Annotated in this window: 59 protein-coding genes and 1 riboswitch (1 of these 60 running past the window's edge); of the genes, 25 read left to right on the top strand and 34 right to left on the bottom strand. The window is 65.5% G+C overall.

The genetic code is table 11. The annotated features are described in order from the left end of the window. Positions 1–136: 136 nt before the first annotated feature. Together RU01_RS06640 and RU01_RS06645 are read right to left on the bottom strand one after the other, a co-directional pair. Positions 137–772 (bottom strand): VWA domain-containing protein, encoded by a 636-nt coding sequence (locus tag RU01_RS06640; RefSeq protein WP_042573753.1) that lies wholly within the window; start codon positions 770–772, stop codon positions 137–139. 33 nt (positions 773–805) lie between these two features. Next, a complete protein-coding gene (locus RU01_RS06645; protein ID WP_042573754.1) occupies positions 806–1,417 on the bottom strand; it encodes a DUF4352 domain-containing protein in 612 nt (203 codons plus the stop codon). A 168-nt stretch (positions 1,418–1,585) separates the two neighbouring features. On the opposite strand from RU01_RS06645, the gene RU01_RS06650 reads away from it, so the two are divergent. Next, complete coding sequence (locus RU01_RS06650; protein ID WP_231568619.1) at positions 1,586–2,788, top strand: sensor histidine kinase; 1,203 nt, start codon at positions 1,586–1,588, stop codon at positions 2,786–2,788. Between the two features lie 4 nt (positions 2,789–2,792). Here RU01_RS06650 and RU01_RS06655 read toward each other — a convergent pair whose 3' ends face one another. Further along, the gene (locus RU01_RS06655; protein WP_442970470.1) at positions 2,793–3,557 is read right to left on the bottom strand and encodes a 3-oxoacyl-ACP reductase; all 765 of its coding nucleotides are present in this window, start codon (positions 3,555–3,557) and stop codon (positions 2,793–2,795) included. Then, a riboswitch (TPP riboswitch) is annotated at positions 3,557–3,651 on the bottom strand. Its footprint overlaps the gene before it by 1 nt. Positions 3,652–3,707: 56 nt before the next feature. On the opposite strand from RU01_RS06655, the gene RU01_RS06660 reads away from it, so the two are divergent. Continuing rightward, positions 3,708–4,355, top strand: a complete 648-nt coding sequence (locus RU01_RS06660) for a response regulator (RefSeq protein WP_042573757.1) — start codon at positions 3,708–3,710, stop codon at positions 4,353–4,355. Between the two features lie 168 nt (positions 4,356–4,523). After that, a complete protein-coding gene (locus RU01_RS22410; RefSeq protein WP_082042946.1) occupies positions 4,524–4,781 on the top strand; it encodes a helix-turn-helix domain-containing protein in 258 nt (85 codons plus the stop codon). Positions 4,782–4,887: 106 nt separating this feature from the next. On the opposite strand, the gene RU01_RS06665 is transcribed toward RU01_RS22410, so the two are convergent. The 3 genes from RU01_RS06665 to RU01_RS06675 are packed head-to-tail and all read right to left on the bottom strand — an operon-like array spanning position 4,888 to position 6,967. Further along, positions 4,888–5,091 carry a zinc-ribbon domain-containing protein gene (locus RU01_RS06665; RefSeq protein WP_042573758.1) on the bottom strand — a complete coding sequence of 68 codons (204 nt, stop codon included), beginning with the start codon at positions 5,089–5,091 and terminating at the stop codon, positions 4,888–4,890. 19 nt (positions 5,092–5,110) lie between these two features. Continuing rightward, positions 5,111–5,947: an SDR family oxidoreductase gene (locus RU01_RS06670; protein WP_156148821.1), complete on the bottom strand. Its 837-nt coding sequence runs from the start codon at positions 5,945–5,947 to the stop codon at positions 5,111–5,113. 60 nt (positions 5,948–6,007) lie between these two features. Beyond that, positions 6,008–6,967, bottom strand: coding sequence for a helix-turn-helix transcriptional regulator (locus tag RU01_RS06675; protein ID WP_042573760.1), 960 nt, complete (start codon positions 6,965–6,967; stop codon positions 6,008–6,010). A 103-nt stretch (positions 6,968–7,070) separates the two neighbouring features. Between RU01_RS06675 and RU01_RS06680 the strand changes: the two genes are divergently transcribed. Further along, positions 7,071–7,484 carry a VOC family protein gene (locus RU01_RS06680; RefSeq protein WP_042573761.1) on the top strand — a complete coding sequence of 138 codons (414 nt, stop codon included), beginning with the start codon at positions 7,071–7,073 and terminating at the stop codon, positions 7,482–7,484. Between the two features lie 879 nt (positions 7,485–8,363). Here the strand turns inward: RU01_RS06680 and RU01_RS06690 are convergent. From RU01_RS06690 to RU01_RS06715, 6 genes are all read right to left on the bottom strand, one after another. After that, entirely contained in the window at positions 8,364–8,975 is a 612-nt protein-coding gene (locus RU01_RS06690; protein ID WP_231568620.1) for a hypothetical protein, read from the bottom strand. 223 nt (positions 8,976–9,198) lie between these two features. Continuing rightward, positions 9,199–10,470 (bottom strand): hypothetical protein, encoded by a 1,272-nt coding sequence (locus RU01_RS06695; RefSeq protein ID WP_042573764.1) that lies wholly within the window; start codon positions 10,468–10,470, stop codon positions 9,199–9,201. Positions 10,471–10,775: 305 nt separating this feature from the next. Next, a complete protein-coding gene (locus RU01_RS06700; protein ID WP_042573765.1) occupies positions 10,776–11,483 on the bottom strand; it encodes an endonuclease/exonuclease/phosphatase family protein in 708 nt (235 codons plus the stop codon). A gap of 52 nt (positions 11,484–11,535) precedes the next feature. Further along, a complete protein-coding gene (locus tag RU01_RS06705) occupies positions 11,536–12,135 on the bottom strand; it encodes a LutC/YkgG family protein (RefSeq protein ID WP_042573766.1) in 600 nt (199 codons plus the stop codon). Next, positions 12,132–13,598, bottom strand: a complete 1,467-nt coding sequence (locus RU01_RS06710) for a LutB/LldF family L-lactate oxidation iron-sulfur protein (protein ID WP_042573767.1) — start codon at positions 13,596–13,598, stop codon at positions 12,132–12,134. Before RU01_RS06710 ends, RU01_RS06705 begins: the two co-directional genes overlap by 4 nt. Further along, positions 13,595–14,335 (bottom strand): (Fe-S)-binding protein, encoded by a 741-nt coding sequence (locus tag RU01_RS06715; RefSeq protein WP_042573768.1) that lies wholly within the window; start codon positions 14,333–14,335, stop codon positions 13,595–13,597. Before RU01_RS06715 ends, RU01_RS06710 begins: the two co-directional genes overlap by 4 nt. A 70-nt stretch (positions 14,336–14,405) precedes the next feature. Here RU01_RS06715 and RU01_RS06720 point away from each other — a divergent pair, with 70 nt between their 5' ends. Then, positions 14,406–15,089, top strand: a complete 684-nt coding sequence (locus RU01_RS06720) for a FadR/GntR family transcriptional regulator (protein ID WP_042573769.1) — start codon at positions 14,406–14,408, stop codon at positions 15,087–15,089. A gap of 1 nt (position 15,090) precedes the next feature. On the opposite strand, the gene RU01_RS06725 is transcribed toward RU01_RS06720, so the two are convergent. Continuing rightward, positions 15,091–16,134, bottom strand: coding sequence for a glycerophosphodiester phosphodiesterase family protein (locus RU01_RS06725; protein ID WP_231568621.1), 1,044 nt, complete (start codon positions 16,132–16,134; stop codon positions 15,091–15,093). Positions 16,135–16,173: 39 nt separating this feature from the next. After that, positions 16,174–17,190, bottom strand: coding sequence for a LacI family DNA-binding transcriptional regulator (locus RU01_RS06730; protein WP_042573770.1), 1,017 nt, complete (start codon positions 17,188–17,190; stop codon positions 16,174–16,176). Positions 17,191–17,469: 279 nt separating this feature from the next. Between RU01_RS06730 and RU01_RS06735 the strand changes: the two genes are divergently transcribed. From RU01_RS06735 to RU01_RS06775, 9 genes are read left to right on the top strand one after another with little or no spacing between them, the layout of a single operon-like run. After that, the gene (locus RU01_RS06735) at positions 17,470–18,996 is read left to right on the top strand and encodes a sugar ABC transporter ATP-binding protein (protein ID WP_042573771.1); all 1,527 of its coding nucleotides are present in this window, start codon (positions 17,470–17,472) and stop codon (positions 18,994–18,996) included. Then, a complete protein-coding gene (locus tag RU01_RS06740) occupies positions 18,993–20,039 on the top strand; it encodes an ABC transporter permease (protein ID WP_042573772.1) in 1,047 nt (348 codons plus the stop codon). The genes RU01_RS06735 and RU01_RS06740 overlap by 4 nt, the downstream gene beginning before the upstream one ends. Beyond that, the gene (locus RU01_RS06745; protein WP_042573773.1) at positions 20,029–21,066 is read left to right on the top strand and encodes an ABC transporter permease; all 1,038 of its coding nucleotides are present in this window, start codon (positions 20,029–20,031) and stop codon (positions 21,064–21,066) included. The genes RU01_RS06740 and RU01_RS06745 overlap by 11 nt, the downstream gene beginning before the upstream one ends. Positions 21,067–21,092: 26 nt before the next feature. Further along, the gene (gene rhaS / locus RU01_RS06750; protein ID WP_042573774.1) at positions 21,093–22,178 is read left to right on the top strand and encodes a rhamnose ABC transporter substrate-binding protein; all 1,086 of its coding nucleotides are present in this window, start codon (positions 21,093–21,095) and stop codon (positions 22,176–22,178) included. 1 nt (position 22,179) lies between these two features. After that, positions 22,180–22,527, top strand: a complete 348-nt coding sequence (locus RU01_RS06755; protein ID WP_042573775.1) for an L-rhamnose mutarotase — start codon at positions 22,180–22,182, stop codon at positions 22,525–22,527. Next, positions 22,524–23,693, top strand: a complete 1,170-nt coding sequence (rhaI, locus tag RU01_RS06760) for an L-rhamnose isomerase (RefSeq protein ID WP_042573776.1) — start codon at positions 22,524–22,526, stop codon at positions 23,691–23,693. Before RU01_RS06755 ends, rhaI begins: the two co-directional genes overlap by 4 nt. After that, a complete protein-coding gene (locus tag RU01_RS06765) occupies positions 23,693–25,108 on the top strand; it encodes an L-fucose/L-arabinose isomerase family protein (protein WP_042573777.1) in 1,416 nt (471 codons plus the stop codon). The genes rhaI and RU01_RS06765 overlap by 1 nt, the downstream gene beginning before the upstream one ends. 20 nt (positions 25,109–25,128) lie before the next feature. Continuing rightward, positions 25,129–27,159 (top strand): bifunctional rhamnulose-1-phosphate aldolase/short-chain dehydrogenase, encoded by a 2,031-nt coding sequence (locus RU01_RS06770; protein ID WP_042573778.1) that lies wholly within the window; start codon positions 25,129–25,131, stop codon positions 27,157–27,159. Then, complete coding sequence (locus RU01_RS06775) at positions 27,159–28,544, top strand: rhamnulokinase (protein ID WP_042573779.1); 1,386 nt, start codon at positions 27,159–27,161, stop codon at positions 28,542–28,544. Before RU01_RS06770 ends, RU01_RS06775 begins: the two co-directional genes overlap by 1 nt. Before the next feature lie 30 nt (positions 28,545–28,574). Here RU01_RS06775 and RU01_RS06780 read toward each other — a convergent pair whose 3' ends face one another. The 5 genes from RU01_RS06780 to RU01_RS06800 all read right to left on the bottom strand — a co-directional run bounded on the left by RU01_RS06780 (position 28,575) and on the right by RU01_RS06800 (position 31,252). Further along, complete coding sequence (locus RU01_RS06780; protein WP_042573829.1) at positions 28,575–28,940, bottom strand: TfoX/Sxy family protein; 366 nt, start codon at positions 28,938–28,940, stop codon at positions 28,575–28,577. 128 nt (positions 28,941–29,068) lie between these two features. Continuing rightward, on the bottom strand, positions 29,069–29,473 hold the full coding sequence (locus RU01_RS06785) for a hypothetical protein (RefSeq protein WP_042573780.1): 405 nt from the start codon (positions 29,471–29,473) through the stop codon (positions 29,069–29,071). 117 nt (positions 29,474–29,590) lie between these two features. Continuing rightward, a complete protein-coding gene (locus RU01_RS06790) occupies positions 29,591–30,019 on the bottom strand; it encodes a hypothetical protein (protein WP_042573781.1) in 429 nt (142 codons plus the stop codon). Beyond that, positions 30,016–30,978 (bottom strand): hypothetical protein, encoded by a 963-nt coding sequence (locus tag RU01_RS06795; RefSeq protein WP_042573782.1) that lies wholly within the window; start codon positions 30,976–30,978, stop codon positions 30,016–30,018. The genes RU01_RS06790 and RU01_RS06795 overlap by 4 nt, the downstream gene beginning before the upstream one ends. Beyond that, positions 30,965–31,252 (bottom strand): hypothetical protein, encoded by a 288-nt coding sequence (locus RU01_RS06800; RefSeq protein WP_156148822.1) that lies wholly within the window; start codon positions 31,250–31,252, stop codon positions 30,965–30,967. Before RU01_RS06800 ends, RU01_RS06795 begins: the two co-directional genes overlap by 14 nt. Before the next feature lie 140 nt (positions 31,253–31,392). Between RU01_RS06800 and RU01_RS23085 the strand changes: the two genes are divergently transcribed. Together RU01_RS23085 and RU01_RS06805 are read left to right on the top strand one after the other, a co-directional pair. Then, positions 31,393–31,536, top strand: coding sequence for a hypothetical protein (locus RU01_RS23085; RefSeq protein ID WP_197074702.1), 144 nt, complete (start codon positions 31,393–31,395; stop codon positions 31,534–31,536). Positions 31,537–31,626: 90 nt separating this feature from the next. Beyond that, positions 31,627–32,439: a formate/nitrite transporter family protein gene (locus RU01_RS06805; RefSeq protein ID WP_042573784.1), complete on the top strand. Its 813-nt coding sequence runs from the start codon at positions 31,627–31,629 to the stop codon at positions 32,437–32,439. Between the two features lie 57 nt (positions 32,440–32,496). Here RU01_RS06805 and RU01_RS06810 read toward each other — a convergent pair whose 3' ends face one another. From RU01_RS06810 to RU01_RS06820, 3 genes are read right to left on the bottom strand one after another with little or no spacing between them, the layout of a single operon-like run. Continuing rightward, on the bottom strand, positions 32,497–34,206 hold the full coding sequence (locus RU01_RS06810; RefSeq protein ID WP_042573785.1) for a glycerol-3-phosphate dehydrogenase/oxidase: 1,710 nt from the start codon (positions 34,204–34,206) through the stop codon (positions 32,497–32,499). Next, positions 34,203–35,714 (bottom strand): glycerol kinase GlpK, encoded by a 1,512-nt coding sequence (gene glpK / locus RU01_RS06815; RefSeq protein WP_042573786.1) that lies wholly within the window; start codon positions 35,712–35,714, stop codon positions 34,203–34,205. Before glpK ends, RU01_RS06810 begins: the two co-directional genes overlap by 4 nt. A 31-nt stretch (positions 35,715–35,745) precedes the next feature. Then, positions 35,746–36,585, bottom strand: coding sequence for an MIP/aquaporin family protein (locus tag RU01_RS06820; protein WP_042573787.1), 840 nt, complete (start codon positions 36,583–36,585; stop codon positions 35,746–35,748). A 166-nt stretch (positions 36,586–36,751) separates the two neighbouring features. Between RU01_RS06820 and RU01_RS06825 the strand changes: the two genes are divergently transcribed. Then, complete coding sequence (locus RU01_RS06825; RefSeq protein WP_231568623.1) at positions 36,752–37,744, top strand: sugar-binding transcriptional regulator; 993 nt, start codon at positions 36,752–36,754, stop codon at positions 37,742–37,744. Between the two features lies 1 nt (position 37,745). On the opposite strand, the gene RU01_RS06830 is transcribed toward RU01_RS06825, so the two are convergent. Beyond that, entirely contained in the window at positions 37,746–38,621 is an 876-nt protein-coding gene (locus RU01_RS06830) for an SCO6745 family protein (protein ID WP_042573788.1), read from the bottom strand. Between the two features lie 101 nt (positions 38,622–38,722). Beyond that, entirely contained in the window at positions 38,723–39,172 is a 450-nt protein-coding gene (locus RU01_RS06835) for an Hsp20/alpha crystallin family protein (protein ID WP_042573789.1), read from the bottom strand. A 242-nt stretch (positions 39,173–39,414) separates the two neighbouring features. On the opposite strand from RU01_RS06835, the gene RU01_RS06840 reads away from it, so the two are divergent. Continuing rightward, positions 39,415–40,107, top strand: a complete 693-nt coding sequence (locus RU01_RS06840; protein WP_042573790.1) for a TerD family protein — start codon at positions 39,415–39,417, stop codon at positions 40,105–40,107. On the opposite strand, the gene RU01_RS06845 is transcribed toward RU01_RS06840, so the two are convergent. Then, complete coding sequence (locus RU01_RS06845; protein WP_042573791.1) at positions 40,108–40,989, bottom strand: LysR family transcriptional regulator; 882 nt, start codon at positions 40,987–40,989, stop codon at positions 40,108–40,110. A 102-nt stretch (positions 40,990–41,091) separates the two neighbouring features. Between RU01_RS06845 and RU01_RS06850 the strand changes: the two genes are divergently transcribed. Genes RU01_RS06850 through RU01_RS06860 form a run of 3 tightly spaced genes read left to right on the top strand, consistent with a single transcriptional unit; the run spans position 41,092 to position 44,032 of the window. Next, positions 41,092–42,405, top strand: coding sequence for a CitMHS family transporter (locus RU01_RS06850; protein WP_042573792.1), 1,314 nt, complete (start codon positions 41,092–41,094; stop codon positions 42,403–42,405). Next, complete coding sequence (locus RU01_RS06855; RefSeq protein WP_042573793.1) at positions 42,402–43,736, top strand: acyclic terpene utilization AtuA family protein; 1,335 nt, start codon at positions 42,402–42,404, stop codon at positions 43,734–43,736. The genes RU01_RS06850 and RU01_RS06855 overlap by 4 nt, the downstream gene beginning before the upstream one ends. Next, positions 43,733–44,032 carry an AtuA-related protein gene (locus RU01_RS06860; protein ID WP_042573794.1) on the top strand — a complete coding sequence of 100 codons (300 nt, stop codon included), beginning with the start codon at positions 43,733–43,735 and terminating at the stop codon, positions 44,030–44,032. Before RU01_RS06855 ends, RU01_RS06860 begins: the two co-directional genes overlap by 4 nt. Before the next feature lie 7 nt (positions 44,033–44,039). Here the strand turns inward: RU01_RS06860 and RU01_RS06865 are convergent, their stop codons facing one another. From RU01_RS06865 to RU01_RS06875, 3 genes are read right to left on the bottom strand one after another with little or no spacing between them, the layout of a single operon-like run. Beyond that, positions 44,040–45,560, bottom strand: coding sequence for an alkaline phosphatase D family protein (locus RU01_RS06865; protein ID WP_042573795.1), 1,521 nt, complete (start codon positions 45,558–45,560; stop codon positions 44,040–44,042). 60 nt (positions 45,561–45,620) lie between these two features. Then, the gene (kynU, locus tag RU01_RS06870) at positions 45,621–46,826 is read right to left on the bottom strand and encodes a kynureninase (RefSeq protein ID WP_042573796.1); all 1,206 of its coding nucleotides are present in this window, start codon (positions 46,824–46,826) and stop codon (positions 45,621–45,623) included. Beyond that, positions 46,823–47,668 carry a tryptophan 2,3-dioxygenase gene (locus tag RU01_RS06875; RefSeq protein WP_042573797.1) on the bottom strand — a complete coding sequence of 282 codons (846 nt, stop codon included), beginning with the start codon at positions 47,666–47,668 and terminating at the stop codon, positions 46,823–46,825. Before RU01_RS06875 ends, kynU begins: the two co-directional genes overlap by 4 nt. A gap of 48 nt (positions 47,669–47,716) precedes the next feature. Here RU01_RS06875 and RU01_RS22060 point away from each other — a divergent pair, with 48 nt between their 5' ends. Further along, positions 47,717–48,724, top strand: a complete 1,008-nt coding sequence (locus RU01_RS22060; protein WP_052493151.1) for an alpha/beta hydrolase — start codon at positions 47,717–47,719, stop codon at positions 48,722–48,724. A gap of 3 nt (positions 48,725–48,727) precedes the next feature. Here RU01_RS22060 and RU01_RS06885 read toward each other — a convergent pair whose 3' ends face one another. Both RU01_RS06885 and RU01_RS06890 read right to left on the bottom strand, forming a co-directional pair. Further along, positions 48,728–49,129 (bottom strand): (R)-mandelonitrile lyase, encoded by a 402-nt coding sequence (locus RU01_RS06885; RefSeq protein WP_042573798.1) that lies wholly within the window; start codon positions 49,127–49,129, stop codon positions 48,728–48,730. A 102-nt stretch (positions 49,130–49,231) separates the two neighbouring features. Then, positions 49,232–49,762: a TetR/AcrR family transcriptional regulator gene (locus RU01_RS06890; RefSeq protein ID WP_042573799.1), complete on the bottom strand. Its 531-nt coding sequence runs from the start codon at positions 49,760–49,762 to the stop codon at positions 49,232–49,234. Between the two features lie 72 nt (positions 49,763–49,834). Between RU01_RS06890 and RU01_RS06895 the strand changes: the two genes are divergently transcribed. Next, entirely contained in the window at positions 49,835–50,749 is a 915-nt protein-coding gene (locus tag RU01_RS06895; protein WP_042573800.1) for an alpha/beta hydrolase, read from the top strand. Here the strand turns inward: RU01_RS06895 and RU01_RS06900 are convergent. From RU01_RS06900 to RU01_RS06910, 3 genes are all read right to left on the bottom strand, one after another. Beyond that, on the bottom strand, positions 50,697–51,485 hold the full coding sequence (locus RU01_RS06900) for a cytochrome c oxidase assembly protein (RefSeq protein WP_042573801.1): 789 nt from the start codon (positions 51,483–51,485) through the stop codon (positions 50,697–50,699). The two genes, RU01_RS06895 and RU01_RS06900, sit on opposite strands and share 53 nt — an antisense overlap. After that, entirely contained in the window at positions 51,482–51,937 is a 456-nt protein-coding gene (locus RU01_RS06905) for a DUF2243 domain-containing protein (RefSeq protein ID WP_231568624.1), read from the bottom strand. Before RU01_RS06905 ends, RU01_RS06900 begins: the two co-directional genes overlap by 4 nt. A gap of 105 nt (positions 51,938–52,042) precedes the next feature. Next, the gene (locus tag RU01_RS06910) at positions 52,043–53,428 is read right to left on the bottom strand and encodes an acyl-CoA dehydrogenase family protein (RefSeq protein ID WP_042573803.1); all 1,386 of its coding nucleotides are present in this window, start codon (positions 53,426–53,428) and stop codon (positions 52,043–52,045) included. Between the two features lie 712 nt (positions 53,429–54,140). On the opposite strand from RU01_RS06910, the gene RU01_RS22415 reads away from it, so the two are divergent. Together RU01_RS22415 and RU01_RS06920 are read left to right on the top strand one after the other, a co-directional pair. After that, positions 54,141–54,599, top strand: coding sequence for a DUF3558 family protein (locus RU01_RS22415; RefSeq protein ID WP_156148824.1), 459 nt, complete (start codon positions 54,141–54,143; stop codon positions 54,597–54,599). A 9-nt stretch (positions 54,600–54,608) separates the two neighbouring features. Next, positions 54,609–54,929 (top strand): hypothetical protein, encoded by a 321-nt coding sequence (locus RU01_RS06920; RefSeq protein ID WP_052493152.1) that lies wholly within the window; start codon positions 54,609–54,611, stop codon positions 54,927–54,929. Here the strand turns inward: RU01_RS06920 and RU01_RS06925 are convergent, their stop codons facing one another. Then, positions 54,930–55,781: the 3' portion of a DUF4185 domain-containing protein gene (locus RU01_RS06925; RefSeq protein ID WP_042573805.1), read on the bottom strand. 417 nt of this gene lie beyond the right edge of the window; 852 of the gene's 1,269 nt are visible here — the last part of the coding sequence; its start codon lies off the right edge, out of view — the gene reads right to left on this strand; the stop codon is at positions 54,930–54,932.

Genomic DNA, 55,781 nt, shown 5'->3' on the forward strand with positions numbered 1-55,781 from the left:
GGCAGCGTCAGACTTGATGAAAATCAATTCGCCGGCGACATCGCCGTAAACGTACTCATTCATTTCGCCAGCCTTCCACAGGTCGGAATGTCAACGACGTCGAATGGGCGTCTTGCCAGCATTAGCCGGGGAAGGCTCACCGCCCCGCCCGCCGCCGGTCACGTTCCGAGAACCCGTCCACCTGCTGCATCCCGTGCGCCCGCTTCCGATCCTGGTAGTCCACGACCGCCGAGAATGCCGCGCTCACGCCCACCGACGAGGCGTCGTACGTCAGCGACTTGTCGGCCTTGAAGCCCATCTGCGAACCCGTGTCCACCGCGTCCATGTTCGCTCCCAGGAACACGAAGTCCCACCCGTACTGCGATTCCTGCTGCTCGATCAGCTCGCGAACCGCCTGGTTCGACCACTCTCGGCTCGAGTTCTCCTGTCCGTCGGTCATCACCAGCACGGTGACCGATCCCGGCCGTTCTTCCTCGGGTAGGGCCGCAAGCGACGAGCCGATCTCGGTGACGAACTTCCCCACCGCGTCGTACAAGGCCGTCATTCCGCGGGGCACCAAGTACAGCGGAGGGACCTGGTCGATCGGTGTCGAGTCGTAGACCATGGCGTACTGATCATCGAACTGCGCCAGCGTCACGACGGTTGTGCCGTCGTGACCACGCTCGGCGTCGATGAAGGTGTCGAATCCTCCGCGGGTGTCGTCGGCAATGGACGACATCGAACCGGAACGGTCGAGTAGAGCTGCAACGAGGGACAAGGAAGAATTTGGCATGGGAACTCCTGACGTGGGACGGATGAATGAAGATCAGGCGACGGCGACTGTGACGCCGCCCGAGAACAGCGAGTCGTGAAGCTCGATCTCCGACGGTGCGGTGCCCGCCGGCACGTCGTAGACGAGTGTCGCCACGAGCGAGTTGCCCGGATTGATCTGCGAGAAGCCGAGATTCGGATCGTTGGTCACCGTCGCGAGCGTGTCGGTCGAGTACTCGCGCCCCTGCCCGTCGAGCAGCTTCTGCGACGACGTGTCGAACAGCTGCTGCTCGTTGCCGATGTTCGCGACATTCAGGGTGACCAGCACGTACTCGCCCTGCGGCGTCTGCGACGTGTACTGATCCCCCACACTGGCGACGCCACGCTCGACGTTCTGCACGGTGAACTCGAACTTGCCGTCCCTCACCGCGGCACCGATTCCCGGTGCCGACTCCTCGGCCGGCGCACTTCTGCCCTCCGTTGCGGCCTGCGAGGAGGACGTGGTGCCGCTCGTCGACGTGTCCTGTCCACCGCTTGCCAGATTGACGGCGACTGCGATGACAACGATCGCGCCGATCGCCGTGAGGATCTTGTGCCGCAGGAACCAGTTCTTCTTGGTCGGCGGCTGCTGTGGCTGCGCGTGCGGGTTCTGGGGAGGCTGAGTCATGGCGAGTCCTTTCGGTGGTGCCGGCACCGGTCGGTGCGTCCCACCAAGAACACCGCAGTGCCCCCTCGGACACCTCGTCGATTCGGCCGGTCTCACTCCTCCTTTCGGTCGGCCTTCGTGACCGAAGAACGGAGGCTCATGTCGGACCATGGCCGTACCGTCTTCTCTGTGACCACTACTGCAGCTACGGTTCGGCGTCGCGCCTGGACCGTCGGCGCAGTGACGCTCAGCTTGTTCTGCACCTTCATGGCTGCCGGTCTCGCAGGCACATCGGGAACACCGGTATGGAACGTGGCGCTCGGCGTCGTCCTCAACATGGCTGCCGCGATTGCGTTGATCTGGCGACACGACAAACCGTGGATCGTCCTCGCGATGGCCGTCGTCGGTCCCCTCTTCTTCGCCACCGACGCAACGGCCGCGCTGATAGCTCTCTACGCGGTGGGCGTCTTCGCTCGAGGTCGCACTCTCGCCGGTGCTGCAGTCGCGGTCTACCTGGCCTGCGCGATATCCCTCGTGTACGACGCACGGCGCCGCCGCGACTATTCGGTCCTGACGATCGGAGTCAAGCACGTCGAGGGCACTCCCCCGCCGACGTGGTCGCTTCCATGGTGGCTGCCCTGGCTCGTCGCGGCAGTCCTCGTCGCCGTCGTTCTGGGGCTCTCTCAGCTTCGCCGTACGAAGTCCGATCTCGTGGTGGCCGTGCAGTCCCGCGATCAGGCGACCGCGCAGTCGCAGCGCATGCACGAGGACATGCTGATACAGCAGGAACGCTCCCGCATCGCGCGCGACATGCACGACACCCTGGCCGCCGGGCTCAGTCGAATATCGTTGCTCGCGGGCGGTTTACAGGTCGGGAGCAATGACGGACCGGAGAAGATCTCCAACACGTCGGCACTGATTCGGTCCACGGCTCACGAGTCCCTGGACGAGCTCAAACGCATCATCGGCGTTCTCCGCGGGTCCGATACCGGCGGCGAGGATGCTGGTCGGCGAAGCATCGCGGGAATCGGGGACCTCGTCGACGCAGCGCGTTCTGCCGGGTGTCGGGTGACGCTGGTTCAGGACATTCATCCCGGTGTGGTCGGCGATCTGACCAGTCATACCGCGTATCGCATCGTGCAGGAAGCTCTGACCAACAGTCAGAAGCATGCCCCGAGTTCCCCCCTCCACATCACGGTGAGTGGGGCGGACACCGACGGCATCAGCCTGACTGTGCGCAACCACATCTCGACGACAGCGCAACCAGGCCCGGGTTCCCGAACCGGACTGGCCGGTCTCGCGGAGCAAGCTCACAACGCCGGCGGGTGGGTGCGCTGGACTGCCACGGGTGGAGAGTTCATCGTGACGGCCTGGCTCCCCTGGTACTCCTGACGCGTCAGTCCTTCACCAGTCCGCCGTCGACGACCAGGTTTTGCCCCGTCACCGCTCTCGACCACGGCGATGCGAAGAACAGCACGGCGTCCGCAAATTCGGCCGGCGTCGTCACTCGGCGCAGCGGGGTGCTCTCGGCGATCATGTCGAACACCGCAGGCGGGGTCGCGGAGCTGGCGTCCGTGGTCCGCAATAGACCACCGGACACCATGTTGACGGTGATGCCGTCAGGTCCGAGGTCCGCCGAGAAGGTCCTCGTCAGCGCCAACAAGGCAGCCTTCGCCGCCGTGTAGTCGTGATACGGAACGACGGGGTTCTGCACGAGGTTGGTGCCGATCGTGATGATCCGCCCGAATCCCGCCTCCCGCATGCCGGGCACAGCTGCCTGCGTGGTGTGCAGAGCGCCGGCAACGCTGCCACGGAACTGCGAGTCGAACGCCGACCACTCGATCTCGTCGGCCTTGGCACGGTCGTCGCCGTTGAACGAGAAGTCGATCAGAGCGTTGTTGACGACGGTGGTGACGGTCGATCCGAAATGTTCACATGCCCTGTCGAACAGCGCGTCGACCTGGTGTCGGTCCGTGACATCGGCCTGCACCGCGACAACGCGGTCAGGACCGAACTCGGATGCCAGAGCTTCGGCTGCGGCTGCACTGCGGTGGTAGTTGATCACGACGCGGGAACCCTGCTGCAGGAACGAACGCGTGATCGCAGCACCCAGTCCGCGAGCACCGCCCGTCACGAGCACGATCTGTTCGGCCAGCGGCACTGTGCGCATCTCGACATCCCTTCGCCAGCATGACCTGGTCAGGTTCGACGGGTGTGTTCTCAGCCGGTTCGGTCCGGCACCCCGTGTCCGACTCCATAGAACACCTATCCGCTGTGGCGTGTCGGCGCGACCCGATACGGTCGACCCATCATGGACTCCGATGCGGTCATCACCGTTCTCGTCGTGGACGACGACGCATTCGTTCGTCGCGGCGTCGCGGACATCTTCGCCGCCACCATGGACATCGTGGTGGTCGGATCGGTCTCGGACGGTGACGAGGTACCCGCCGCAGTCGCCGCTCATCGGCCCGACGTCGTCCTGATGGATCTGAAGATGCGCCGAGTGGACGGACTCGACGCCACGCGAGCATTGATGGCATCGACACACCCACCGAAGGTCGTCGCGATGACGGCGATGGACGTGGACGATCTGGTGGTCCAGGCCATCGAGGCCGGCGCTCACAGCTTCCTCAGCAAGTCGGAGGCACCCGAGACGTTCCACCAGTCGATCCGCGCCGTCGCTGCCGGCAACACTCTGTTCTCCGAAGAGTCACTCCGAAAGATCGTGGCTACTACGCGGCCGCCACGACCAACGGTGACGCTGGAGGCGCTGACCGACAAGGAACGAACAGTGTTGTCGGTCATGGCATCAGGGGCAACGAACGCCGACATCGCACGGCAGCTCTACATGGCGGAGACCACGGTCAAGTCGCATCTGACTGCGGTCAATCACAAGCTACAGGTCACCAACAGGGTCGAGGCTGCGCTGATGGCGTTCCGCGCGGGACTGGTTGTCTGAGGACCTCGGGTCAAACTACGCCTGCTGACGCATGCTTTAGCCGGATTCGTACTGGCCTTCTACGCGCATCAATCCTTAAGCTTGCTGCAAACGACATAAGGCTGTTCAATCGTTGCCATCGGCGGTAACGTGGTCTTAAGTTGTCTCTGGCAAGCATTGGAAACCCGCATGGCACCTCCTCGAAAGTCGCGTCGTACCGACGTCAGCAATCTCGCCAGGTCTTTCACAACACGCCGTCACGAATTGGGTCTGACGCAAGCTGAGCTCGCTCTGCTGGCCGGAGTCGGCCGTTCGACTGTGCAAGCTATCGAGGGCGGCAAGGACGCGCCTCAACTCGACGGGGTCAACGCCGTCGCTGACGCGTTGGGGTGCGATCTGACGCTTGTGACCCGCGCCGGAGCCATCGTAGAACCAGGGGAACGATGACCACCGGAGCCGACTTGCGCGACATCGATCGAGCAGACGTCTACAAGGGCAACGTTCGCGCAGGGTCACTGACGAGGTCCGGCGACAACGTCAGTGTGGCAACAGATCACGCGTACACAGCCGCCCCGCAGATTCCACACTCCTCGAACTCGGTGCGCTTCCAGCGCGCGAGCGGGATGAAGAAGACGCTGAACTGCTTGTACTGCTGCATCCGAGCCCACTGACTGGTGTTGTGGCAGCGCTGGCAGGTGCGGGTGTGGCCCGCGCCGAGGGATCTGCGTTTCAGGCCGAAGCCGAAGAGGAGGAACACCTCTCCCAGGATAGGTGGTCTAGCCGTTCTGAAGAACCTCTCGCAGCGTCATCGCACGCCGACCTGTCACCCGCTCGACGTCGTCGGTCACGGCGCTGAGTTCGCCGGAGGCAATCGCCGTGTACGTCGACACCCAGGCATCGTTCTGCCAATCCGGCGCGTTCCAGACAGACCGTGACTCGTACGCCTCGTCCAGGGTCTCGTCGTGGAACGACACCGCACGACCTCGAACGTCGGCAATGGTCGCGGCGACCTCGGGCATCGACAGTGCCTCCGGACCCGTCAGGTCGAAGGTCTTGTTCACGTGCTGCTGAGGGTCGGTCAGAACGCGTGCCGCGACTCGCGCTACGTCTGCACGCGCCACCAAGGACACTCGCCCCTCCCCTGCCGGACCGCGGATGACACCGTCCTCGCCGGCGAACAGTTCCATCACGTCGCTGTAGAAGTTGTCGCGCAGGAACGTGTGGTCCAGCCCGCTTTCTCGGATGTGCTGCTCGGTGAAGTAGTGATCGCGCGCGAGAGTGAACGTCGCGTCCGGCGCCGCCCTGAAGAACGACGTGTAGACGATGTGCCGAACTCCGGCCTGCACCGCAGCATCGATGAAGGTGCGGTGATCCGCCAGCCGTGTCGCATTCTCGGCGCCGGACACCATGAACAGCACGTCGATTCCTGCCAAGGCCTGCGTGGCGGCCTCTGCGTCAGCGTAGGAACTGGTGCCCACGGTGGCACCGGGCAGCTTCGGCGCTCTGGAGGGATCGCGAACCAGCAAGTGTTGTGGTGTGCCGGCTTCCGCGAGGTGCGCTGCAACAGCGCCTCCCACCGAGCCGCTCGAACCTGTGACAGCAATAGTCGGCATGACCGTCCCTCGCAGCAGTGTCGAACGGGTGACCGTTCGCGTTCGAGTCGAGTATGCCCGTCACCCACTCGCCACCGCCCGCCGCAAGCGCTCGCTGACCCTCAGCACCGCGTCGACAAGCTCCGGGGGACGCAGGTCCTCCAACTCGGCGTCGAACCGCGCCAACGATGCCGCGATACCCGTCCACGACCATGCGCCAGTGCGGACACGACACCGACCGTCGCCGCGATCTTCGACCGTCCCGTCGGCGAGAAAGGGAGCGACCTCCGCCGCAGGAAGGTGCACCGTCGCCTCCCCTTCGCACGCCCAATCACCCGAGACCGTGCCGCGGAAGCGTCGACGGAGCAGCTCGGCCGACGAGCCGCCGGGGATCGGACGCGGAGTGAATCGCACGCCCGTTCGCATCTTCGGTGTCATGCGGTCGACTCGAAACACACGCCAGTCATCGCGGTCGAGATCCCACCCGACGACGTACCAGCGACCTCCAGCTCCGACTACTCCGTGCGGCTCCACGCGTCGCGGAGGGATCACTGAATCATGTTCCGTAGATGCGTAATCGAAGCGAATCACCTCATTATTGCGCGCCGCCTCTCCGACCGTGCGCAGCACCGCGGGATCGATCGGGTCTCCGGTCGCAGGCAGCGCAGTGAGCGCCAGCGCGTCGACCCGGTTGCGAACGCGGGTAGGCATGACAGTCCGAAGGGTCGCCAGTGCTCGCTCGGCGGCATCGGCGATGTCGACACCCAGGGCCGGCACGACCTGCAGGGCGAGTGTCAGTGCGACCACCTGGTCGTCGTCGAGTAGCAAGGGCGGTACCTCTTCGCCCCCGTCCAGCCGGTAGCCACCGTCCGACCCGCGCAACGCAGCGACGTTGTAGCCAAGAACGCGCAACCGGTCGACGTCGCGGCGGATGGTCCTCGGGCTCACACCGAGTCGCCCGGCCAGCTCCGTGCCCGGCCACTCGCGGCGAACCTGGAGCAACGACAACAGGGTCAGCATGCGTGAGGACGGTTCCGACATGAGTCGAGTATGGGCGATGAAGCGGTCAGGATCTGACCTATTGCCCTGCGATCGTCGTTCCTGTCGGCAAAGCCTGCCGGACCGAACTACTCGAGGAGTCTCGATGACCGTCATCACCGCCCTGCACATCAATCTTCGCGGCAACGCACGTGAAGCGTTGGAGTTCTACCAGTCCGTCTTCGGCGGCGAACTGGTCGCATTCCCCTACGGCGACACAGAGTCGGGCCAGGGACCGACCCAGTCCGAGCAGATCGCCTGGGGTGAGGTCAGTACACCCGGCGGGTTCCGCGTGATGGCGTACGACATCCAGGACTCGCTTCCCTACAACGCCGGTGAAAACGCCTTCTACAGCGCGCTGCGAAGCCATGATGCGGACGAGATCACCGCAGCATTCGAGGGCTTGTCCGCTGGGGCGACAGTGTTGGTGCCGCTCGGGCCGGTCGGGTTCTCACCGCTGTACGGCAAGCTCGTCGACAAGTTCGGCGTCGTGTGGATCCTCGACGTCATTGCGCAGTGATGATCCGGTAGCGCATCAATCGTGGACTTCTGCCACCGCGGATCGGGGGTGGAAGTCCACGATCGCGAGTCGGCTCGAGGCACGATGAAGATTCGGCCTACGACCGTCTTCCCATCTCCGAAATAACGGACAGTCCCAGCATCGAGATAGCTGAAGCGTCCTTGTTCCCTACCTAACGGAGCAAGCTCGCATCTCCCATACGATCCCGCATTGCGCGGACGCTGACAATAAGCATCAAGACCGTGCAATGCTTGTACCGCATACGGTGAGTAGGAAGCACGAGCATCGCCCCGACCGCAGGAGCACGGAAGCGGAATGATGTCACTGAGCAAACCCACCGCAATTCAAGTCGTTCTCAGCGGCAACCCGGGTCAGCCATCGGAAGCCGCGCTACTGATTCGTGAGGAATTAGTGCGGCAGTATGCCAAAGACAGCACCTCTGGGCTGACAGTGCAGATGGTGTGGTCCCACGAGAGCGTATTTCCGTTATCACGACCATCGACAACTGAATCGAACGCTCACCTGATGGTCATCAGAGGCACGCCACGCGGCAGATTGAGAGCGTCATCGGTTGTACTGGAACCTGGCTGGCTCGTCTACACATACGGCGAGCACACTCCGGACGGCACTCGTGTCTATCGTTACCTTCTCTCCCCCGTCTCCGCCCACGAGCGGACGTCGATCGACCTCCGGCTTGCCTTGGATCTTCATGGTCGCGGCTTGGAGTTTGGGGTGGCGTATCGGGAGCCGGCAGTTGTCAACGCGATTATAGGCTTGTGGGCAGATCTTTCCTACGGCACCGAAAGCGACGACGCGTAACGAACTCTCGGCGATTCATAATGCCCCATGAGCAATGGTTTTATCGGTTCTGTTGATCGCTCACCGATCGCGAGACAACTTTTCCGCAGCTTCCAACAGTTGATGTCCGATCCGATCAGTGTTGGCGGCGAACATGTCTCGCGCAGCGGTGAGACTGTGAAAAGCGAGTTCGTCACCTTCCCGTGCCACCAGTTCGGAAATATCAGGCGAGCCGTGACGCTCGATCCAGCGGATCTTCTCGAGTTCTCGCTGGATTTCCATCAGTCCCTCCAGATAGCGACGCATGGCCACGAGTCGAGAACACAACGCTTGCTGGCGATCGAGCAGGGCCGCCCTACGCGCCTCGTATATTGCCTGTACCTCCTTGTCGTGGGCGAGGTGTCCGTGAGGCGCTGGCCCCAGCCTGGAGAAAGCGGCGTCGAGCTTGCTGGCGCTGGCCGCGACGGATTGCACCTCTGCGGTCAGGTCGATGCGAACGATGCGATGCTCGACCTCACCCGCCGTCCAGGCGTCAAGCTCCTGCACCGAAGAAGCGAGGACTACAACTGCATACACCGCAGTTCCGCGCTCTGTGCTCTTCAGTGCGATCAGCTCTTTGACGTCAGCGGCGTGCGTAGGAGCAGCACCCCGATCACGATTGATCGTGTGCCGAACCCGATTCAAGCGTTTCACAGCCGGATCATCGGTGGCGGACGCTGGAGGACTAGTTGATCTCCACGCTAGGAGGGCATCGCTAACCAACTTGGGTGGTGACGGATAGCTGTTGCCCAACCACTTCGGCTTGTCGAGTCCGACAAGCGCATCATCCAGTGTTCGTTGGTCTGCAGAGCGTCTGTCGAACGGGTTCCATCCCACGATCGACTCCTACCTTGTCTCGTCACATTGCATGACGTTGCTATGCCGCATGCGCGGGAAATACAACCACCGAGCCGTCGGACTCCTGCACGATCTCGACTGCTACGTCGGAGAGCTCATCTCCGGTCTCCAGTCCGACGCCGAGTGCACGAACGCGGTACGCAGCATCAAGGAGTTTGTCGACTTCGCTTGCCCTGAATACCACATCACGCACACCGTGTGAACGATCGAGTTCAAGTGAGGAAAGATTGGACAGCAGATCCCGTATTCCGCTTTCGAGTTTCGAGACGCGAGTCAGATCAGACCTCAGCGCCTGCGTGAAGTTCTCGAACACATTGCCCTCGTTCATCTGCGCATGCTCGACCGCCTGCAGGATGATGATTCGCTTCTTCAAGGCGATAGCGAGTGCAGCAATCTCCAAGTGCAGGCGGAACTCTCCTCCTTCCTCATCGATCCCCTTGAACGAAGCCTTGAGCGGGCCGAGCTCGATTCGACGCCCCGCACGCTCAGAAAGCACGTTCTGCCACCGAGTTAGTCGGGATTCGGCAGTGGTCATCGCTGTGCTGATGGCATAAGACGCCGAATCAAGACCGATCGATGCGCCGACTCTGCCGTGATCCAGGAGAATCGCGGTGGCTTTCTCGATAGCGTCGACGCAGGCGTTCAACGCGTTACGTTCGCGAGACAGTTCATCATCAACCAATTTCTCGAGCAGGTTCGTGATCTTCTCGAGAGTTTCGGCGCGCTTCCTCTCAGCTTGCACACTCAATCCGGCGGCGACGGCCATAAGGACTAACGGGGCAGCAACAGTCATCGCTCCCGCTGCTCCGACTGCAACGCCTGCCGTGGCAGCCGAGCCTCCGACTGCGCCGCCGGCCACTGGAACGTAGGACGCGTGCGCAACAATTCCGGAACGACCCACAAGTGCACTGTGGACGCCTCCCACTTTGGACACCATCGGCTTGACGAGTCCGCTGCCCATCTGGCTCGCGACCTTGGCCGGAACGGTCATGCGATACAACGTTTCCCCCCCGACCTCGGACGTCACCTTGGGAGTGCTTTTGACAAGCTGCGCCAGTTGAGTCGCTAGCGGACTGGTGCTGATCAAGCGCATCCCGCCCGTACGATCCACACCTTTAGGCACGTCATGCGCTTCGAGAGTCGCCACCGGCGAGTCCGCCATCGAGGCCAGAACCGTGCGCAATTCAGTCAACCGAGCGGACGTCAAACTTCCCTCGCTTGCCATCAATGCGTTCGATGTCGGCTGCGTCGCCAACGACCACACGGGAACTACGACATCGTTCGTCGCCATCAAAGACCTCCTGAGTCGCCGTCAGGCTATCCGAGCCACCCGACAGGGTGAGTCCGTATGCCAGCAAGGCCGCGCACCGACCTCTATAGCCAAGGCAAGAGAAGAACGGACTACTCGATCGACCGCACGGCTGCTGGGCATCTGGCTCGAGACAGCAGTCCACGTTGTTGACCGCCTGGCAGCCCATCGGTCCGGCTGAAGACCGGTCGAGGTGTCCCGCGCACGAGGGACACCCCGGGTCCTGATCACGCTGTGCGCTCACAAGGAGTCGGTATCGGCGCCACTCTGTTGGCGCGGCCCTGACGTCAGCGCGGTATGAGCTCACATACGACGCCGGAGTGATCGCTCAGACGCAGGTCGCCCATCGTTCCCGGCCACGTGCGAACGTCGACGCAGTCGAGATCCGAAGCGATGTGGTCGATCAGCTGACCGTCATCAGTGCTGCCGGCGGTATGGCACGTCCACCGTTCCATGACTTCGGTGAGACGGTCGGCTACCCGAATCGGTTGCTTGGCTCGCGGGATCTTCTGGTTGAAATCCCCGGCAACGATGACTGGCACAGATACATCGAAGGTGCCGATCACATCCTCGATCTGGTCCAGGCATTCGAGGTGTTCGGACCACGCAGCGGCATCGCGGCGACCAGTGCTCACGTGGGCGCGAGACCAGGGTATGCACACCGCGAGCAACCTGACCGGACCGATAGGGGTCTCGGTCAGCGCGGTCACCACACGTCCCGCACCGCCTCCACTATCGATCCGACGCACCTCTGCGAGTGGCTGCCGGGAGTACACCAGGACCTTGCGACGGGCCGGTTCGATCGCGTATCCCCAGTCGCCACCGGCATCGAGGGTGTACCCGTCGCCAGGAAGAAGGTCTTGGCGCCCCTCCGTCACAACAAAGATGTCTGCCGCCGTTCCCTCCAGACGATTCCGAACCTCTGCACCCCGCCGGCCGCGAGTCGTGGCCCATTCGACGTTCCAGGTGGCAACGGTGATTCGGGCAGCACTCACGCTATGCAGTGTAAGCGGGCCGATTTGATTTTCAGTGCTCGACTAACTGCCCTCACTCGACGATCAGCACATCCAACCGCCGAGGCCCGTGGACACCCTCCACCCTGTTCAGCTCGATGTCACTAGTCGCACTCGGACCGCTGATGAAGGTCAGCGGCCGAGTGGCGTCCAGCACCGCGAAGGCCTGCGGCACCGTGTCCACCACCTGGTCGGCGCGGACGATGCAGATGTGATGGTCGGGCACCAGTGTCAAAGCTCTACGACCCTGGGCGACAGACGCATCGAGCACGATCGTTCCTGTTGCCGCGATCCCCACCGCGCAGCCGGTGATCACCGCGTCGAGAGCATCGAGTTGGTCGATCGACAGGCCCTCGTCCGGAACCACCGCTATGCCGTCAACCCAAGCAGAGGGCAGATCGGCGGGTACGACCGCTCGACCATCACCGAGCAACGACGCCACCGTGCCGGCGATCTCCGCCTCGGAGATCCGGTAAACCTGTGCCCGGTAGTCATCGATCGTTTCAGCGAAGCGATCGACGTTCCCCGGCCCGACCAGAGCCGCTCGGTCGTAGTCCCGCGGAACATCGACGCCGGCAACCCCACCTGCGGTTGCGGCACGAATGCGCTCGAGTATTTCCGACTTCGCATTCATGATTCGTCCTCGTGCGTTCGTGCCCACCACTGGCGGAACGTTTCCTTCGGAGGGGCCGGCATGTTACGGCTGGTGGTCCACAACGATCCGGGGAACGGAAGCGACTCGATGTGGCCCTTCTTCCCGGCCAGCAGGCGTCCGACTCCCGCAGCCTTCTCGGCCATCCCAAATCGCTTCGGCGAGTTCATCGTCCACCCCGCCGCCCGCATCGCGATCTCCTGCGCGCCGGGGATGCCGCCGCGTTCGGAGTCGACCTGCTCCGCCCGAAGGTGCACCAGAATTTCCGGGATATTGATACGCACCGGGCACGCGTCGAAACATGCCCCGCACAGTGACGACGCATACGGCAGTGAGGCATTGGGATCGTCGTGGCCGGTAGTACCCGTGAGCTGCGGGGAGAGGATCGCACCGATCGGGCCCGGATACACCGACCCGTACGCGTGCCCACCGGTCCGCTCGTAGACCGGGCACACGTTCAAGCATGCGCTGCACCGGATGCAGTTGAGGGCGGCGCGGCCCACCTCGTCGGCAAGCACGTTGGTTCTGCCGTTGTCGATGAGCACCAGGTGGAAGTTCTGCGGACCGTCGCCCTCGTGCACCCCGGTCCACATGGAGGTGTACGGGTTCATCCGCTCGGCCGTGGACGAGCGGGGAAGCAGCTGCATGAATACTTCGAGGTCCGCGAAGGTCGGGACCAGCTTCTCGATGCCCATCAGTGTGATGAGGGTGTCGGGCAGCGTCAGACACATGCGCCCGTTGCCTTCGGACTCGACGACGGCGAGCGTCCCCGTCTCGGCGACACCGAAGTTTGCGCCACTGATGGCCACCTTCGCCGACAGGAACTTCCGTCGTAGGTGCTCCCGTGCCGCCATGGCCAGTTCGCGCGGCTCATCGGTGATGGCAGCGTCGACACCGGGCATGCGACGCAGGAAGATTTCGCGAATCTCCGCCCGGTTGCGGTGAATTGCGGGAACCAGGATGTGACTGGGCTTGTCGTCACCCAGCTGGACGATGAGCTCGGCCAGGTCGGTCTCGATCGCGGCGATGCCCTCGGCTTCGAGGTACTCGTTCAGGCCGGTCTCCTGGGTGGCCATGGACTTAACCTTGACCACCTCGTCACTGCACGTGGCTTTGACCAGGTCGGTGATGATGCGGTTGGCCTCGTCGGCGTCGCGTGCCCAGTGCACCACCCCCCCGCGGGCGGTGACGTTGGCTTCGAGCTGTTCGAGGAGCTCGGGCAGCCTCGACATCACGTCGGTCTTGAGGGCACTCCCGGCGAGGCGCAGTTCCTCCCAGTCATCGCACTCCGCAACAGCTCCCAGCCGCTTCTCACGAATGGTCTTGGTCGCGGCCCCGACGTTGCGCCGCATCTGAGTGTCCTGCAGAGCGCGCTTGGCTGCCTTCGGGAAGCTCTCCTCGCCGCGAATATTGCCGATGCCGGGCGAGCCCAGGAACGTTGTCATCGTGCCTCCGTCGATGCCAGGATCTCGGCCAGGTGAACAGTTTTGACGCCGGTGCGCAGACGGGACAGTCCACCACCGATGTGCATGAGGCACGAGGAATCTCCGGCGCTGCACACCTCGGCACCGGTGGAGAGGACGTTGGCCATCTTGTCCGACAACATCGCCGTCGAGGTCTCCGAATTCTTCAACGCGAACGTTCCGCCGAAGCCGCAGCACGACTCGGCCTGGGGCAGTTCGACCAGCGTCATGCCGCGCACGTTGCGCAGCAGTTCGAGGGGCTTGTCGCCGACGCGCAGCATTCTCAGCGAATGACATGTGGGGTGGTAGGTGACGCGGTGCGGGTAGTAGGCGCCGACGTCGGTGACACCGAGGACGTCGACGAGCAGTTCGGACAGCTCGTAGGTGCGTCCGGCGATGATCTCGGCGCGCGTGGCCAGGTCCTCGTCACCGGCGCGGCGGGCGACCATCGCGTGCTGGTGACGGACCGATCCGACACAGGAACCGGATGGTGCGACGGCGACGTCCCACGACGACTTCTCGAAGACCTCGACATGGTGACGCACCAAGGGTGCGGCCTCCTTGAGGTAGCCGGTGTTGACGTGCATCTGGCCGCAGCACGTCTGATCCGACGGGAAGACGACGGTGTGACCGAGCCGTTCGAGCAGTGAGACAGTCGCTTTCGCTGACTCGGGGAAGAGTGCGTCCGCCAGACAGGTGGCGAACAGGGCTATCCGCATGGAGCCTCCAGAGCGTGTGGTCTGACCACAGTAACCCCTGTGGTCGGACCACACCAGCTATTCTCCGACAATGCGCGCACACGAGGTGGTTCTCCATCGCATCGAACAGGACTTGGCGGCGGCACGACTCCGTGTCGGCGATCGACTGCCGGCCGAGCGCGCACTCGCGGAGGAACTGGGCGTCGGCCGGAGCTCGGTTCGTGAGGCCATCCGGGTGCTGGAGGCAATGGGCGTGGTGAAGACGTCGGTCGGGTCCGGTCCCGATGCGGGCGCGATCGTCGTGGCCGATCCCGCCACGTCCATTGGCTCGGCACTGCGGCTGCACATGGCCACGCAGTTCCTGCCCATCGCCGACGTGGTGCAGACGCGCGTGCTGCTCGAGTCGTGGGCGCTACGCGAAGCCGCGACGCGCACCCCCGACCTCAGTGCCATCGACGAGCTACTGGACCGAATGGACGACCAGAGCTTGGAACCCGACCAGTTCCACCGCCTCGACGCCGAGCTGCACGTACGGTTTGCCGGGCTGGCCGGCAACGTGCTGATCGAGGCGATGATGACCTCGCTCCGCGACTCTATCCACGGCTACGTCATGGACGCCGTTCCGATGCTCGACGACTGGTCGGCCGTCGCCGTGAACCTCCGGTGCGAGCACCGCGGCATCGTCGACGCGTTGCGCCAAGGCCACGGCGCGAAGGCCGCCACCCTGGCGCGCGAGCACATCGAGGGGTTCTACGGATTGATGCGGCTCGACTAGCTCAGCGCACCGTGGCCGGCTCCGGCAGCGCCATCCCCCGCTCCCCCATCACGTCGCGCAGGCGGTCGGGGTAGTCGGTGATGATGCCGTCGACACCCATGTCCATCAGGGCCGCCATGGTTGCGGGATCGTCCACCGTCCACGGCACGACACGGACCCCGGCGGAATGCGCTGACGCCACCATCTTGGGTGTCACGTAGAACTCGAAGCCCGGGTCGCCCACCACTCCCTTCTGCGGGGTGCCCTGGACGGGCGAGAGGGCGTGGGCGCCGAACGACTGCACCGCCGCCACAGGATCACCGTCGAAGTCATCGATGTCGAGACCACCCAGCCATGGGGACGCTCCGGGTTCCCCGACTTCGAGGAAGTCTGGCTCCGTGAGCGCGACCAGGCGCACCGACGGGTCGACTGCTTTCACCGCGAGGAGAGCGCCCCAGTCGAAACTCTGGATGGTGGTGCGATCGAGCAGTCCCGCCGCTCCGACCGAGGCGAGCACCACGTCGGCGAACTGCCCACGGGGCGCCGTCTCGGTGGGCGCTGCCGCTTCCACCTTGGTCTCGATGTTCAGCTGCACCGTGGAGTCGTACGAGTTCACCAGCGCGAGCACCTCGTCGAGGGTCGGAATTCCGGCATCTGTCGCCACTCGCTGTTCCGGGTAGCCGTCGAGCTGCGCCACACCGCAATTGAGGGTTCGCACCTGCGCCAGCGTCAGGGTGTTCACGTACTTCCCGACGTAGGGAAGCTCGGGATCGCCGTCGGTCGCAGGCCGGGTGTCACGGCACTTCGCGTCCGACACCTTCCGGTCGTGCGTGACGACGGCGATGCCGTCCTCGGTGATCTGCGCGTCCATCTCGAGTGTGGTGACGCCGAGCTCGAGGGCGTTGGTGAACGAGGCGAGCGTGCTCTCGGTGACCAGCCCGAGGCCGCCGCGGTGCGCCTGGAGGTCGAAGCCGTCGAGCGGCTGCGCGTTCTCGGTCTCCTGCGTGGAGCAGGCCGCCAGCGCCATACACATCGAGACGGTCAGCAGCACTCGTCGCATCGCCATGACCCCCACGCTAAGCCGGGAAGGTGAACGCTCGATGGATCAGCGCGCGCGCCACGCCTGATCGGTCGACCCTCGCACCACCAACGACGGCTCGAAGGTGAGCTGCCGGAACTCGTGAGCGCCCGACGCCGAGACCTGCTCGAGCAGTAGTTCGGCTGCAGCCCTGCCTAATTCGGCCCGCGGCTGCGAGATGGACGTGAGGGGAACTGCTGCACCCGCGGCGTAGTCGATGTCGTCGTACCCGACGATGGCCAGGTCTTCCGGCACACGCACGCCGCGGTGCACACATTCCTGCAGCACCCCCAGCGCCAGCAGGTCGTTCGCGCACACGACCCCGGTCGGCGGGGCGTCGGTCATGTCGAAGATCTGAGCGGCGGCTCGTGCACCGGCCTCGATGGACAACGACGTCGACCACACCGTCGACATGCGGGTGCTGGCCGACTCGGCGACAGCCGTGAGGGCGCCGGAGCGGCGGTCGCGCACCTGCCGAATGCTGTCCGGGCCGCCGACGTAGACCAGGGTGCGGTGTCCCAGATCCATGAGATGCCGCGCAGCCAAACGCCCTCCGAGAACGTCGTCGACCGCGACCGACGATCTGCCGGGGGCGTGCGACCCGCGATCGAGCAACACCACCGGGGTGCCCTGGCGGTCGAGGTTGTCGAGCATCGGCACGTTCTCGCCCACGGGACTGAGCAGGATGCCCTGCACGCGCTGCTCCATGAGCAGGCGAAGCTGACGGTTCTCGCGCTCCTCGGACTCGCCGCTGCCGACGATCACGGTCAACAGATCGTTCACGTCCGCGACGGATTCGGCACCGGCTGCCACGTCGAGGAAGAACGGGTTCCGGGCGTCGAGGACCACGACGGCAAGCATGCGGGACTGGCCGGCTCGAAGCTGGCGGGCCGCGTCGTTACGCACGAATCCGAGCTGCGCGATGGCCGCCTCGACGCGCTCACGGGTGGCGGCGGAGACCATGTCGGGCTTGTTCAGGACATTGCTGATGGTGCCCATGGACACTCCCGCGAGAGCGGCGACCTCCCGCATGCTCGCTGCCACGATCGCCCCCCTTCGATGCCGTTACCGTCGCCATTGAATCGGTTTACCGACGATGACGCAACCGAACGGCGTTCTCGAACCCACCGAGCCGAGCCACGGGGCGTCAGTTCGTGGCCGATCCTCATCGTTGCTGCTCAAAGCTCGGTACATCACGGTTCGGTAACGCTCTGTCGTGATCCGGGTCACGGGGTTGACCAGTGGCCCCCGTCACTTCTATGTTCACGGGGCTGAATGAACCGATTCAATTCGAGCCGGTTCGGTCCGACGGAGGTCCCATCCATGAGCGTCCCCAGTGCGACGACGCCCACCGCAGTTCCCCTGCTCGAAGTCCGTGACGTCACCAAGTCGTTCGGAAGCGTCGCCGCCGTCTCCGGGGTGTCCTTTCCGCTCTACGGCGGTGAAGCGCACGCACTCGTGGGCGAGAACGGTGCCGGCAAGTCCACCATCGTCAAGATGCTGGCCGGTGTGCACAAGCCGGACACCGGCACGCTGCTCGCGGGCAGCACCCCGATCACGCTCGACTCCCCCGCCGCCGCGAAGGCCGAGGGCATCGCCGTCATCTACCAGGAGCCGACGCTGTTCCCGGACCTGACTATCGCCGAGAACATCTACATCGGTGCCCAGCCCACCTCGCGCGGCCGGATGATCGACCGCGGCGCCATGAACACCGCCGCCGAAGCCCTGTTCACTCGCTTAGGTGTTCCGATGGATCCGAACCGGCTCGCCAGCGGACTGTCCATCGCCGACCAGCAGCTCGTCGAGATCGCCAAAGCGCTGTCCACCAAGGCGTCCGTCATTGTCATGGACGAGCCCACCGCCGCGCTGTCGGGTAACGAGGTCGCCCGCCTCTTCAAGGTCGCTCGCTCCCTGTGCGCCGACGGAGCTGCCGTGCTGTTCATCTCGCACCGCTTCGAAGAGATCTTCGACCTCTGCCAGCGCGTCACCGTCATGCGCGACGGCAAGCACATCTCGACCGCACCCCTGGCCGGACTCACCGTCGACGACCTGATCAAGCAGATGGTCGGCCGCGAACTCGGCGCCCTGTTTCCCAAGCTCGACGTCGTGCCCGGTGCCGTCATCCTCGAGGTCGAGAACCTCACGCGTGCCGGGGTGTTCACCGACGTCAGCTTCCAGGTGCGTGCCGGTGAGATCGTGGCGCTCGCCGGCCTGGTCGGCGCCGGACGCTCCGAGGTCATGCAGGCCGTGTTCGGAGTCGACCCTCGTGACTCCGGCAGCGTGAAGGTCCGCGGCAAGGAGCTCAAGCCGGGCAATCCCAAGGCCGCCATGCGCGCCGGCATCGCCCTTGTACCCGAGGACCGTCGCCAGCAGGGCCTCATCCCCGAGATGTCGATCGAGCGCAATGCGACGCTCACGCGCTCACAGGCGTTGTCGCGCTTCGGGTTCCTCGTCGGTGGTGGCGAGCGCCGCTCGGCCCAGGAATGGACGAAGAAACTGCAGACCAAGTTCTCGCGCATCACCGACCCTGTCGGCACCCTGTCCGGCGGCAACCAGCAGAAGGTGGTGCTGGCCAAGTGGCTCGCCACCGACCCGATCGTTCTCATCGTCGACGAGCCCACCCGCGGCATCGACGTCGGCACCAAAGCCGAAGTCCACAAGATCATCTCGCGTCTCGCCAGCGAAGGAGTCGCCGTCGTCATGATCTCCTCGGAACTGCCGGAGGTCCTCGGTATGGCCGACCGCGTGCTCGTCATGCGCGAAGGCCGCATCGCCGCGGAGATCGATCGCGATCATGCCACCGAGGAATCGGTCATGTTCGCCGCCATGGGATCGGAGTCCGCAGCATGACCGTCACCACCCAGACCGCCCCGGCGGCCGACCCGCTCAAGCCTGTCACCAAGGACGGGAGCTCGCTGGTCGAGAAGATCCTGAGAATGCGCTCGTTGGGCATCCTCGGCGCGCTCGTCGTCCTCATCGCTGTGACCGCGGCGACCAACAGCTCGTTCCTGTCCGGTCAGAGCATCCGCGACCTGCTGCTCGCCGCGTCGATCATCGCCGTGCTGGCCGTCGGTCAGACCGTCGTCATGATCACCAAGAACATCGACCTCTCCGTCGGTTCGGTGCTGGGCCTCTCCGCGTTCGCCGCGGGATCGGTCATGAAGGCCGGCTCGCCGATCGTGCTCGGCATCCTCGCGGGCATCGTCGTCGGCACGCTGTGCGGAGTCTTCAACGCGCTACTCGTCCGCTACGGCGGCGTTCCCGCCCTGGTGGTCACGCTCGGCACCATGTACATCTTCCGCGGCATCGCCTTCTTCTGGGCGGGCGGCGAGCAGATCACCGCCGACGAGATGCCCGGCTCCTTCCTCGATCTCGGCACGGCCAGCGTTCTCGGACTCCCCGTCCTGGTGATCGTCGCCGTCATCGCACTCGTGGGTGCGGGCATCTACCTCGGCCGATACCGCAGCGGCCGCGACCTCTACGCCATCGGGTCCAACGGTCACGCCGCCGAACTCGCCGGCATCTCCGTCGGCAAGCGAACGCTGGGGGCCTTCGCCTTCTCCGGCGCCATGGCCGGTATCGCCGGAGTCATGTTCGCCGCCCGCTTCGGCACCGTCGACGCGGCAGCCGGCACCGGCTACGAACTCAACGTCATCGCGGCCTGCGTCGTCGGCGGCGTAGCCGTCGTCGGCGGTGTCGGCACCGTGTGGGGAGCCGCCCTCGGCGCCCTGCTGCTGACCACCATCAACAGCTCGCTCCCGGTCCTGCAGATCGATCAGTTCTGGCAGCAGGCGATCGTCGGCGCGCTCATCCTCATCGCCATCGCGGCGGATCGCATCGCGGCCGTGCGTGCCGCCCAGCAACTTCGGAAGAGGAGCGCTCATGTCGAGTGATCTCGCCACCCGTCCCGACGCCCCCGCACCGACCGTGCAGCAGGGCAGTCGCATCCGGGAGCTGCTGGCCAGCTGGGACACCGCAGTCATCTTCCTGACCATCGTCGTCGTGCTCGGTGCGTCGGTGATGAACCCCGACTTCGGCAGCGCCACCAATTTCACGTTCCTGGTACTCGACCTCGCGCCGATCTTCCTCATCGCCCTGCCGATGACGCTGATCATCGTCACCGGCGAGATCGACCTCTCCGTCGCCAGCACTCTCGGTCTGAGCGGCGGGGCAATGGGTTGGATGTGGAACAACGGCTTCACCATCGAGGCCATCGTCCCGATGTGCATCCTGCTCGGCGCACTGCTCGGCGCGCTCAACGGATTCCTCGTCGCCACGCTCGGTCTGCCGTCCCTCGCCGTCACGATCGGCACGCTCGCGCTCTTCCGCGGACTCGCCTTCGTCCTGTTGGGTGACACGGCCGTGTCCAACTTCCCGCGTGCTTACACCTCGTGGGTCACCGGCACACTGGGTGACTCGTCGGTTCCCAATCTCGCTGTGCCACTGGTCATCCTCGCGGTAGTGTTCGGCGCGGTCCTGCAGTTCACCTCGCTCGGCCGCAACATCTACGCCACCGGCGCCAGTGCCACAGCCGCGAAGTTCGCCGGCATCAACGGCAACCGCATCAAGTTCTGGCTCTACGTCGTCGCCGGAGCGGTCGCCGCCCTGGCCGGTGTCCTGTGGAGCCTGCGCTACTCGAGTGCTCGTGCCGACAACGGTGCCGGCCTCGAACTGTCCGTCGTCGCCGCAGTCCTTCTCGGTGGCGTCTCGATCTTCGGAGGCAAGGGCCGGCTCGTCGGCGTTCTCGCCGCCGTCGTCCTCCTCGCGGCACTGCAGAACGCACTGCGTCTCGAGGACATCTCCAACGAAGCACTCACCGTCGTCACCGGCGTCCTGCTCATCGTCGCCGTCCTCCTGCCCAACCTCATCAAGGCAGTCCGCACCTCCTCGGACCGTCGCAAAGCCGTCGCACGACTCTGATCCACCCCCTTCCCGAAAGGTCCACCATGTCCCGCACCTCCCGGCGCCTCGCTCTGGCGCCGCTGGCCGGCATCGCCGCCCTGTCTCTCGTCCTCACCGCCTGCGGTGGCACGACGCAGGAGTCGGCCTCCGAGTCCTCCGACAGCGGAAGCCGCGTCACCGGCACCGCCAACCCCGACGCCGAGATCCAGGACGGCCTCAAGATCGGCTTCCTGCCCAAGCAGCTCAACAACCCGTACTCCGACATCGAGGTCGCCGGTGGCGAGAAGGCAGTCGGCGAGTTCGGTGGCGAGTACAAGCTCGTCGGCCCCAACGACGCCAGCGCATCGTCGCAGGTGTCCTACATCAATACCCTGATCCAGCAGAACCAGAACGTCATCGCGATCGCTGCGAACGACCCCAACGCGGTGTGCCCCTCGCTGAACCAGGCGCGTGACGCCGGCGTCAAGGTCGTCACCTTCGACTCCGACGCCGACAAGAGCTGCCGCGACCTGTTCATCAACCAGGCCACTACCGAAGGCGTCGGCGAATCGCTGGCGAAGATGACCAGCGACCAGATCGGCGGATCCGGCAAGATCGCCATCCTGTCCGCAACTCCCAACGCCACCAACCAGAATGCGTGGATCGAGGTGCTGAAGGAGCAGCTCGCGTCGAACCCGGAGTACAAGGACATCGAGCTCGTCACCACTGTGTACGGCAACGACGACGACCAGAAGTCCTTCCAGGAGACCCAGGGTCTGCTGCAGACCTACCCGGACCTGAAGGCCATCGTCTCCCCCACTACCGTCGGCATTTCCGCTGCCGCCCGCTACATCTCGGGCTCGTCGTACAAGGACAAGATCGTCCTCACCGGACTCGGCACGCCGAACCAGATGCGTGAGTACGTCAAGAACGGCACCGTGAAGCAGTTCGCGCTGTGGGATCCCACCGACATCGGCTACCTCGCCGCCTACGCCGGTGCAGCCCTGTCGTCCGGTCAGATCACCGGCGCCGAAGGTGAGAAGTTCACCGCGGGCGAGCTCGGCGAATACACCATCGGTGTCGACGGCGAACTAGTCCTCGGACCGCCCACGGTCTTCGACTCCGCCAATATCGACCAGTACAACTTCTGACATGGACCGGTACTGCTTCACGCTGCAGCTCAGGCCGGAATCGGTTCCCGAGTACTCCCGTCGTCACGCCGAGGTGTGGCCCGAGATGCTCGAAGCACTGAAAGCCAACGGCTGGAACAACTATTCCCTGCACATCCGTGACGACGGCCTGATCGTCGGCTACGTCGAAAGCCCGGACCTGGGGGCGGCGCAGGCAGCGATGAGCAGTACCGACGTCAACGCACGGTGGCAGGCCCAGATGGCTCCGTTCTTCACGGGCCTCGGGTCTGCCACCCCCGACGAAGGATTCGTGCTGCTGCGCGAACTCTTCCACCTCGAGACTCAACTCCGCGAAGGTCACCCATCATGAGCACCACAGCAGTTCAGGACATCTCGGCCCTCGCCGACTTCGGTATCGAGGTGCCCAGCTGGGCCTACGGAAACTCCGGAACCCGCTTCAAGGTCTTCTCCACCGCCGGCGTGCCCCGCACCCCGTTCGAGAAGGTCGCCGACGCCGCCGAGGTCAACCGCGTCACCGGCGCAGCTCCCCGCGTCTCGCTGCACATTCCGTGGGACAAGGTCGACGACTACTCCGCGCTCGCCTCCTTCGCCGCCGAGAACGGCGTCGCACTGGGAGCCGTGAATTCGAACGTCTTCCAGGACGACGACTACAAGCTCGGGTCACTGACCAACGCCGACAAACGGATTCGCGCCAAGGCCGTTGCCCACCACCTCGAGTGCGTAGACGTCATGCGTGCAACCGGCTCGAAGACCCTCAAGCTGTGGCTCCCCGACGGCACCAACTACGCCGGGCAGGACTCCATCCGTGCGCGCCAGGACCGCCTCGCCGAGTCGCTGCAGGAGATCTACGCCGGCCTCGACGACGACCACACACTGCTCATCGAATACAAGTTCTTCGAGCCGTACTTCTACACGACCGACATCCCGGACTGGGGCACGTCGCTGCTGCACTGCCTCGCCCTCGGAGACAAGGCGAAGGTGGTCCTCGACACCGGGCACCACGCGCCGGGCACCAACATCGAATTCATCGTCACGCAGCTCATCCGACAGAACAAGCTGGGCGCCTTCGACTTCAACTCCCGCAACTACGCCGACGACGACCTCATCGTCGGTGCCGCGGACCCGTTCCAGCTGTTCCGCATCATGCACGAGATCGTCGCCTCCGATGCCCACCTCCCCTCGTCCGGCATCAACTTCATGCTCGACCAGTGCCACAACATCGAGCCGAAGATCCCCGGCCAGATCCGCTCGATCATGAACGTGCAGGAAGCCACCGCGAAAGCGTTGCTCATCGATGCGTCGGCTCTCGAGAAGGCGCAGATCGACGGCGACATCCTCGGTGCCCACGCGGTACTCATGGACGCCTACAACACCGATGTCCGGGGGCTGCTCGGTGATCTGCGGGAGTCCCGCGGCATCGACCGTGACCCCGTCGCCGCCTTCGCCCGCTCCGGGTACATGGAACGCGTCGAAGCCGAGCGCGTCGGCGGACAGCAAGCGAGCTGGGGAGCCTGATGGGCCTGGAGCGGACGGTTCCGAGGAAGACTCGCCTGGGTCTGGTGTCGGGCGGACTGGGTGCTTACTGGCCACAGTTCCCCGGTCTCCTGGAGACGTTGCAGCAGTCCGCTCGCTACGTCACCGAGCGGTTCGAGAAGCAGGACTGCGTCGTGGTCGATGCCGGCTTCGTCTCCGATGCAACGGAATCTGCCTCTGCGGCCGAGAAGTTGCGAGTTGCCGATTGCGACCTCGTCGTCGTATTCCTGACGACGTATCTCACGTCGTCGATGGTGCTGCCCATCGCGCAACGAGTCGATGCCCCGGTGTTGTTGATCGATCTGCAACCCACCGAGGCCATGGACCACGCCACCACGGGCACCGGCGAATGGCTCGCGTACTGCGGTCAGTGCCCGCTCCCCGAGGTGGCGAACGTGTTCCGTCGCAGCGGTATCGACTTCCGCTCCGTCTCGGGCTATCTCCACGACGAGAACGCGTGGTCCCGCATCGAGGCATGGGTGGGAGCCGCGTCGGCGCGCGCTGCGCTGCGACACTCCCGGCTCGGCCTGATGGGGCATCTGTATCCGGGCATGCTGGACATCTCGACCGACATGACCCTGCTGTCGTCGCAGTTCGGCGCCCACGTCGAGGTACTGGAATTCGACGACCTGCGGGTGCGTGTCCAGAGCGTCACCGACGCACAGGTGGACGAGCGACTCGAACTCGCGCGCAGCGTCTTCCACCTCGACGACTCCGTCGTGAACGACGACTTCGCGTGGGGCGCTCGCGTATCGGTCGGCCTCGATGCCCTCGTGGACGACTTCGGACTCGACGCCATGGCGTACTACCACCGCGGACTCGACGGCGAACTGCACGAACGTCTCGGCGCCGGCATGATTCTGGGCGCCTCGCTGCTCACAGCCCGCGGAATTCCGTTGGCCGGCGAATACGACATCCGCACCGCCGTCGCCATGCTGATCGCGGACCGCCTGGGCGCCGGTGGGTCTTTCACCGAGCTTCAGGCACTGAACTTCCGAGACGGTGTCGTCGAGATGGGGCACGACGGGCCCGCCCACCTCCAGGTGTCGGCCGGCGAGCCTCTGCTCCGCGGCCTCGGCGTCTATCACGGGAAGCGTGGATACGGCGTCAGCGTCGAGTTCGACGTACAGCCCGGGCCCGTGACGACCTTCGCCATCGGACAGAACCGTGACGGCTCGTTCACGTTCATCACCTCCGAGGGCACCGTTGTCCCCGGGCCTCTGCTGCAGATCGGCAACACCACGTCCCGCGTCGATTTCGGGCGCGATCCCGGCGAGTGGACGGACGAGTGGAGTGCCACCGGCACCGGCCACCACTGGGCACTGTGCGTCGGGCACCGCGCCAAGGACATCAAGGCCGCAGCAGAGCTGCTCGGCATTTCCTACACCAGCGTCTAGACCTACTCAGGAGAACCACTGTGACGACGATCGACGATCTGATCGCCCGGTCCAACAGACTCGGCGCCGATGCGCGCAACACCAACTACGCGGGCGGCAACACCTCCGCGAAGGGAACCGAGACCGACCCGGTCACCGGTGAGGACGTGGAACTGCTGTGGGTCAAGGGATCCGGCGGTGACCTGGGCACGCTGAAGCCCGCCGGGCTCGCCGCGTTGCGACTCGACCGCGTCCGCGCCCTGAAGGACGTATACCCCGGCGTCGACCGCGAAGACGAGATGGTCGCCGCCTTCGACTACTGCCTGCACGGCAAGGGCGGCGCCGCACCGTCCATCGACACCGCGATGCACGGACTGGTCGAGGCGGCTCACGTCGACCATCTGCACCCCGACTCGGGCATCGCACTCGCGACCGCGGCCGACGGGGAAGAGCTGACCCGCAAGTGCTTCGGCGACCGTGTGGTGTGGGTGCCGTGGCGTCGCCCGGGCTTCCAGCTCGGCCTGGACATCGCCGAGATCGCCGAGAAGAACCCGCAAGCGATCGGGTGCATCCTCGGTGGACACGGGATCACCGCATGGGGTGCGACCAGCTCCGAGAGCGAGGAGCGGTCTCTCGAGATCATTCGGACCGCCGAGCAGTTCCTTGCCGACAACGGTCGCTCGGAGCCCTTCGGATCCCCGCTGACGGGTTTCGAGGCACTGCCGGAGGACGATCGACGCACCCGCGCCGCGGCCCTGTTCCCGCTGATCCGCGGGCTCGCGTCGACCGACCGCCCGCAGGTGGGCCACATCGACGACAGCGACGTCGTCCTCGACTTCCTCGCCTCGTCCGAGCATCCGCGCCTCGCCGCACTCGGGACGTCGTGCCCCGACCACTTCCTGCGCACCAAGGTGCGCCCGATGGTGCTCGACCTCCCGACGACTGCATCGTTGGAGGACGTGTCGGCTCGACTCCGTGAGCTCCACGTCGCGTACCGCGAGGACTACGCCCGCTACTACTCGGAGCACGCCGAGGCCGACAGTCCCGCCATGCGCGGCGCTGATCCCGCCATCGTGCTGATCCCCGGCGTCGGCATGTTCTCCTTCGGAGCCAACAAGCAGACCGCCCGCGTCGCCGGCGAGTTCTACATCAACGCCATCAACGTGATGCGCGGTGCTGAATCCGTCTCGACCTACGCCCCCATCGACGAGCGCGAGAAGTTCCGCATCGAGTACTGGGCACTCGAAGAGGCGAAGCTCGCCCGGATGCCCGCACCCAAGCCGCTGGCCACCCGGATCGCACTGGTGACCGGCGCCGCGTCGGGCATCGGCAAGGCAATCGCGCAGCGTCTGGCAGCCGAGGGTGCGTGCGTCGTGATCGCCGACCTCGACGCCGCGAAAGCTGCCGCTGCCGCTGCCGAGATCGGTGGCACCGACGTGGCCGTGGGCATCGCCGCCGACGTCACCGACGAAGGACAGATCGCCGCCGGGTTCGCCGACGCCGTGCTGGCCTTCGGTGGAGTGGACCTCGTCGTCAACAACGCCGGACTGTCCATCTCCAAGCCGCTGCTCGAGACCACCGTCAAGGACTGGGATCTGCAGCACGACGTCATGGCACGCGGATCCTTCCTCGTCTCCCGCGAGGCGGCTCGCATCATGATCGAGCAGGGCCTGGGCGGCGACATCGTCTACATCTCGTCGAAGAACTCGGTGTTCGCCGGACCCAACAACATCGCGTACTCGGCGACGAAAGCCGATCAGGCACATCAGGTTCGGCTACTCGCCGCCGAGCTAGGTGACCACGGCATTCGCGTCAACGGCATCAACCCCGACGGCGTGGTCCGCGGTTCGGGCATCTTCGCGGGCGGCTGGGGCGCCAAGCGTGCCGCGGTCTACGGCGTCGAGGAGGAGAAGCTGGGCGAGTACTACGCGCAGCGCACGCTGCTCAAGCGCGAGGTGCTGCCCGAGCACGTCGCCAACGCGGTGTTCGCCTTGACCGGTGGAGAACTGACCCACACGACCGGGTTGCACATCCCGGTCGATGCGGGTGTCGCGGCCGCGTTCCTGCGCTGATGGGGGCATTCGCGGCGGTAGATCTGGGGGCGTCGAGCGGTCGTGTGATGCTGGGGCGCGTGGTCGACGGTCGGGTGGATCTGACGGAGATCGCGCGGTTCGAGAACCGGCCTGTGCGTCTCGGTGGATCGCTGCACTGGAACATCCTCGCGCTGTATCAGGGTGTGCTCGACGGATTGCGGTCGCTGGTCGACCGGTTGGACGGCGAGCCGTTGACGTCCGTCGGCATCGACACGTGGGCGGTCGATTACGCCCTTCTCGATGCCGACGGGCGCATGCTCGGCATCCCGTTCCACTACCGCGACTCCCGCACCGATGGCGAGCACGAGGACCTGTTCTCTCGCAGCGGTATTGCTTCGCTGCCGTTCAACACGGTGTACCAGTTGCTGGCCGAGTCGCCCGATACTCTGAGCGTCGCCAGGCGCCTGCTCATGGTCCCGGACCTGTTGGCGTACTGGCTCACCGGCGTCGCTCGAGGCGAGGTGACCAATGCGTCGACAACCGGGCTCCTCGACCCACATACCCGCGCATGGGACCGCTCCTCGATCGCCTCGCTGGGCCTGAAGGCCGACCTGTTCCCTGAGCTCGTCGCTCCAGGGATGCCCATCGGACCGCTCACCGCCGACGTCGCCGCCGTGGTGGGCACCGAGTCGTCGGTCGTTGCAGTCGGCACGCACGACACCGCGTCGGCCATCGTGGCGATCCCGGCTGCGACACCGAACTTCGCGTACATCGCGTCGGGCACCTGGTCGCTGGTGGGAGTCGAGACGCAGGAGCCTGTGGTGACGTCTGCGGCCCGAGACGGGGGGTTCACCAACGAGGCCGGTGTCGACGGCACCGTGCGACTGCTCCGCAACGTCATGGGTATGTGGCTGGTGCAGGAGTCGTTGCGGCAGTGGGAGCGTGATGGTCTCGAGCTGTCGCTCGGCGCACTGCTCGTCGAGGCTGCCGGTCTGCCCGCGTCGTCGGTCATCGATCCCGACCTCCCGGTGTTCCTGCCACCAGGCGACATGCCGGCGCGAATTGCCGCCGAGTGCCTCGCGGCCGGGGTGCCGGTTCCGACGACTCCTGCGGAATTCGTGCGCTGCATCGTGGACAGCCTCGCGGCGGCCTACGCTCGCTCGGTGCGTCTGGCCGGAGAGCTCGCAGGCATCGACGTCGAGGTGGTGCACATCGTCGGAGGCGGTTCGCAGAACGCGCTGCTGTGCCAACTCACTGCCGATACCACCGGTTTGCCGGTAGTCGCGGGACCGGTCGAGGGATCCGCCCTGGGCAACGTGCTGGTGCAGGCCCGGGCGGCCGGTGTGGTGAGCGGCGGTCTCGCCGACCTGCGGCGGGTGGTGCGGAACTCGTTCGAGTTGGTGGAGTACTTGCCGACGCGGTGATCGTGTGCAGTGATCCGCGCTGTCCGCGGATTACTGCACAGGATCCGTTGTGCGGCTCGCCGCGGGTGGTGCGGGAGTTGAGGAGGTTGCGGCGTCGATCCAGACCCGCAGGTCGTCGTCGAACTCCAGAGCTGCCGCGTTCACGGAAATCCACCCCTGTCCCATCGACCTGCCCGCGCCCATCTGAGCGCGGCGAGCTCCCGGGCGTCCGACGTAGTCGTCATCGCGATCGCGCGGTACCCGCACCAGCAATGCTCCGCCGCCGTTGCCGACGGATACGACCATCTTCCCGTCGACCATGAACGCCAGCCCGCCGAACATCGCTTTCTCGGTCACGGTGGACCTGGCGGACAACGCAGCGCGAACCCTGTCCTCGAGGTCGGCGTCACGAGCCATGGGAAAACTGTACGACACCTCCCGACGCGCCGGAAGGTGCGCGGAGCCGCGGATTGCACGGGTGAGCGCACCGTCGCGACGACTCCGGTGCAGAAATCTTCGGCCAGCGATGATTTCTGCACCGGATCTCACACCAATCCGCTGGGACCTTCGAACGTGAACCCGCGCGCTTCGAGTTCGGCGAGGCGCCGCTCGCCCTTCTCTGTGATGCACGCCCGAACGACCTCGGAAATCGTCAGTGCCGTTCGATCCGGCGCCGTCAGGTAGCCGACCTCACCTGCATGCCCCTCTGCGATGCGGCGCATGGCCTCATCCAGATCGACGTCCCATTCCTCCCACCCGACCTCGTTGGCCGCTAGGGCGCCGAGTGTCATCAACCCCGACTCGACAAGCGACCTGATGACGACTGCCGTCTGCTCCGACGTCGTCGACGGCCCCATGGACTGGATCGTGTAATACATGAATTCCCAGAACGTGATCCAGTCGTCGTCCAACTGGACCAACAGGTTGAACTCGAGTTGTTCGTCGTTCATCGCTCATCCGCCTTGATCATTCGTCCACACACACATTGCGGGGGCGAACGTCCGCGATCAACCGACTGCCGATGCGGTGCAGAACTGTTCGCTCAGCGACTGCTTCTGCACCGGATCTCACAGCAGTCCGCTACGGGTCTCGAACTGACCGATCGTGTTGTCCCATGTCATGCCCTGGACCTCGAGCTCCGCGAGCCGACGCTCACCCTTCTCCGTGATGCTTCCGCGAAAGACTTCGCAGCCCATCAGGTCGAGGTCTTGCTCTGCGGCCAGGTAACCGTCGCTTTTGCCATGCCCCTCGGCGATCCGCCTCATCGACTCGTCGGTGTCGGCCGTCCACTCTTCCCAACCAGTGTCGTTGTCTGCGAGGGCACCGAATGTCATCAACCCCGAGTCGGCGAACCAGCGGATGACATCAGCCACTTCGTCGAGCGGGGTGTGCCATCCTCGAAACGCGCGCACCTTTGCGACAAAGCTCCACAGCGACGTCCAATCGTCGTCCAAATCCAGAAGTAGTCGAAACTCGATCCCGGTCTCGACCTTCATCGCACATGCACCTTGATCACGTCGCCGCCTCCTGGTCTTTGGATGTCGATCACGGGTCCACCTGACTTGCTACCGACCCGGAGCTGAATCATTGTGCCGTCCGGTAATACATAGCGCTCCAGTATTTTCTCGTTTCCTCCGGTGCTGGCGGCCTGGCCCTCCTGCGCAAGGTCGTCGAATAACGTCCTCACGTCATCACCGGAATCCACCTGCCTCACCGCACGCTGCCTACCTTGCTCGGTCTCATCCGCGAGAACCTTCTCGACACCCGCCGCATCGACCGGCCCCGCATCCTGGAAGAAGCTGTCCGGCAGCGCGTCGTGGATTGCATCCCACGCATCCATGCCGAACCGGTCGACCAGTGCGAAGGCCATCGCGCCGACGGACAGCACACCGGCCGCGATCATCGCGTGCACGGCCGCTTCCACCGCCCAGGCCAGGCCGATCGCGAGGGGGACGAAGTGGCGTGGTTCGCCGTCGAGAAGTGCAGCGGACGCGTCGTCGATGGATCGCGCCGCCGACTCGTCCGCGTCGATCAGTGCCTGTACATGCGCAGCGATGTCCGCCGCGTGGGCGGCACCGTTGTCAGCGGTGCTGACCACCGACCAGTCCGGTGCGACGAGGCAACCGTCCGCCTCGGCCACGACGACAGCGTCGAGGAGTGCCTCGCGAGCAACGGCGATGGCAGAAGCACCGTCGCTAATTGCGCGCTCGAGCGCACGCAGCTGAGTCGTCCGGCGTTGCGCTGCAGCACAATCACGTCCGAGACGACCTACCGCAGCATCGCCGGCCGCACCCTGCCACGCCTCGCGCAGATCTACACGGCTGCGGTCGATCGCCGTTGCGCGAGATTCCAGAACCGACGCTCCGTCGCCGATCCACGCTGCGTCGATCCGCACGCTGCCGGGATCCCATGACGCCACCACTTCTCGGTGCGGCGCGAGCTCAGCGACCTCCACGCAGGATCCCCTCCAGCCGTGCGGCATTAGCCGAGTCCGCATCGGCGTAACCCACGGCAGCAATGTCCAGCGATCGCGCCGTCGCGGAGAAACCCGCGACAAGATCGTTCAGCGCCGACACCGCTCGTGCCTCGGCCCGGGCCAGTGCGGCCGCGGTCGAGGCACCGGGTAGAGCGTTCACACCGCGCGGCAGCACACCGATCTGCTCAGCCTCGCCGAGGACACTTCGACTCGCGGCCCGCATGGCCCCCACATCAGCGACGACGAACGTCATCGTTCCCACCCCCTTGTGGGGTAGGACGCGTCAGTCGCACGGCGCGTTCCACTATCGGCGTTTGCGCTGCTCACGCCGCATCAGGCGTAGTGTTCGCCGTATCGGAGCCACCTGGTTCCCTTGATCAAGGGGCTGACACCATGGCTGACAAGTCTCCGCGCAACTCGATGACACAGAAATCGGGTAAGTCGCTGAAGGAAAAGCGACTGGACAAGAAAACGAAGGCCGCGGGCACCATTGCCGCCGACGACGCCTCCGCAGCGGTGAACAAGAAGAAGCGCTGACTGCCCGATCGTGGACTCCCACTCCCGCCCAGCGGTGGCGGAAGTCCACGATCGTCCGGTAGCAGCTCACCCCGTGGGGTATACCGAAGGATGAGCGAAGAAGCGCGCCGCAATGACGGTGACAACGAAGGTCCCGTCGAAGAGGAACTGGAAGAGAGTTTCGACGCGGTCGTCACCGAGGGTGCCGAGCGTCTGCACCGCACCGTTCGCGCCGTCATAGTCACAGGGCTGTTCGGCGGTCTCGAAGTGGCCCTCGGTGTAATGGCCTACCTTGCTGTGCTCGACGAGACGGGCAGCCATCTCCTCGCCGGACTGGCGTTCGGGATCGGGCTCGTCGCAATCTATCTCGCGCACAGCGAGCTCTTCACCGAGGACTTCCTCATGCCCGTCGCCGCAGTGGTCTCGAAGGACGGCACCCCGGCGCAACTCGCGAAACTCTGGATCGGCACCCTGTTGGCCAACCTGGTCGGTGGATGGGGAGTCATGTGGCTTGTCGCGCAGGCATTCCCGCAGTGGCTCACCGTGTTGTCCGAGTCAGCGCACCACTTCGTCGACGCCCCCCTGAACACCCAGTCGATCTGCCTGGCGATCCTCGGTGGCAGCACCATGACACTGCTGACGAGGATGCAGCAGGGAACCACATCGGACGTTGCCCGCATCATCGCGGCCATGGCGGCCGGCTTCCTGCTGGCGGGCCTACAGCTGTTCCACTCGATCCTGGACTCGCTGTTGATCTTCGGCGCCATTCACGCCGGCGCGGACGTGGACTACCGGCAGTGGATCGAATGGTTCGGCTATACGGTCGGTTTCAACATCGTCGGTGGCGTGATGCTCGTGACGGCGCTGCGCCTCGTGCGCACCAAGGAACTGGTGAAGTCGGAACGCAACAACGAAGCCGCCTGAGACAGCAGAACACCCTCCCCAGTCGACTGGGGAGGGTGTTCTGGTCGTACTGGGTGTTTAGCCGCCGACGCCCACACGCACGTCGGGAGCCCCGAGCCGTGCGGCATCGGCGGTCTCGTCGTCCGGCTGTGCCTGCGATTCGCGTTCTGCCGCAACGCGCTTGCGGTAGTGCTCGATCTCGTCGGACACGTGCTGCTCGTCCCACCCGAGGATCGGTGCGACCAGTGCGGCCACCTCGGATGCGGCGGCTTCGCCGCGGTCGGCCAGCTCGATCGACACGCGGATGCGCCGCGTCAGGATGTCGTCGAGGTGCTGCGCACCCTCGTGGCTCGCGGCGTAGACGGCCTCTGCCTTGAGGTAATCCGGTGCATTCTCCAGGGGCTTACCGAGCTCCGGGTTCTGATCGATCAGCTCGAGAACCTCACCGACCAGGGTGCCGTAGCGCCCGAGCAGGTGCTCCATCCGGCCGACACGCATCCCGGCGCGCTCGGCCGCGAGCTGACGGGAGTTCCAGGCGCCGAAGTAGCCGTCGGCACCGACGAGTGGAATCTTCTCGGTGACGCACTCCGGAACCTTGCGCTCCATGTTGTGCACCGCGGAGTCGACCGCATCCTTCGCCATGACCCGGTACGTCGTGTACTTGCCGCCGGCGATGACGGTGAGGCCACGCACGGGGCTGGAGACGGCGTGCTCGCGGGACAGCGTGCTGGTGGAGTCGGACTCGCCGTACAGCAACGGACGCAGACCGGCGTAGACACCGACGACGTCCTTGTGATCGAGCGGATCCTGCAGCAGCTTGTTGACGTGCCCGAGGATGTAATCGATGTCGCTCTTGCTGGCCGCGGGATGCGCCAGGTCGAGCTTCCAGTCGGTGTCGGTGGTGCCGATGATCCAGTGGCTCCCCCACGGGATCACGAACAGCAGCGACTTCTCGGTGCGGGTGATGATGCCCGTCGAGCTGTTGATGCGGTTGCGCGGCACCACGAGGTGCACGCCCTTGGACGCGCGAACCTGGAACTGTCCGCGGCCGCCGACCATCTCCTGGATCTCGTCGGTCCACACACCGGCAGCGTTGATGACCTGCTTGGCGTGGATCTCGAACGACTCACCCGACTCGAGGTCCGTCGCGACGACGCCGATGACACGGTCGTCCTCACGCAGGAAGCCGGTGACGCGAGTGCTGTTGGCGCACAACGCTCCGTAGGCCGCCGCGGTGCGGGCGATCATCATGGTGTGGCGGGCGTCGTCGACCTGGCCCTCGTAGAAGCGCACGGCACCGCGGATGGCGGAGCGCTTGCCCGACGGGAAGGACTCCAGCGTCTTCTTCTTGCCCAGGTGCTTGTGGTGAGAGGGCACTCCGCGGCCCGCGCCCATCACGTCGTAGACACCGATACCGAGGCCGACGTACGGCCGGTCGATGATCTTCTCGAGCGGATAGATGAACGGCACGGGGCGTGCGAGGTGCGGGCACAGGTCGTTGAGGACCAGCGACCGCTCCTTGAGCGCCTCGAAGACCAGCGCGAAGTTGAACTGCTCGAGGTAGCGCAGGCCACCGTGGAACAGCTTGCTGGACCGGCTGGACGTTCCGGCGGCGTAGTCACGCGCTTCGACGAGACCGACCTTGAGACCGCGGGTGACCGCGTCGAGTGCAGCACCCGTCCCGACGACGCCGCCGCCGATGACGAGGACGTCCATCTCCTCGGTGGCGAGACGTCGGAGTGCTTCCTTGCGGGCTTCGGGGCTGAGAGCTGTTGTGGTGGAATTCATTCGGCATCGACCCAATCGAGTGTTCGTGTGACGGCTTTCTTCCAACCGGCGTAGAGCTTGTCTCGCTCCGCGTCATCCATGGACGGTGTCCACGTCTTGTCCTCGGCCCAGTTCTCGCGGATCTCGTCCTCGCTCGCCCAGAATCCGACAGCAAGGCCCGCCGCGTACGCCGCGCCCAGTGCAGTGGTCTCTGCGACCACCGGCCGGACGACATCCACGTTCAGGATGTCGGACTGGAACTGCATCAGCAGCTCATTTACCACCATACCGCCGTCGACCTTGAGCACCTCGAGGTCGACGCCCGAATCGGCGTTCATGGCCTCGATGACCTCGCGTGTCTGGTAGGCGGTGGCCTCGAGCACGGCTCGTGCCAGGTGGCCCTTGTTGACGAATCGGGTGAGTCCGACGATGGCGCCGCGGGCGTCGGAGCGCCAGTGCGGAGCGAACAGACCGGAGAACGCGGGCACGAAGTAGGCGCCGCCGTTGTCGTCCACGGAGCGGGCATCGACCTCGATATCTGCTGCGGTGGAGATCATTCCGAGGTTGTCACGCAGCCACTGCACCAGCGATCCGGTGACGGCGATGGAACCCTCGAGGGCGTACACCGTCGGCTGGTCGCCGATCTTGTAGCAGACCGTGGTGAGCAGTCCGTTCTTGCTCATCACCTTGTCGGTGCCTGTGTTCAAGAGCACGAAGTTGCCTGTGCCATAGGTGTTCTTCGCCTCACCGGGCGAGAGGCACGCCTGGCCGAACGTGGCGGCCTGCTGGTCACCGAGGATGCCGGCGATGGGGACACCGCTGAGCGAACCGCGCTCGCGGACGTTGCCGTACACCTCGGACGAGCTGCGGATCTCCGGGAGCATGGACATCGGGATGCCCATGTCCGCACAGATGCCCTCGTCCCAGGACAGAGTGTCCAGGTCCATGAGTAGTGTGCGCGAGGCGTTGGTGGGGTCCGTGTAGTGCAGACCCCCGTCGGTACCGCCGGTCATGTTCCACAGGACCCAGGTGTCCATGTTGCCGAAGCACAGCTCTCCGGCGTCCGCCTTCTCCTGCGCACCCTCGACGTTGTCGAGAATCCACTTGACCTTGGGGCCCGAGAAGTAGGTCGCGAGCGGCAGACCGGTCTTCGCGGTGTACTTGCTCGCGTCGCCGCCGCCAAGCTTGGTGACGATACGGTCGGTGCGGGTGTCCTGCCAGACGATGGCGTTGTAGACGGGCTTGCCGGTGGAGCGTTCCCACACCAGCGCGGTCTCGCGCTGATTGGTGATGCCCACGGCCGCGATGTCCTTGGGTGTGAGGTCGGCTGCCGCGAGTGCGCCCGCGGAAACGCTACGGACGTTGTTCCAGATCTCGACGGCGTCGTGTTCGACCCAGCCTGCCTGCGGGAAGATCTGCTTGTGCTCGCGCTGGTCGGCGGCCACGACGGTGCCCTTGTGATCGAAGATCATGCACCGGGTCGAGGTGGTGCCCTGATCGATCGCTGCGACGTAACGGGTTTCGGTCATGAGTGGTTCTCCTGGGTAGTGGAGTGGACGATCACGCGGACTTCTCGGGCAGACGGCTGGGCTCTTGCTCGTCGTCGCCGTCAGGATCGGCCGGCAGGAACCGGCCCACCAGGTTGTCGTAGAGCAGCACGCCGATCGGGCCGCCGATGATGGGCCCGACGATCGGCACCCAGAAGTAGAGGCTTCCGTACTGATCTCGCCATGCCCCACCGTATCCCGTGATGAACGACGCCAGGCGGGGTCCGAAATCACGAGCCGGGTTGATCGCGTATCCGGCGTTGGTGCCCCACGCGAAGCCGATGGCCACCACGATGAATCCGATGATGAGCGGCGCCATGTTGGACAGGGGCGGGCTGTTGCGGGTGTCGGTCACGGCAACGATGAGGAACAGCAGGATCGCGGTGCCGATGATCTGGTCGATCAGCGCGGAGCCGAGGCTGACGGGCAGCGTGCCGTTACCCGGGAGCGTCGAGAAGATCGTCTGGGTGGCAGTTGTGTGCTCGGGGTCGATCGCGTTGAGCATGTCGTTGTAGTTCCACCGCACCAGCAAGGCGGCCACGAAGGCGCCGAGTGTCTGAGCGAGGGCGTACGGCGCGACCTTCGACCACGCGAAGCCTCGGAACAACGCGAAAGACAGCGTGACCGCGGGATTGAGGTGGGCGCCGGTGGCGCGGCCGGCGACGTAGACGCCGAACATGACACCCAGGCCCCAGGCCCAGGCGATGGAGTCGTGGTCGCCGAGGCTTCCCGACTCACCACCGGAGACCACCTGCGCGACGACGCCGGCACCGAACAGAATGAGGATCATCGTTCCCGCGAATTCGGCTGCCATTTCTGCCGGCAACCCCCACTTCGCGCGCTTGTCCGCCATGCACAGCCTCCTGGTAGTTGTGGTGCATATTTGTGATGCACGCCATAAGAACTCGGTGAAGGCAATGCTAGGTGACATGCACGTCGGCGCAAAGCGCGTGCACATATGTGCAAATGCGACTCGATCCAGGTACCGAAGTGGCCGGATCATGGTTTAGCGTGAGGTGGTGTCGGAGCTGAACATGCACGGGGAACACCTGATCCCCGACGCGACGGATCCGCGCACCACGGACGCCGTGCAGGCTGCGCGGCTCTACTACTTCCAGGACTTGACGATGGCGGCGATCGGCCGCGAAATGGGTGTCTCCCGCAGCACGGTGTCCCGCCTCATCACGTTCGCCCGCACGTCGGGACTGGTGGAGATCAAGATCAGCACTGCCTTGGGCCAAGCGCCCGGACTCGAGCGCGCGTTCGCCGATCGCTACGGCGTTCGGGCTCACGTCGTGCCTGTTCCGGAGACGGTGAGCGACGTCGATCGCCTCGACCGGGTCGCCATGTTCGCGGGCCGATTGCTGACGACGTTCTTCGCCTCCGACATGGTCATGGGCGTTGCGTGGGGTACGACGGTGAGCGCGGTCAGTCGACACCTCGCCCCGAAGCGCACCCACAACTCGCACGTCGTGCAGCTCAACGGCGCCGCCAACACACGCACCACCGGAGTGTCCTACGCGACGGACATCGTGCGTACCGTCGCTGACGCGTACGGCGCTCTGCCGCAGGGCTTTCCGGTGCCCGCGTTCTTCGACTACCCGGAGACTCGGCAGATGCTCTGGCGCGAGCGCAGCATCAAGCGCGTTCTGGATCTCCAGGAGCGCATGGACCTCGCGGTCTTCAGCATCGGCGTCCACGGCGGTGCCGTGCCGAGCCACGTCTACAGCGCGGGCTACCTGGAGAAGTCGGATCTCGAGGAACTCGACCGGGACGGAGTCGTGGGCGACATCGCCACCGTCTTCCTCCGCTCCGACGGCAGTTACGACCGCATCGCGCTGAACGATCGTGCGAGCGGCCCACGACTCGACCGGCTCAAAGCTGTTCCACGGCGAGTGTGCATCGTCGCGGGCGAGTACAAGCTCACCGCACTGCGAGCCGCCCTCGCGGGCAAGATCGTCACCGACCTCGTGATCGACGACCTCAGCGCGGCAACACTGTTGCAGGCGTAGGTCAGCTCTTCTTCTTCGTCCCGGGCAGGATGCCTGCGGAGATGACGGCCTTGACGTAGGGCCGTGCGGAGGCGATGAGCTCCTCCGCATCGTCGACACCACGCCACGCCGCGGACGCCATGACGTCGGTCCGGTCCTCGATGTGGCGGTCGAGTGCGACGCCGTCGTCCGTCAGGATCTCGACGCCGTCGGCTGACGTGAGCAGACCACGCGCGGCGAGCTGCTCGGCCGCGGAGTCCCACTGCTCGTCCGACCACTCGCGCGTCAGCTGTGTGATGCGGCGTCCCAGCACACGCCGTGCACCGGGTTCCGGGTGCTGAGCCTCGTGGAAGACGCAGGCCTCGACCGGGTTCAACTGGGCATCGAGCAGTGCCGCGAGATGGCCGTCGCCGCGCCATTCCCTCAATACTGCGATCGCATGCCACAACTGCAGGTGCGGAGCATCGGGCGCCGACGACTGATGCCACGCTGCGGACAGTGGGCGGCCGGCGAAGGTGAGCGTGTCGCCGATGCCGTGCAGGCGGTCGGCCAGCGACGTGAGGCCCGGGTCGGTGGCCAACTCTCCCAGCGCCTGTCCGAGAACTGTGTCCAGCGCCGCCCATCGGCGTTCGGCGACGGCGTCGAGGCCGGCAGCGATCGCGGCCGGCCAGGCGCGCCCGACGAGCACCGGGCTGAAGCTGTAGAACGCGGCCGCGACGACGTCGGCAGCGCACGGTCCCATCGGCTGAGCCCGGGAACCGACGTACCAGGCGTGTCCGTCGAGGCCGGTGTCCTTCCCTGCATTCCCGAGCTCCGGGTTGAAGTAGGCCGAGATGTGGAAGGGCTCGAACGTGCGGTACGCAGCGCGGGCGTGGGCAGCTGCCGTGGAGTCGGTCATGGGTCGAACCTACTGGGCGCGGTGTACCGCGGGACCCCCGAATCGACGACAGCGCTGGACACTCCCTGGTGGGAGTGCCCAGCGCTGTCCGGAATGCGGTGTCAGGACGCCGATGCCTCGAGCGAGGTCTGCTCACCGGTGTTCTCGGCCTGCGCGATGCTGATCTTGCGCGGCGCGGCGCGCTCGGACAGCGGGATGTGCACGGAGAGAACACCGTTGTCGTACGACGCGGTGATGCGCTCGGTGTCGATGCCGTCACCCAGCGCGAGCTGACGCCGGTAGGTGCCCGTGAAGCGCTCCGAGGTGAGCCACTGCCGGGAGTCGCCGCTCGGCGCCGAACGGTGGGCCGTCACCGTGAGGGTTCCACGGTCGACGTCGAGGTCGATCGAGCCCGGATCCACACCGGGAAGGTCGGCGTCGAGAACGTAATGGTCGTCGACCTTGTACAGATCCATCGGCATGAACCGCGGCGAACGGTCGGTGCCCGACCCGGCTCCCAGCAAGCTCGAGGTCATGGCGTCGAGATCACGGAAAGGATCGAAGCGAAGCACAGCAACACACCTCCTGATATCTCGTGGATACCGAGCCCGTCATGCTCGGCTCCTCTGTGCGTGACAACGAATTTAGCACTCGGAACCGGAGAGTGCCAAGTACTTTCTCGAAGATTTTTGTCCCGAAGATGCACTCGCAGAGCAGGACTGGTGAGCGACAGGTACGGAGCCCGCCCGGCGGCTAGGCTGATTGAAGTGCGCGAAACGGACACCGCCGTTTCCGGAAGAAAGGCCTCTCACCCATGGCGATCGATTACACCAAAAGGCCGTCCACCCCCGCCCCGGCAGCGGGCGGCGTCAATCTGAGCAAGGTGACGCTGTCGAAGGCAGCGCCGACGGTGAACCTGGCCAAGAAGGGCGAGAGCCAGGGCGCCATGCGCGTCAACCTCAACTGGTCGCAGGGCGCGGCCGCACCCGAACCGAAGAAGAAGGGCTTCCTGGCCAAGCTCGCCGCCGCGTCGTACGGCACCGGCGGGGTGGACCTCGACCTCGGCTGCCTCTACGAGCTGGCCGACGGGTCGAAGGGAGTCATCCAGGCACTGGGCAAGAGCTTCGGCGCGCTGGAGAGCGCACCGTTCATCCAGCTCGACGGCGACGACCGCTCCGGATCCGTCACGGGCGGCGAGAACATGCACATCAACCTCGCGCGGCCCGACGCCTTCAAGCGGGTCCTCATCTTCGCGATGATCTACGACGGCGCACCGAACTGGGCCGCGGTCGACGGCGTCGTCACGCTGTTCCCCACCAGCGGCCCGCAGGTGGAGGTGCGTCTGGACTCCGACAACAACTCCGCCCGCATCTGCTCGATCGCGCTGATCCAGAACACCGGCCAGGGCATCACGGTCACCCGTGAGGTCGAGTACATCCAGGGCAGCCAGGCGGACTTGGACAAGAAGTACGGCTGGGGCATGCGCTGGGCGGCCGGGCGCAAGTAGTCAGCCCGTCAGGCAGCGCACGAAGTTCTTCACGCTCGCGGTCTCGTGTCGGCCCTCGACCCGCACGAGGGAGATGGTCCGCTCGACGGTCGGTGACAGCGGGGCGTGATGCAGCCCGGCAAATTCCATCATCGGCAGAACGAGTTGCGGGACGGCGGTGACTCCGAGGCCCGCCGCGACCAGCCCGGCGACGGCACCGACGTTCTGCGCGTGCATCACCGGGCCCGTGCGGACGTCAGCGTCGTCGAGCGCACGGGCGACGGGTCCGGCGATGCTGCTCTGCGCCCCGAAGGCGATGAACGACTCGCCGGCCAGTTCCGCCCACTCGATGCGCTCCCGGCCGTCGAAGGGGTGACCGGCGGCGAACGCGCAGTGGAACGAGTCCGTGGTCAGAGTTCGGTGGACCAGTCCGGGTTCGGTCGTCGGTGCCGAGACCAGCGCCATGTCCACGGTGCCGTTCAGCAGGTCGGTCAGCGCTTCCTGTCGCAGCCCGTCCCGGATTTCGAGCAGTACGTCCGGGTGGTCCCGCCGGAACTGCACCACATAGGGCGGAAGGAACGTCGCGGCGAGCGAGGGAAGGCACGCGACCGACACGGCCCCGCGATCCCCGGTCACGAAACGGCCGATCTGGGCAAGCCCCTCGTCGAAGTCCTGCACCATCTTCCGCGCGTATTGCGTGACGGCGACACCATCGGGCGTCACGACGACTCTTCGGGTCGTCCGCTCGAACAGCGTGACATCGAGCCGGCGCTCCGCCTCCGCGACGGATCTGCTGAGTGAGGACTGCACCATGCCGAGCGCCGACGCTGCGGCCGTGAAGCTCTCGTGGTCGGCGATCGCGACGATGCAGCGGAGGTGCGTCATCCCCAAGTTGAGGTTCACCCATCGAGTCTATGCATGGGCGCCATCAATGCATCGGCAATTGATATTGGACTTGCAATTGTGATGTGAGCAACATGTGACGAAGTCCTTGAAGGAGGTCACATGGTTGCCGCGCTCGGCTTCGCCACGATCGTCACGTTTCTGGCACTGACATTCACCCGACGGGTGTCGGTGCTGGTGGCCCTCGTACTGGTCCCCATCGGTTTCGCACTCATCGGCGGCTTCGGCGCCGACCTCGGCGACATGATTGCGGAGGGCCTGATCAAGGTCGCCCCGGTCGCCATCATGATCGCGTTCGCGGTGCTGTACTTCAGCCTGATGGTCGACCAGGGTCTCTTCGACCCCGCAATCCGCCGCGTCGTGCGGTGGGCCGGAGGCAGCCCGACCAAGATCGCCGTCGGCACCGCCGTCCTGACGTTGATGGTCGCGCTCGACGGTGACGGCACCTCGACCTTCCTCATCATGGTCTCCGCGATGCTGCCGATCTACCAGCGCATCGGAATGCGGCCGCTCGCGCTCACCGGCATCATCGCCCTGTCCGCCGGCATCATGAACATCATCCCGTGGGGCGGCCCGACGGTGCGCGCCATGGCGGCCCTCGACGCGACGAGCGCCGACATCTTCACGCCCGTCATCCCGGCCATGGCCGCGGGCATCGTGTGGGTGCTGTTCTCCGCGTTCATGATCGGCCGCATGGAAAGCAAGCGGATCGGCGCTCTGACGGAAACCGTCACACCCGTGAAGGCCGGCCCCGGTACGCCCCATGTCGACGACTTGCCGGTCCGCACCACGGTGCATCCCGCCGTCATGGCATTCAACGTCGTGCTGACACTGGTGCTGCTGGTCATCCTGCTGTTCCAGCTGGCCCCGCTGCAGGTGGCGTTCGCCATTGCCTTCGCCCTGGCCGTCCTGGTCAACAAGCCGAGGTGGTCGGCGCAGCAGGAAGTGTTCGCCAAGCACGGCGGCAACGTCACGATGGTGGTCGTCATGATCCTCGCTGCGGGCGTGCTCACCGGAGTCCTCAACGGCACCGGCATGATCACCGCGATGGCGGAAACCTTCGTGTCCTGGATCCCAGACTCCTTCGGTTCCTCCATCCCCGTCATCACCGCGATCACATCGATGCCGCTGAGCCTGGTCTTCACTCCTGACGCCTACTACTTCGGTGTGCTCCCGGTTCTCGCCGAGACCACGACCTCGTTCGGCGGCGATCCGATGGAGACCGGCCGCGCCGCCATCCTCGGCCAGATGACCACCGGCTTCCCGCTCAGTCCGCTGACCGCAGCGACGTTCGTGCTGATCGGCATGACGAAGGTGGAACTGGGCAAGCACCAGCGCTTCATCTTCGGGTGGGCGTTCGGCACCACCATCGTCATGACCGTGGTGGCCCTCCTGACGGGAGCGATCTCGCTGTGAAGAAGACGATTCGCCTCGGCGCCGGCTCCGGGTTCTCCGGCGATCGCATCGATCCCGCCGTGACTCTGGCCGAACACGGAGATCTCGACTACCTCATCTTCGAGTGCCTCGGAGAACGCACTGTCGCGGCCGGCAATGCGCGTCGACTCGCCGACCCCGACTCCGGATACGACACCCTGCTCCTGGCTCGCATGAAAGCCGTTCTGCCTCACGTTCTCCGGCGAGGCACCACCGTCATCACCAACGGCGGCGCAGCGAATCCCCTCGCCGCGGCGCGCCGAATCGCGAGCAGTGTCGGCGACCGTGCGCGCGTCGCCGCAGTGACCGGTGACGACGTCCTCGAGGCGGTGCGTGCACTCGATCCCGACGTCTGGGAGACCGGTAAACCACTCTCGGCGCATCCCGAGAGGCTCGTGTGCGCGAACGCCTACATCGGTGCCGACGCGGTGGTGCCGGCACTGACAGCCGGTGCCGACATCGTCGTGACGGGCCGACTCGCCGACCCGTCGCTGTACGTCGCGCCGCTCGTCCACGAGTTCGGCTGGGATCTCGGCGATGCCGACATCATCGGCGCAGCGACGGCGGTGGGACACCTGCTGGAATGCGCGGGGCAACTGACCGGCGGCTATTACGCGGATCCGGTCACCAAGCCCGTTCCGGGTCTGGCTGATCTGGGATTCCCCTACGCAGACGTGTCCGCGGACGCCGCAGCTGTCTTCGGCAAAGTCGACGGAACCGGTGGGATGCTCACCACGCGTACGGCAACCGAGCAATTGCTGTACGAGGTCGGCGACCCCACCACGTATCTGACGCCGGACGTCACGGCCGATTTCGGCGCGGTGACCTTCGAGCAGGTCGGACCGGACAGGGTGTCCCTCACCGGCGCCACCGGTCGCATCCGACCGGACGACCTCAAGGTGACGCTCGGCTTCCTTGACGGGTGGATCGGCGAAGGCCAGATCAGCTACGCGGGACCTCGCGCGTACGAGCGCGCCCAACTCGCCGCGGACATCGTCACGCAGCGCCTCGCCGACATCCACGGATTCGACCCGGACGGTGTGACCGTGGAATTGATAGGCGCCGGTGCAGCATTCCGAGGTCTCGACACGGACACAGGGTCGATCGAAGTACGGCTCCGCGTCACCGGTCGAGCGGGGTCACGGGAGGATGCCGACGTGGTCGGGTGGGAAGTGGAGAGTCTGTACACCAACGGTCCTGCCGGCGGAGGCGGTGCACGGCGGTCCTGTGCGGAGGTCCTGTGCATTCGATCGACATCGCTTCCACGGCACCTGGTGCACACCGAGGTTCACCTGATGGAGGGCACACGATGATCATCGACGACCTGGCCGACGTCCGCACCGGGGACAAAGGCGACACCCTCATCCTCTCGGTCTTCGCGAGGGATGCAGCGTCGTTCGACATACTGGCCCGGGATCTGACCCTTGATGCCGTCGTCGCGCATTACGGCAACCGCACCATCCGAGCGCCACGACGAACCGTGCTGGCGACCGTTCTGGCCGTGGTCTTCGAGCTACCGGGACAACTCGGCGGCGGAGTCACCGGCTCGGCGGAACTGGACGGGCACGGCAAGGCACTGAGCTATCACCTGTTGGGGCTCGAGGTCTGACCCGCCGTCAGGGCGCCGGCAGCACCTGCGTGAAGAGAACCGCCCCGGCACCGTCGCACAGGTTCACCGTCAGCGACCGCGAGTCCTTGTCGATCAGCACCTCCCCGAAGTGCTGGAAGGTATCGAGCGGTGAGGCATTCGGCTCCGGCGGCGCGTGCACGAACACCGCCTCCGGCCCGAACGTGGGGTCGAGGTCGTTCGGCCCGAACGCACCCGCGTTCAGCGGACCGCTCACGAACTCCCAGAACTCGCGGAACTCCTGGTAGGCGGCGCGCTCGGGTGAATACCGATGCGCCGCCGTGTAATGCACGTCAGCGGTGAGCCACACGGTGCCGGTGACGTCGTTCCGATCGATCGCGGTAAGCACCTGCGCGATGTCGGTCTCCCTGCCGAGCGGGGCACCCGGATCCCCGTTGCCGACGCCCTCCTGCGCGGTCTTCCCGTCCGGCACCACGAGCCCCAGCGGGAGGTCGTTGGCGATGACCTTCCAGGTGGCGGACGAGCGGGACAACTCGTCGATCAGCCACCTCCGCTGAGCATCTCCGAGGATTTCCCCGGTCGCGGCGGTGTTGGCACTGTTCGCATCCTTGTAGCTCCGCATGTCCAGGACGAAGACGTCGAGCAGCGGACCGTACGCGATCTTCCGGTACACCCGCCCGTCGACGGCCTCGGCGGAGGCGACGGGAAGCCACTCGTGAAATGCCTGCAAGGCCCGCTGCGACAACAGGTTCACATCTTTCACGGTGTACTGCTCGAGGTCGAGAATCTCACCGGGATACCAGTTGTTGACGGTCTCGTGGTCGTCCCACTGCACCACCTGTGCGACCGAGGAGTTGAAGCGTCGGTAGTTGTCGTCGGTGAGGTTGTACGCGTACTGCCCGCGATACTCGTCAAGGGTCTCCGCGACCTTCGACTTGGCCTCGGACATCGTGTTCCGCCACACCCGGCCGTCGGGCAGCGTGACACTCTCCTCGAGCGGACCGTCGGCGTAGACGACATCGCCGCTGTGCAGGAACAGGTCCGGTTCCCGATCGGCCATCGCTCCGAAGATGGTCATGCCGCCGATGTCGGGGTTTATCCCGTAGCCCTGCCCGGCCGTGTCCCCGCCCCACAGGAGGCGGATGTTCGACGGGCTGTCCGGAGCCGTGGAGAACACTCCGGTGACGGGCTCCGACGTGGCGCCGTCCTCGCCCTCCAGCGTCACGCGGTAGTGCACTCGCTGCCCCGCCGGCAGACCCGTGAGGCGCAGCACGCCGGTGCCGTCGGACTGCGGTGTGAGGAGAGGCCCGCGCGTCGTCGTGACGGAGGAGAACGCGTCGGTGGCCGACGTGTCGACGACCATCGTCGCGGGCGTGTCCGACCGTGCCCAGACGAGCGCACCGTCGGCCCGCACGTCACCGCTCGCGACGCCGTGGGTGAGCGTCGGGCGAGCGCGAACCAACGCTGGACCGGTGTTGCAGGCTAGCAAGGGCGCCGCCGCTGCACCCAGAGCTGCATAGCGGAACAGGGATCGTCTCGACATCTGCATGGCTCGCACGGTGCCGGATCGACGTGAACGCGCAGTGTCTCCCGGGAGGACAGTCGGCTGTCAGCGACCGAGTTCGTCCGCGATGGCAAGCACGCCGATGTGCACTTCCTCGAAACTGGTGCTCAGCGGGCTCAGTCCCAGCCGAATCCCGCGCGGTGCCCGGAAGTCGGGGATGACGCCGCGCTTCCACAACCGCGCCGTCACCTCGCGGAAGTCGGGGTGGTCCAGCGTGACGTGTCCCCCTCGCTCCGCCGAGTCCTCCGGAGATGCGATCTCCACTCCGAGAGGCACGAGATGTTCTCGGACCAGTTCGAGCGCGAACTCCGTCAGCGCAACGGATTTGGCGCGGATAGCACTCATGCCGGCCTCGTCGATCATCTCGAGCGTGTCCTGCATGGCAATCATGCCGAGCACCGGCGGCGTCCCGCTGACGACGCGTCGGATACCCGCCGCGGGCTCGTATCCCTGCTCCATGGCGAAGGCGTCGGCGCGGCCCATCCAACCCCAGATCGGCTGGTCGAAGTGCTGTTGGTGCTCCTGCCGGACATACGCGAACGCCGGCGAGCCGGGCCCGCCGTTCAGGTACTTGTAGGTACATCCGACAGCGAGGTCGACGCCCCATTCGTCGAGGTGCAGCGGCACCGATCCCACGGAGTGCGACAGGTCGAGAATCAGCAGGGCACCCACGTCATGGGCAACGCGCGCGGCGGCGGGAGCGTCCGCCAGGAAGCCGGAACGGTAGGCGACGTGGCTGAGCAGGACGAACGCCGTGCGTTCGGTGACGACGTCGGCGATATCGGCGGTCCGAACGCCCGACCTACGGTCCGACTCGATCCACACGAGCGTCAGACCGAGCTCCGATGCGATGGATTCGAGGACGTATCGATCGGTCGGGAAGTTGTCGCGATCGAGGACGATTTCGGTGCGTCCCGGTCGCAACGCTGCGGCGCCGCGGGCAATCTTGTAGAGCATGACCGTCGTCGAGTCACCGATGGTGGTCTCCCCGGCCGCCGCACCGAGCGCAACGCGGCCGAGCCTGTCGCCCTGCGTGATCGGCAGATCGAACCACTCCTCGTCCCATCCACGGATCAACCTGCCTCCCCACGCCTGCGCCATGAAACGGGTGACGCGCTCGATGCTCGCCGTCGTGGGCCGACCGAGCGAGTTACCGTCGAGGTAGGCGACGACGGGATCGGCGTCGTCCGTGTGAAATCGAGAACGGTACTCACGCAGAGGATCCTGTGCGTCGAGGTCTGCTGCGGTCATGAACGTCCGATCTCGGTGCGTGCGGCGAACAACTCGGGGAAGAACGTCAGTTCGAGGGCGCGCTGGAGGAAGCCGACACCGCTCGAACCCCCGGTGCCCGACTTGAATCCGATCGTCCGGAGCACCGTGCGCATGTGCCGGAACCGCCACAATTGGAAGTTCTCCTCCAGGTCGACGAATTCTTCGAATGCCTCGTAGGCGGACCAGTTCTCGGTCGGATTCTCGTAGACGTGCGTGATGAGCGGCATCAGGTCGTCGTTGCGGGAGTAGGGCGCGGTGACAACGCGGTGCAGCGCACTGGCCGGGACGTCATGGCCGGCACGTGCCAGGCAGCTCCACAACGCATCGTAGACACTGGGTTCCTGGTGCAGACGAGTCAGCAGATCGGTTGCAGCAGCGTCGGATTCGAACACCGTGAGCATCGCGTCGTTCTTGTTGCCGAGCACGAATTCCACCGCGCGGTACTGCGCGGACTGGAACCCGGAGGAGTTCCCGAGGAAGCCGCGGAACTGGGCATACTCGGTGGGTGTGAGCGTCGCGAGTACCGACCATTGTTCGGTCAGCGTCTTCTGAATGTGCTTGACCCGGGCGACACATTTGAGCGCGAAACCGAGGTCGTCGACATCGAACGCATCGCGCGCCGCAAGAAGTTCGTGCAGGACCAGCTTGAACCACAGCTCGGTGGTCTGATGCTGGATGATGAACAGCATCTCGTCGTGGTGCTCGGGAACGCTGACCGGCTTCTGAGCAGCGAGCAGGGTATCGAGATCGAGGTACGCCCCGTAACTCATCCGCTCGCGGAAGTCCGTGACGATGTCCTTCTCGATGGCGCGCTCGTCCATTGCTCCTCTTCCGTCGATTCCCCCGAGCCTAGGACGTAGATTCGAAGGATGAGCGATTCCTCGGAACGAATCGACGTCGTCCTGCACCCGGACACCGTTCGAGACCTCGGCACGGTCACCGACTTGGTGCAGTCCGCGCTCGCCGCGCGCGGCGCCACCGGCGCGGTCCACGTGTCGGACGACGTCTCCGTGGCCTCCGGTGACGTGATCGTGGTTCCGGCCCCGGGCGGACGCGTCGACACGCAGGCGAGCGACCGGTGTGTGGTGCGTGTCGACTACGGCTACGTGGCGACGGACCTCTCGCCGGGGCTGCACTCGCACATCCGTGGCCGCGGACTCGGCGGGCTGCGGTACGCCGTCGACAGGATTCACCATCACCGACTGCACCCGGCGACCGTCTTCTCGTATGGGGAGCACCCCGAACAGTTCGCCGAGGTGCGGGGGATGAGCGGGCCGGTCGTCGCCCTGATCCACGGCGGCTATTGGCGGGCACCGTGGCGACTCGACTCGCTCGACGCCGCGGCCATCGATCTCGCCGACCGCGGCTACACCACCTGGAACGTCGAGTACCGCACACCCGACGAACACGGGTGGGAGACGACGACGGCGGATGTCGCCGCGGCCCTGAAGCATGCTGGTGCGCAGGCCGTCATCGGCCATTCAGCAGGAGGTCAGCTGGCGTTGCGCTGGGCCGCCGACGCCCGTCCCGCGCTGGCCGTGAGTCTCGCCGGAGTCCTCGACCTTCAGATCGCCGACGACCGCGGCCTGGGTGACGGCGCGGTGCGTGCAGCCCTCGGCTCGCGGTACACGGATGCTCACGCCGAGTCCTCCCCCAGAGCGCGACTGCAACTCGGGGTTCCACAGATCGTGGTGGTCGCGGCGTCGGACGATCCGAACCTGAACGACATCGGCCGCGAGTACGTCACGGCAGCATCGGCCGCAGGTGACGATGTCACGCTTGTCGAGGGCCCTGGAGACCACTTCAGTGTCGTCGACCCACGGTCGCAGATCTGGCCTGACATCGTGGAGCGGATCGAGGGACGTCTTCCCCGCTGATCGTCACTCGTGCGCGGTGTACTCCGCGTCGGTGACGGGGTCCATCCACACGACGACGTCGTGCTCGTCGTCGCCCTCGTTGATGGTGAGATGCACCATCAGACGATCGGGTGCGGCGCCGTGCCAGTGCACCTCGTCGGCCTCGAACAGCACGCGGTCGCCGGGACGGATGACCTCGACCGGCCCACCCTGCCGCTGGCACAGACCGACGCCCTCGGTGACGAACACCGTCTGGCTCAGCGAGTGGCGGTGCCAGTGCGTACGCGCCCCCGGCATGAAGTGGACCAGGTTGGCGGAGACCCGCGACGGGGTCGGAGCTGCGGCAACGGCGTCGATGTAGACGTCGCCGGTGAACCAGTCGACCGGACCCTTGGTGGTCGCGATCGAGCTTCGGGTGATCTGCATGCGCGGTTCCTCTCGTCGGTGGTGCTGGTGTCCAGCATTCGCGGTGCCGGTCCTCGGGGGAAGTCCCTGCCGAGGAGCGCCCCGACAGAGCACCCCGGTCGTCTAGGTGAACAGGGCGTCCAGGATCGCAGCCTTGTCGGCAGCGCTCTGCGGATGCGTCAGCATGCCCTCGACAGCGAACACCACGACCTTGGTCCGCGCGACGATCCGCTCCTCGGCGACGCCGACGTGGCGCAGTTCCTCCGCGACCAGCGCATCGGCCATGGCATGGAAACCGTTGTGCCACTCGTCGATCGGAGCCGACACCGCAGCGCGGGCGTGAACGGTGTCCACCAACCGGTGGTAGCGCTCGAGTTCGGTCACCACCCACGTCAGCCGTTCCTGCGGTGACGTCACCTCCAGCTCCGCGAAGCGCGTCAACGCCGTCGCCGTGATCTCGGTGAGGGCGGCGACGAGCAGTTCGTCCTTGTCGGAGAAGTACCAGTAGATGGTGTTGGGCGTGACGCCGGCGCTCTGCGCTATCCGGCTCAGCGGGGTGCCGTCGAATCCGGCCTCGACGAACAGGGCCGTCGCGGCGTCGACGATCTCGGCCCGTTTTTCTTCCCGATCCTGCGGACGTCTGTTCCGAGGCATGCGGCCACTCTATCTTGATGCGCGATCAAGACGCTGCTACGTTCCCTTGAACGCCAATCAAGAGGAGCCCACATGCACGACACCGTTCGCGACGACCTGTGGTTCGACTCCGGGTCCGATCGCTGCGCGATCTCGGTCCTTCGACCGTCCGGGCTCACCGGTACCGCGCCGGTCATCGTCATGGCCCACGGCTTCGGATCGGTGCGCGCGTTGCGCCTCCCCGCCTACGCTGACCAGTTCGTGCAGGCGGGCTACGTCGTCGCGATGTTCGACTACCGGCACTTCGGCGACAGTGAAGGAACTCCGCGACAGCTCCTGGACGTGCGCAGGCAGCTCGAGGACTGGCGCAACGCGCTGGCCTTCGCCCGGCTACTCGACGGCGTCGACCCCGACCGCGTCGTCGCATGGGGCACCTCGTTCGGCGGGGGCCATGTCCTCACCCTGGCGGGCACGGGCGAACGACTGACCGCGATCATCGCGCAGGTCCCGCACGTGGACGGCATCGCCGCCGTGCGCTCCGCCGGCCTGCGCCAGACCCTGCGTCTCGCACCGGCAGCCCTCTCGGACCAGATCCGGGCTCTGCTCGGTCGCGAGCCCCGCTACATCGACTCGATCGGCGAACCCGGTGCCCTCGCCGCCATGGTCTCGCCCGACGCCGCCGTCGGACGTGACCGCCTTCTCGAGGCGTCGGGACTGCAGACCGGTGACTACCCCGAGACGGTCGCCGCCCGCATCCTGCTCCACATCGGCCTGTACTCGCCGGGGAAGACGGCCGCGAACATTCAGTGCCCCGCCCTCGTCCAGATCGCCACGAACGACGCCATCACCCCGACGGACATCGCGCTGCGCACCGCACGAAAGATCCCACGCGCCACCGTGGTGACGTACGAGGGCGGACACTTCGATCCCTACGTCGAGCCGCTCTTCCCCCGGATCATCGCCGACCAGCTGGCGTTTCTTCGCGACGTCGTGCCGGTCGCCAGGTGAGCAGAAGCGCCAGCGCCAGAAGCAGTTCGGCGATGTCGCCGCCGTAGTACATCAGCTCGCCGGCGCCCTGGCGCTGATCGGCGGGAACCGGAATCTGCACGAGGAGTCCCGCGTACATCAGCTGCGACAGGACAGCATGACCCAGGATTGCCGCCCCGAGTATCCAGAGTCGGGTGGGTACCGAAGGCCGATGCGGTGCCGGGTCGGGGCCGGCGACGACCCACGCGAACAGGTATCCCGCCAGGAAGAAGTGCGCGTGCACCAGCAGGTGCAGCGCCGTGTTGTGCGTCGTCGCCTCGTACAGCGGGGTGAAGTACAGCAGCGCGAGACCACCGAGGTTCAGGGCCAGCGCTACGACCGGATTCGCGATCACGTGCACCGGCCGCGAGCGCAGGACACGTCCGATGGCGCGGCCGGTCGACGACGATACCGAGCGCAGCACCAGCGTCATCGGGGCACCGAGTACCAGCGCCAACGGCGCGTACATACCGAGAAGCAGGTGCTGATGCATGTGGCCGCGGAAGTCGCCGTCCGGGTAGGGCGACAGTGCGGGGACCACGGCGAGGACGAGGAGCCCGATGCCGACGAGGAAGCTCACCGTGCGCCACGAATTCCATCCCCGCGGCTCACGCCTGCAGCGCTCCGCCGCAACGACATATACGGCTGCCACCACGACGAGGATCACGACCGGTCCGAGACCACCGCTGCCGTGATGGGTGTCGTGCGCGAGCATCATCGCGATCGACGTGTGCTGCGCTGCATGAGCCGGCCGCCGGCGATCAGGAGGACACCGAGGGCGAGGAAGCCGAGGTCCCACCACAGTTGACTCGGACCGCTGCGAACGTGGTGGATGCCGAGGACGTGGTGGTCGACGATGCCCTCGACCAGGTTGAACAGGCCCCACCCGACCAGAACCCACCCCCAGAGCACTCGCGATGCCCACACCCGCCCGCGCGATCCGGTGACACGCGAATACAGCATTCCGAGACCCAGTAGGACGGCGAGCCAGGTGACCGTGTGGAAGACGCCGTCCCACAGCGTGTTGATCTGAAGGCCGTGGACGGTGTCGACGGGATAAGGCTGCAGGCCGATGTTGTCGTCGCCCGAACTGCTCAGCAGGTGGTGCCACTGCAGAATTTGGTGCAGCAGAATTCCGTCGACGAAACCGCCCAGGCCCACACCGAGCACGATGCCGGGCAGGGTGATGCCGCGATCGGGTGAGACGCGTCGCGGACGTTCCGAGGTGACCGTGCGCAGGGCGGTACCCGGCGGCAGGGCCTCGAAACGACGCGGCTACTTGCGGCTGGGCGGCTGCAGGAACTTCATGGCGCCGCGCAGGACCGGCTCGGGCACCTTGTCCTTGGCCGCCATCGCCTTGTCCATCACCTTCGTGCGCGTCTCGGTTCCGCGGCCGAACGCCTTATTGAGCGCCGACCCTTCGGCATCCATCTGTACGTGCAGCGGCGGAGCGCCGTCCTGCTGCGCGATCGCATTGCTGATGACGACGCGCTGGATCTCGCTGGTGCCTTCGAAGATGGTGTACAGCTTCGCGTCCCGATACCACTTTTCGACGGGGTGATCGGTGATGTAGCCCCACCCGCCCATCGTCTGGATCGCCCGCTCGGTGGAGGCCACCGCGACCTCGGTGGCGGCGAGCTTGGCCATCGAGCCCTCGCCACGCTCGAAGGCCACACCCGTGGCGGCCATCCAACTGGCGCGCCACGTCAACAGTCGCGCCGCGTCGATACGCATGGCGAGGTCCGCCAACGGGAAGGCGATGCCCTGATTGTCGATGATCGGCGACCCGAACGCCTCACGCTCGTTGGCGTACTTCGTCGCGTATTCCAAAGAGGCACGGGCGATTCCGAGGGCCTGAGCGGCCACCATCGGTCGTGTCTGCTCGAGTGCGCCGAGAGTGGCGGAGCGACCTCTGATTCCGGTCTTCTCAGCCTCGCGCGCCTTGGCCAGCTTGTGCTCGAGCTTGTCGAGGCCGCCCAGGAGGTTGGCGCCGGGGATGCGGACACTGTTGAACTTCAGCTCCGCGGTGTGGGATGCACGGCACCCCAGCTTGTCGAGCTTGCGCACGAGTTCCAGTCCGGGCGTTCCGCCGGGGACGATGAAGAGCGCCTGACCCTTGTGACCGAGTTCGGGATCGACGTTGGCATTGACGACGTGGACGTCCGCGATGCCGCCGTTGCCGATCCACATCTTGTGGCCGTCGATGATCCAGTCGTCACCGTCCTGCCGCGCGGTGGTCCGCAGGTTGCGAACGTCGCTGCCGCCCTCGGGTTCGGAGATCGCGAGCGCCGCCAACTTCAGATCGTCCGGGGTGCCGAAGCACTGCGGTGCCCATTCGAGCATCTGATCCGGAGTCGCGGCCTGGCCGATGGCGGAGAGCGCGAGTGCCGGCATCACCACGGCCAAACCGATTCCGGCACAACCCCAGAAGAGTTCCTCCATGAACACCGGCAGGGACAGACCCGTCGGATCACCGATGAGGTCGCGGTAGAACAGTGGCGAGTAGAAGCCGGCACGGGCAGCTTCCTGCAGCACCGGCCAGGGGAACTCCTGCTCCTTGTCGTAGTGCTGCGCAACAGGCCGCACCACGTTCTCGGCGAAATCGTGCGCCCTGCCGACCAGCTCGTGCTGCGCGGGCGTCAGTGTCAGATCGAAGCTCATGATGTCCCCCCAGGACCTCGTTTAGCCCAGGCATACCCGGGTAGGGCGAGTGTTACACGTCACTGGTCTGCACGGTTGGGGCCCATCGGCTCCGTTATGCCTGATTGTGGACGTTCACCCCGCTGAGCGGTGGCCGACGACTGGGGCAACGTTGGGCACAGTCCAGCCTGATAGTGGAACTTGGGCCCCGGAAACCGGGGTCTGAAGTACACGATTTTTGTGGACAGAGCTGGCCCGCGGTGGGGGCTCCGTCCAGCTCGATCGTGGACGTCCACCACCGCCCAGCGGTGGCAGAAGTCCACAAACCAGCGGGTGGGCTTGTCCGACGACTGGGACAACGTTGGGCACAGTCCAACCTGATAGCGGAACTTGGACCCCGGAAACCGGGGTCTCGGTTCCACTATCTTCGTCGACAGAGCTGGCCCGCAGTGTTGGGCTCAGTACAGCTCGATCGTGGACGTCCACCACCGCCCAGCGGTGGCAGAAGTCCACAACCAGCGTGCGGGCGGCCGTGTCCGACGACTGCGGCAACGCTGGCCACAGTCCAGCCTGATAGTGGAACCTGGACCCCGGAAACCGGGGTCCAGATTCCACTATTTTCGTCGGCGAAGCTCCGCATCGTGGGCCGGCCCGACGACGGAACCGGTTGCCCGCGCGGCGCGTCCTAGATGGTGTGCGATGGATTCGAGCTGGCCTAGCCGCGACGGCGGTCGTGCTGACCGGTGGGTGCTCGACCGGTGTTGCCGGAACACCGGTCGCCGAGCTCTGGGATCCGTGCACTATCCCGAGCGAAGCGATCGAAGCAGCCGGGGTGCATCCAGAAGTGGTCTCTGATGACTACATCGGACTGGACCAAGAGGACTGGAATATTTGTACCTTTCGCCAGGATTGGTACTTCCTCAGCATTCAATCGACGCTACACACGTATCAGGAGTTGCTACAAAACCCCCTCGTGACTGGCTTCGCTGATGCACTCGTAGGCAACCGGCAGGCAGTGACGTACCACCGCTTCGATGACACAACCGGCGATGACTGCAGCTTGGGATTCGAGTACGCACAAGGACTGATAGTCCTCAATGTTTCTGCAACTGGCATAGAGGTTCGCGAAGCCGAGACATGCCCCCTTGTTCAACAGATCGCCGAGACGCTGCAAGTCGAATTTCCCAAGTGAGGATGTGCTGTGACGGATAGCTTGGCAGTGTCGGCGGAAGCTGCGGACAAGTGCGCGCAGGCGTGCAACTCGTTCGCATCTCAGATCGCGACACTCCGCACCGAAGTCGAGCGTATGGGCTCACTTGGCGGGTTCGGGACCCTCCCCTCAGGCATCGCCCTGCAGAAGAAGTATTCCGAACTGGCGGTAGGTGGACCGGGGAGCCTGTCGGCCATGCTCCAGGCACATATCACCGTCGCGACCAACCTGGCAGCCACGTTCACCGAGATCGGGAGAAACTACGTCGCGACGGATGATGCTGTGGCGCAGCTGATCACAGCTCCGCGCTGACTATCCCTTCAGCGCATCGAGGTTGGTCTTCAGCAGCATGACGTTGTAGTCCGACCAACGGGACGCGGTGAAGTAGAGGTCGCTGCCGCTCGATTTCGGATGAATGTACGGCGCGTAGATGCCGCCGACAGTCTCGCCACGTCCGAGCAAGGTGGTCGGGCCGCTCCACGGGCCTTCCGGGTTCACAGCCGTGCGCGCGACGATGGATCCCTGCGTCTCGTCGCCATACAGCATCACGTACTTCTGCAGGTAGTCGTTCCAGGCAACGCTGAGCTCACTGACCGGTTCCTGGACGACCTTCTTCGAATCCTCGACCTTGGTCGACCAGGGGGCCGCCGGATCACCGGTGGCGTACTCGTACTTGGTCAGGTCGAGTATGTCGGCCGGCTTCACCCGTGCGACGAAGGCAGCGCCGAAACGGCCGTTGGGCGTTCCGAACTGGTAGAGGAAGCCGTCGCGCCCCTTCGCGTAGGCGTTCATCTGGAACCTGCCGTTGGCTTCGTTGACCTGCGCGACACCGGGAATGGTGACGCCCTTGTTGACGCGGATCGTCAACGGATCCGTAGCCCACGTCTGACCGTTGTCACGGGAGACCGCGATGGCGGAGAAGTTGGTGACCCACCGTCCGGGAGCTCCCCAGCTCTGCACGGACATGTAGTTCAAATACTGCACCCCGTCGATGGCGATCGCCGCCGTGGGAATCGTGGTGGCCTCGACCTCGGGAAGTCCGAGACTGGGCACGATCTGCCTCGAGTAGCGCGGCGCATCGGAGGTTACGACCGAACCCGACGACGTGTTGCCGGGGACGGCGTCCGGGATGGTGATGCCGTCGGCAAGGTTGGAGTCGTCGGA

The organism is Rhodococcus sp. MEB064 (genome assembly GCF_000834565.1).
GTDB lineage: Bacteria > Actinomycetota > Actinomycetes > Mycobacteriales > Mycobacteriaceae > Rhodococcoides.

Excerpts from the sequence above, each read along its gene's own strand:
- RU01_RS06670 (WP_156148821.1), bottom strand. The coding sequence starts at position 5,947 with ATGCCGACTATTGCTGTCACAGGTTCGAGCGGCTCGGTGGGAGGCGCT.
- RU01_RS06780 (WP_042573829.1), bottom strand. The coding sequence starts at position 28,940 with ATGGCTCGTGACGCCGACCTCGAGGACAGGGTTCGCGCTGCGTTGTCC.
- RU01_RS06910 (WP_042573803.1), bottom strand. The coding sequence starts at position 53,428 with ATGAGCTTCGATCTGACACTGACGCCCGCGCAGCACGAGCTGGTCGGC.
- RU01_RS06735 (WP_042573771.1), top strand. The coding sequence starts at position 17,470 with ATGAGCGTCCCCAGTGCGACGACGCCCACCGCAGTTCCCCTGCTCGAA.
- RU01_RS22060 (WP_052493151.1), top strand. The coding sequence starts at position 47,717 with ATGAGCGATTCCTCGGAACGAATCGACGTCGTCCTGCACCCGGACACC.
- RU01_RS06865 (WP_042573795.1), bottom strand. The coding sequence starts at position 45,560 with ATGCAGATGTCGAGACGATCCCTGTTCCGCTATGCAGCTCTGGGTGCA.
- RU01_RS06695 (WP_042573764.1), bottom strand. The coding sequence starts at position 10,470 with ATGGCGACGAACGATGTCGTAGTTCCCGTGTGGTCGTTGGCGACGCAG.
- RU01_RS06745 (WP_042573773.1), top strand. The coding sequence starts at position 20,029 with ATGTCGAGTGATCTCGCCACCCGTCCCGACGCCCCCGCACCGACCGTG.
- RU01_RS06715 (WP_042573768.1), bottom strand. The coding sequence starts at position 14,335 with ATGCGGATAGCCCTGTTCGCCACCTGTCTGGCGGACGCACTCTTCCCC.
- RU01_RS06820 (WP_042573787.1), bottom strand. The coding sequence starts at position 36,585 with ATGGCGGACAAGCGCGCGAAGTGGGGGTTGCCGGCAGAAATGGCAGCC.
- RU01_RS06720 (WP_042573769.1), top strand. The coding sequence starts at position 14,406 with ATGCGCGCACACGAGGTGGTTCTCCATCGCATCGAACAGGACTTGGCG.
- RU01_RS06830 (WP_042573788.1), bottom strand. The coding sequence starts at position 38,621 with ATGACCGACTCCACGGCAGCTGCCCACGCCCGCGCTGCGTACCGCACG.
- rhaI (WP_042573776.1), top strand. The coding sequence starts at position 22,524 with ATGAGCACCACAGCAGTTCAGGACATCTCGGCCCTCGCCGACTTCGGT.
- RU01_RS23085 (WP_197074702.1), top strand. The coding sequence starts at position 31,393 with ATGGCTGACAAGTCTCCGCGCAACTCGATGACACAGAAATCGGGTAAG.
- RU01_RS06765 (WP_042573777.1), top strand. The coding sequence starts at position 23,693 with ATGGGCCTGGAGCGGACGGTTCCGAGGAAGACTCGCCTGGGTCTGGTG.
- rhaS (WP_042573774.1), top strand. The coding sequence starts at position 21,093 with ATGTCCCGCACCTCCCGGCGCCTCGCTCTGGCGCCGCTGGCCGGCATC.
- RU01_RS06890 (WP_042573799.1), bottom strand. The coding sequence starts at position 49,762 with ATGCCTCGGAACAGACGTCCGCAGGATCGGGAAGAAAAACGGGCCGAG.
- RU01_RS06885 (WP_042573798.1), bottom strand. The coding sequence starts at position 49,129 with ATGCAGATCACCCGAAGCTCGATCGCGACCACCAAGGGTCCGGTCGAC.
- RU01_RS06860 (WP_042573794.1), top strand. The coding sequence starts at position 43,733 with ATGATCATCGACGACCTGGCCGACGTCCGCACCGGGGACAAAGGCGAC.
- RU01_RS06680 (WP_042573761.1), top strand. The coding sequence starts at position 7,071 with ATGACCGTCATCACCGCCCTGCACATCAATCTTCGCGGCAACGCACGT.
- RU01_RS06640 (WP_042573753.1), bottom strand. The coding sequence starts at position 772 with ATGCCAAATTCTTCCTTGTCCCTCGTTGCAGCTCTACTCGACCGTTCC.
- RU01_RS06710 (WP_042573767.1), bottom strand. The coding sequence starts at position 13,598 with ATGACAACGTTCCTGGGCTCGCCCGGCATCGGCAATATTCGCGGCGAG.
- RU01_RS06895 (WP_042573800.1), top strand. The coding sequence starts at position 49,835 with ATGCACGACACCGTTCGCGACGACCTGTGGTTCGACTCCGGGTCCGAT.
- RU01_RS06740 (WP_042573772.1), top strand. The coding sequence starts at position 18,993 with ATGACCGTCACCACCCAGACCGCCCCGGCGGCCGACCCGCTCAAGCCT.
- RU01_RS06785 (WP_042573780.1), bottom strand. The coding sequence starts at position 29,473 with ATGAACGACGAACAACTCGAGTTCAACCTGTTGGTCCAGTTGGACGAC.
- RU01_RS06790 (WP_042573781.1), bottom strand. The coding sequence starts at position 30,019 with ATGAAGGTCGAGACCGGGATCGAGTTTCGACTACTTCTGGATTTGGAC.
- RU01_RS22410 (WP_082042946.1), top strand. The coding sequence starts at position 4,524 with ATGGCACCTCCTCGAAAGTCGCGTCGTACCGACGTCAGCAATCTCGCC.
- RU01_RS06805 (WP_042573784.1), top strand. The coding sequence starts at position 31,627 with ATGAGCGAAGAAGCGCGCCGCAATGACGGTGACAACGAAGGTCCCGTC.
- RU01_RS06675 (WP_042573760.1), bottom strand. The coding sequence starts at position 6,967 with ATGTCGGAACCGTCCTCACGCATGCTGACCCTGTTGTCGTTGCTCCAG.
- RU01_RS06850 (WP_042573792.1), top strand. The coding sequence starts at position 41,092 with ATGGTTGCCGCGCTCGGCTTCGCCACGATCGTCACGTTTCTGGCACTG.
- RU01_RS06755 (WP_042573775.1), top strand. The coding sequence starts at position 22,180 with ATGGACCGGTACTGCTTCACGCTGCAGCTCAGGCCGGAATCGGTTCCC.
- RU01_RS06900 (WP_042573801.1), bottom strand. The coding sequence starts at position 51,485 with ATGATGCTCGCGCACGACACCCATCACGGCAGCGGTGGTCTCGGACCG.
- kynU (WP_042573796.1), bottom strand. The coding sequence starts at position 46,826 with ATGACCGCAGCAGACCTCGACGCACAGGATCCTCTGCGTGAGTACCGT.
- RU01_RS06775 (WP_042573779.1), top strand. The coding sequence starts at position 27,159 with ATGGGGGCATTCGCGGCGGTAGATCTGGGGGCGTCGAGCGGTCGTGTG.
- RU01_RS06705 (WP_042573766.1), bottom strand. The coding sequence starts at position 12,135 with ATGAATGCGAAGTCGGAAATACTCGAGCGCATTCGTGCCGCAACCGCA.
- RU01_RS06810 (WP_042573785.1), bottom strand. The coding sequence starts at position 34,206 with ATGAATTCCACCACAACAGCTCTCAGCCCCGAAGCCCGCAAGGAAGCA.
- RU01_RS06725 (WP_231568621.1), bottom strand. The coding sequence starts at position 16,134 with ATGGCGATGCGACGAGTGCTGCTGACCGTCTCGATGTGTATGGCGCTG.
- RU01_RS06660 (WP_042573757.1), top strand. The coding sequence starts at position 3,708 with ATGGACTCCGATGCGGTCATCACCGTTCTCGTCGTGGACGACGACGCA.
- RU01_RS06875 (WP_042573797.1), bottom strand. The coding sequence starts at position 47,668 with ATGGACGAGCGCGCCATCGAGAAGGACATCGTCACGGACTTCCGCGAG.
- RU01_RS06840 (WP_042573790.1), top strand. The coding sequence starts at position 39,415 with ATGGCGATCGATTACACCAAAAGGCCGTCCACCCCCGCCCCGGCAGCG.
- RU01_RS06645 (WP_042573754.1), bottom strand. The coding sequence starts at position 1,417 with ATGACTCAGCCTCCCCAGAACCCGCACGCGCAGCCACAGCAGCCGCCG.
- RU01_RS06800 (WP_156148822.1), bottom strand. The coding sequence starts at position 31,252 with ATGACGTTCGTCGTCGCTGATGTGGGGGCCATGCGGGCCGCGAGTCGA.
- glpK (WP_042573786.1), bottom strand. The coding sequence starts at position 35,714 with ATGACCGAAACCCGTTACGTCGCAGCGATCGATCAGGGCACCACCTCG.